Raw genomic sequence first — 54,372 nt, 5'->3', positions numbered from 1 at the left:
GTTCGTGGTCATGGCTATGGCTGTGGCGGGGCGCCGTCCCATGCGTCCATGTCGCTGTAGAAGTTCAGCATGGCGAACTTGAGTTTCTCCGGGGCGATGTCGATGTGTTCGCTGCGCTCCTCGGGCGGAAACGAGGGATAGACGCTGTAATCGCCCAGTTCAACGCGCTGGGAGTGGGTGTACCGTTCGTCGACCAGCACGCGGGCGCCGAAGTCCTCCGGCGACCGGATGACACGGCCGAGCGCCTGCCGGGTCTTCCGGACCGTCGGGATTTCGACCGCGTAGCGCCAGCCGGCGTCCTCGTCGGAGCCCTCGTCGCCGAAGGCGCCCTCGTAGGCGCGCTGGACGGCCTCCCGACGGTCGTCGAGATGCGGGTAGGGAACGCCGACGACCACGACGCTTCGGGCGTCGTCGTCGTCGAAACTGACACCCTCCGCGAGGGTGCCCCACAGCGAGGTGAAAAGCACCGCACCCTCGTCGGCAGTGAACTCCCGTCGCAGCTCCTCGGCCCGCGTCGCCGGCTCGTCCAGATACGGCGTCGCATCGCCCGAAAAGCGGTGGTAGTACCGTTCGGCTTCGGCGTAACTCGGGAAGAAGACGAGCGTGTTGCCCGGCGTGAACTCGACGGTGTCCTCGATGACGTTTCCGACGGTCTCCTGTACCGTGGGGTCGTCCCGCTTGCTGGCGAACAGCGCCGGCGTCTCGACGGCGTAGGTCCGCCGCTTTTCCTCCGGGAACTGCTCGCCGTAGGCCATCGTCACCGGGTCTTCGAGACCCAGCACGTCCTCGGTCACCTCGAAGGGCCGCAGAGTCGCACTCATCAGAATCGTCGAATGCAACTCCTCGAAGAGCGGCCGGGTGACCTGCTGTGGCAGGCAGGTGTAGAGTTCCGCGCGGCCGACCACGCCCGTCTCGGTGCGGCGGACGCCCAGGACGGGATACTGTCCGGGTTCGACCGACGACTCCATCCACTCCTCGATGAACGACGCGGCCGACAGCGTCGGACACTCCTTGCGCGTGGTGGCCTCGCCGTCCTTGTAGGCCTGCTCGTAGCGGCGGTCCAGTTCCTCACCGAGCGCCAGCGCCTGGTCGAGGTCCGTCGAGAAGCCCTGCCCAGTATAGTTCTGGAGGAACGCCACCGACAGGTCGTCACGGCCGTCCTCGTTGTCGATGGGAACGTCCTCCCAGTCCTCGCCGACCGCCTCGCGTTCGCCGAAGCCGAAAGAGTCCTCGTAGGTCTCGACGAGGGCGTCCCGGAACGTCTCGATGACGTTCGCCGCCGGCTCCGCGCGGGCGTCGTCGGACTCGTCAAGTTCGTCCAGCGCGCCCTCCAGGGTCTGCTCGGCCAGTTTCCGGGAGGCGTGGTCCCGCGCGGCGTCCGCGACGTTGTGGGCCTCGTCGAAGACGACGATGATGTCCTCGGGGTCACGACCCAGCCACCGGAAGAACTGCTCGCGAATCATCGGGTCCAGCAGGTGGTGGTAGTTGCAGATGACGAGGTCGACGCCCTCGATGCCGTCCTTCAGGAGTTCGTAGCCGCAGAAGTCCATCGCGTGGGCGCGCTCGTAGATTTCGTCGGGCGTCCGCACGTCCTCGTAGAGCCACTGGTAGAACTCGTCGGTCTCGCCGGTCAGGTTGTTGTAATACCGGTCGCAGATGTTCCGCTCCTCCTGGAGCGCCTCGATGCTCGCCTCGATGTCGTCTATCTCGTTCATGACCGACCCGCGGGCCTGGGCGGCCTCGCCGTCGCCCTCTTTGCTCGCGTCGAGCAGCTCGCCCTCGCGGTCCTCCAACTCCGCCAAATCCTGCTCCTTGTCGACCAAATCCCGGGTCGTATCCCGGAGGGCCTGACACTCCTCGTAGCCCACGTCGATGTGGCACATCGAGGATTTGCCGCGAAAGACGACCGACCGAATCGGCTCCTGGTCGTTGATGGCGCGGGCTTCCTCGATGAACTGCCGGGTCTGCTGGTGGACGTTCGTCGTAATCACGACCGTCTTGCCGGCCGCGCGGCCGTATTCGAGGGCGGGAACCAGCGAGGCCAGCGTCTTGCCCGTCCCGCAGGCACCCTCGAAGAGGATGTCGCGCTCCTCGACGAGCGCCTCGCGGATGTTGCCCATCGCATCCTGCTGATGGTCGTACGGCTCATCGTACGGGAAGAATCGCGCGTGGCCGGACGACTCTGACACAGAAGCCACTCAGTCTTTTTCGAATAAAAGGCTTCACCTGAACCTTTTTGCACGGCGCGCTTCGCGCGCCGGCAAAAACGTTCATGAAAAAGACACGGCGGGCCTCCCGATGGTCGGCCCTTGGTCCCGCGCTCGCTTCGCTCGCGCGGTGAACCGCTCGCGCCCTGCGGGCGCTCGCGGACATCATCCATCATCCACTATTCTTCTTAAATAATCTACGCAAGAACCAAGGTTAGTATCCGCCGAGCGGGGCGTTCGGAGAACGCCCCCGAGGCGGTTTGCTCAAAAGAGCGCGACGCGCTCTTTTGGCATGACGAAAGGCGCTTCGCGCCTTTCGAACCACCCGGCGCCGAATGGAGTGAGGCGCCGTAGCGACGAGTGACTAACGCCGAGCGAAGCGAGGCGGCAGGAACGAGTCGCGCATATTTTCACCACGTTTTTGCACGGGGCGCCGCAGGCGCCCCGTGCAAAAAGTGGTTTAGGCCAACGCGTTCATCATCAACACGAACACGCCCAGCAGGACGCCGAAGGCGATGACCGTTCGGGGGTCCATCGTGGGCGTGTTGCCGCTCTCTTCGTCGAAGTACCGGACGAGTCCGGCACTGGACATCAGCCCGCCGGAGTTTTCTCCGCTGCTCATACGCGACAGTTCGCAGGCGTGGGGGTAAGCCTTTCGGCAGCGCCCGACCGTGGCGGCTGTGGGTCGGAACCACCGGTTGGAAAACCCTTAAGCGAGCGGCTAAACAACGTCCGATAGTCATGCCCGTTACCCTCAAGGACTTCTATGCGGACTGGTGCGGCCCGTGCAAGACGCAGGACCCCATCCTCGACGAACTCGAAGAGGAGTACCCCGACGTCGACTTCGAGAAGGTCAACGTCGACGAGGAACAGGACGTCGCCAACGAGTATCAGGTCCGCTCGCTGCCGACGCTCATCATCGAGAACGACGACGGCATCGTCGAGCGCTTCGTCGGCGTCACCCAGCGTGACGACCTCGAAAACGCGCTGAGTCAGGCTGGGGCCTAGAACACCCACTTTTTGCACGCTCCGGCGGTTCGGCGCGCAAGGCGCCGAACCCGCCTCCGCGGTCATCAGATTCCTGCGGAATCTGATGGGCAATCAGACCGCTACGCGGTCTGATGACGGCAAAAACGTGGTGAAAATATGCGCGACTCGTTCCTGTCGCGGCGCTTCCCTTCGGTCAGCGCCGCGGTAGTCACTCGTCGCTACGGCGCCTCACTTCGTTCGGCGCCGGGAACCGCCTCGGGGGCGTTCTCCGAACGCCCCGCTCGGCGGATGCTTCAACTACTGTTTATTTAAATAGCCGACTCAGTACCTGCCTTCCAGCCACGTCACTACGTCGGTAATCTCCTGTGGCGCCGTCCCGTGCCCGACGCCGTATCGCTCGAAGCGCACGTCTGCGCCGCCCTCTTTTAAGAGTTCGGCGGCCTGCTCGGCGCGCTCCGGCGGGATGACCTGGTCCATCGCCCCACAGCCGACGAAGACCGGCTTGCCCTCGGCGTTGTCCACCTCGTCGTGATGGGATTCGGCGAGATAGCCGTTCAGTGCCACGACCCAGCGGTAAGCTTCGGGTCGCTCTAGGAGGGCCGACATGCTCGTGATTGCGCCCTGACTGAAGCCCAGTAGGCCGACGCGGTCGGGGTCGAGGTCGTACCACGTGTAGCTGTTCGGCCCGCCCATCTCGTTGGGGGCGCGCACGCTGAGGACGTGCAGTTCGTCGAGCAGTTGCGCGGCGATGGGCAACAGGTCGCGTTCGTTCGTCCCGCGGCCGTGAATCAGCACGACCGCCGGGGCGTTCTCCTCGACCGAGCCCGGCCGACTCTCGTGAACCAGCGGCAGCTCGCCTGAATCGCTCATACCGCGAATACGGCGCCCGCCATCAAAAACAGCCGGTAACCCGTACCCCACGAGAACCCCCACCGTGTTAGGAATCACCACAGCATTTATTGCCACTGTCAAACAATGACAACCTGTATGGCGACCGCGAACGAAGATATATTCGACGACTTCCTCGACGAACGAGGCCACACGACCGAATCTCCGTCCTGGGAACAAGACTATAACAAGAAACGATGTCCCGACTGTGGCGGGCTTCACGGGCTCGACGCCTCCACATGCTCGGTCTGCGGCTGGCAGCCGAACTGACTCGCGGTCACTCCTCCGGTTCCACTTTTGAGTAACGTCACAGCATAGCCGCAGGCGTGTCAGCTGTCTGTGGGGCACTTCGATGGGGTCGCTTCACTCCCCGCTCACGTTTCGAGGGTCTCGCTTCGCTCCGACGCCCGCTGCTCACGGCTCACTCCGTTCGCCGTTCGCGCCTCGAGGGTCTCGCTTCGCTCCGACCCTCGCAAATGCACGTTCTTTATACGCGAGCGTGGCCTTACACGAATAATGGCTAATTCCACCCACGTGACACGACTCTTCGGTGGGCCGGGCAGTGGGAAGACCACCGCCCTGCTCGACCGCGTCGACGACATGCTCGACGACGGAGTCGACGTCAACGACATTCTGGTGGTGTCCTACACCCGCGCGGCCGCCGCCGAGGTCCGCGAACGCCTCGCCGAACGCCTCGACTGCACGCCGAAATCCCTCCGCGGCAACGTCTGTACGATGCACGCGAAGGCCTACGAACTCCTCAACCTCTCCCGCGGCGACGTCGTCGGCGAGAAGCACAAAAAGGAGTTCTGCGAGAACTACGGCCTCGAATTCGAGGACGAGTACAAGTCCTCCCGCCGCCGCTCGGCCCGGTCGACCACGCTGGGCAACAAGATCATCGCCACCTCCCAGTGGCTCCAGCGGACCGAGCGAGACGTCGCCGACTGGTACGACGTCCCCTTCAAGTGGGACGACGAGGAGGTCCGCCTCCCGCCGGAAATCGACGACAACGCCCAGACGGGCAACAAGTACACCCCAACGTGGCCCTCCTCGGACGACCGCGTCGACATCCCCGAGGCCATCCGCGCATGGCGGTCTTATAAAGGCGAAGAGGGCGTCGTCGGCTTCGCCGACATGCTCGAACGCGTCCAGCAGCGCTCCCTCCTGCCGAGCGTCGACCATCTCGTCATCGACGAGTTCCAGGACATCACGACCCTCCAGTACGGCGTCTACGACGAGTGGAAACCGCACATGGAAAGCGTCCTCATCGCCGGCGACGACGACCAGGTCGTCTACGCGTGGCAGGGCGCCGACCCCGCGCTCCTCCTCGATGAGGAGGTCGACGAGGACGTCGTCCTCCCGAACTCCTACCGTCTCCCCTCGAAAATCCTCAACGTCGTCAACACCCAGATTAGCCACATCGAGCAACGACAGGACAAGGACCTCAAGCCCCGCAAACAGGGCGGGTCGGTCGAAGCCGTCCCGAACCCCTCGATGCTCGACCTCGTTCGGAACGTCCGCTCGACGCTCGAACAGGACGAAGACGGCAGCGCGATGGTGCTGTTCCGCGCCCGCTATCAGATGTTCCAGTTCATGGACGAGTTCATCGACGAGGGCATCCCCTTCACGTCGCTGACCGACCAGCGCATGTGGACCGACCGCCTGCAGGGCTACGTCGACGCCATCGAAGCCCTCGACGATGGCGAGCGCATCGACGGCCTGCAGGCCCAGCGCCTCGGCGAGATGCTGGCCGAAAGCGCCTTCGGCACCGGCGAGCGCGACGACTACTTCGACGCCCTCGACGAGCTTCAGGAGCAGGCCGGCGTCGACGACCTCACCGAGATGGCCGTCGCCCCCGACTTCGTCGACGACCACGCCCCCTTCGCGCCCGGCCCCGCCTCCGCCGCCGACATGCTCACCAAGGTCTCGAACTTCCAGGAACGCTCCGTGAAGGCCTACTTCAAGGGCGATTACCGCGGCATGGACCCCACCCGCCTCCGCCTCGGCACCATCCACTCCGCGAAGGGCCGCGAGGCCGACCACGTCTTCGTCGCCACCGACCTCACCGAGAAGGTCGTCGAGCAGATGGCCGCCTCCGTCGACGACCCCACAGACGTCGCCGGCGTCACCGAGTTCAACAAACACTCCGACCCCGTCCCGACCATGACCGACAACGAACGCCGCGTCTTCTACGTCGGTATGTCCCGGGCCCGCGAGCGCCTCGTTCTCCTCGAGAACCTCGTCGACGGCGCCCCGACACTGCCCATCGACGTCCTGCTCTACAACGAGCCGCTCGACAAGCCGCTCGACGAGGTGCTGGCCGACGCACAGGAGACCGGGAAGGAAATTACTGCTGACTAACCCCCACTTTTTGCACGCGAGCGCGGGGTGCGCCCGCTTCGGGGCGCACCCCCGGCTCGCGGCAAAAACATGGGGAAAATATGCGCGCCTCCTTCCAGCCGCGGTGCCTCCCTTCGGTCGGCACCGCGTTAGTCAGTCGACGCTACCGGACTTCGAGCGCCTTCGGCGCTCGAAGTCCGGTGAACCGCTCGGCGCGCTCCGCGCGCCGAGCGGATGCTTTTATATTATTTATAGCCTGTTTATGCCGCTCGTAGCCTCCAAGCTTATTTTGGTGGATTCTGATAGGTCAGACATGGAACTGGTAAACATCGGGTTGCTGCTCGCAGGGCTCGTGCTGGTCTTTTTCGGCGCAGCCCTGTCGATTTACGCTGTGGCGTTGCTCGGCTTCCTCATCGGGGCCGGCGGGGGGTACATCCTCGCGCCGACGCTGCTGCCCGCCCTCGGCGCGGAAGGAATCATCGGCTTCGCGATAGCGGTCCTCGTGGGAGGTGCGCTGGGAGCGGCACTGTCCTACGTCGCGCTGTCGTTTGCGACGGCAATACCGGCCTTCGTCGTCGGCGCGTATCTCGGCCTCTACGTCATCACGCCGATATTCACCGAGGGCGGCCTCATCAAGTGGCTCGTCATGATCGTCGCTGGCATCGTCGGGTCGGTCATCGGCTTCGCGCTGACGAAGTACGCCCTGATGTTTATCACCGCCTTCGTCGGGGCGGCACTCGCGAGCGGCAAGGTCCAGATGCAGCACTTCGCGGCGGCCCGGGAGAACCTCTCGCCGGACCCGCTGCTTTTCGACCCGCTGGCAGCGACGGGGCTCCTCGGCTTCGAACTCCCGCTTTTCGGCATCCTGTTCGTCCTCGGCGTCCTCTCCCAGATCGGCCTGTTCAAACTCGGCTGGGTGACGAAGTTCGCGGCCATCGTTCCCGGTATCGGCCGGGTCTTCGGTAGCAGCGACGAGAGCTAGAAGCGCTCGCCCGCCAGCGGAGGATATTTTGCCGCGCGTCACCCTTCAACGAACATGCGCGATTTCGTCGTCGTGGGTGCCGGCCCGGCAGGTTCCCGCTTCGCCCGCTCGGCCGCCGACGCCGGCCACGACGTGCTCGTTCTCGAATCCGGTGAAATCGGCCGGCCGCTGGCCTGTTCCGGCCACGTGAGTCTGGACATTTGGGATTTCACTCCCGACAGCGCCCGCGATGACCTCTTTCAGAACGACATCTACGGCGCGCGGTTCCACCTCGGCGGCGCCGACAGCGAGGCCCACCGTTTTTATAAGGACGAGCCGGTCTCCAACGCCATCGACCGGGTGGGTCTGGACAAGACGCTGGCTCGGTGTGCCGAAGACGCCGGTGCCGAAGTCCGAGACGGCTACACGGTGACCGCCGTCGACGAGAAACCGGGTGGCGTCAAGGTGACCGCCAGCGGCCCCGACGGCGTCGAAACCTTCGAGGCGCGGATGGTCTGTGGCGCCGACGGGCCGCGCTCGCGGGTCCGAGACGAAGTGGGTCTACCCGAACCCGAGGAACTCCTCCACGGCGTGTTGGGCTTCGATTTCGAACCCGACCATCAGGATTTCGTCGACGTCCACCTGACAGTCCCGCGCTTCTTCGCGTGGCGCATCCCTCGGGGCGATTCGGGCGTCGAGTACGGGCTTGCGGTCCGTCCCGGTGACGACGCCCCACAGCGGTTCGACGACCTCGTTGCCGACTACGATGCCGATATCGACAAGCGCTGTTCGGGCGCCATTCCCATCGGCCCGCCCGAGCGGACGGTCGGCAAGCGCTCTTTCCTCGTCGGCGACGCCGCCGCCCAGACCAAGCCCTTCACCGGCGGCGGCATCCTCTATGGGATGCGCGCCGCCGACGTCGCCGCCCGGGAGATCGACCCCCGACAGCCGGCGACGCTGGACGACTACGAGCGCGCGTGGCGCGACGAACTCCGGAACGACCAGCGTCTGGGGTCGCTCGTCCGGGCCGGCTACTCGATGCCCCGACCCATCCAGAAGGTGGGGATGCGCGCCTTTTCGGGGGAGATCGCGGTCCACATGGACCGGCCGACCTCGCTGTTCTCGAAGGCGCAACTGCGGGCGCTGCTGTCGTGGGACTGATACGGACCGTCGTAAGCCGTGACCGGTCATCGCCGCCCCGTGCTGGCGATGATCGGAAGCTCGTTACGACGGTCCGTATGTGACGCGGTGGCCCGCCGACCGCCGGCTTTCGTGGCACTAATCCCCGCTCGTCGCCAAGCCCGGCTATGACCGCGCCGACCGCCGACGGGACGCCCCGCACCGAGGGCCCCTTCCGGGTACTGCAGGGACGGGACGACGACGAGTGGCTCCTTCTGGACGTCGAGTCGGCGGACCCGACCTACGTCTCCCGTGATGCGCTACCCGACGACGTCGAGGTGGGCAACCGTGTCGAGGCCGACATCTCGTGGGACGGCGACGAGCCGGTCGTCGAATCGGCAGACATCGACACCGCGACCACCTTCGAGTTCGTCCGCACCGACGAGCCCGTCTTCGAGGCCGCCCAGAACTGTTTCGAGGCGGCCCGCGCCGACGGCGAGGCGATGAACTCGCGGGTCACCTACAACACCGACAACGAGGCCAACGGCGTCGTCTACACCTTCGCCGACCAGCCCGGCAGTCAGGACCTCTTCGTCGAGTTCCGGGACGGCCACAAGCCGCTGGAGCCGCTGGTCGCGCGGGCGGCCCACAACGAGACGGTCGACCCGCCCTTCTCCGTGCTCGTCATCGACCCACAGGAGCCGTTCGTCGTCGTCTACATCGTCTTCGAACCCGACGGCCTACTGGACGAGACGGTTCGAGATACGTACCTCTGAGCCGCCGCTCGGCCACACCTTTATACCGGAACCACGCGGCCTCACGCGTATGCACGAGGTCTACGAGAACGTCGTCCGCTTCGAGGAGACGGACGCACAGGGCATCGTCTTCTACGGCAACTACGTCACGTTTCAGGACGAGGCCTTTACCGCGTATCTGGAGGCCATCGGCTATCCCTACGAGGACCTGACGGCGGCTGACTGGGACGTCCACGTCGTCCACATCGACCTCGATTACCGCAAGCCGGCGGAGTTCCGCGACACGCTCCGGAACGCGGTTCGCGTCTCGGCCATCCGCGAATCCAGCATCGAGTTCGAATACGAGTGTCGCAACGACGACGGCGAGGTCCTCGTGGAGGGCGGCGTCGTCCACGTCGCCGTCGACGAGTCGGGCGACCCGACCCGCGTACCCGACGAGTTCCGGGAGGCCGTCCTCGACTTTCAAGAGGTGGCCCCGGACCCGGTGTAGGCGGCACCTTCTTTTCGCTGGACTCGAAGAAGGCGTATGGCCGAGGTCGTCGACCGACTCGAACGCAACCTGATGAGCCTCGGCGTCTACGTCGAGGACCACGCCGTCGAGGAACCCGAGGACGGCGAGGGCGACCGCGTGGTCCACGTCGAGTACGAAACCACCGCTGGCGGGCTCACGCAGGGGGATATCGGCAACGTCTGTACGGAACTCGTCGACGCTCACGAGACGGGCTGGGAGCCGCAAACGGTCCACTGCTGGGTGTTCAACACCGACGGCGGCTTCCACGGCGAGTGGGAGGCCCGCGCCGGCTGGTTCCGCGCGCTCGAACGGGGCGACATCTCCCAGACCGATTTCTCGACGCTCGTGCTGTCGACCCGCCAGCCCGCCGACGAACCGCCCGCCGAGGTACCGGCGTTCGGACCCGACACCGCGTGACCGTGCCGGCCGTCCGCGAACGCCTGCTCGGCGAACACCGACCCACCCTCCGGCGGGCGCTGGCGTGTGCCGACGCCGTCGCCGCCGGCTGGGACGGCGAGTCGACCGACGACCGCGATGCGGTCGCCGGTCCGTATGAGACAGTACTCCGGGAGGCCGGCCTGCTGGAGTCACTGCTCGGTGCCCTCGTCGAGGCGATGGAGTTCACCGGCGAGCGATTGGCCGCCCAACCAGTTGCCGACGTGCCCTACGTCGCCGTCACCGCCGAGGGCGTCGTCCTGCGCGGGCCGACGCCGGACGGGCGGGTCGTCGTCACGTTGCAGGCCTTCGAGCGGGACCCGTATCGACGGGGGCCGGACCTGCCGGAGGCGCTGGCGGTAGAGAGACGGGGGACCTGAGCCGGTTTATGCGAGGTCCGCGAGGATCTCCTCGGCGTGGCCCTCGGGGTCGACGCCCGCGTAGACGGCCTCGACCGTGCCGTCGGTGACGACGAAGGTGTTCCGGAAGACGCCGTCGTAGGTGTTCCCGAAGGTGTTCTTCTCGCCGTAGGAGTCGTATTTCGTGGCGACTTCGCCGTCCTCGTCGGACAGCAGGTCGATGGGGAGGTCGTACTTCTCGGCGAACTCGGCGAGGTCCGAGACGGGGTCGTCGCTGATGCCGAGGACGGCGATATCGCGGTCCGCGTAGTCGTCCCAGTTGTCGCGGAACCCGCAGGCCTCGGTCGTACAGCCGGGGGTATCGGCACGCGGGTAGAAGTAGACGACCACGCGGCCGTCGAAATCCGACAGTCGCACCGTCTCGCCGTCCTGATTTTCGAGTTCGAAGTCGGGGGCATCGTCGCCGGGTTCGAGCATACCGACCCTGCGCGGCGAGGGGGCAAACCGATTACGGAGCGTCTCGCTCGGACCGCCACCGCCGCAAGTGATCCGTTAGCAAGGCTTTATCAATAGTGCTACCAATGTACGGCCATGCGCTTCGAAAACGATACGGTGTTCATCACCGGTGCGGGTTCGGGAATCGGTCGCGCGACCGCGGTGTCGGTCGCCGAAGAGGGCGGGTTCGTCGTCGCGACGGACATCAACGAGGACGGCGGCCAGGAGACCGTCGACGCCGTCGAGGAGGCCGGCGGTGAGGCCGTCTTCCACGAACTCGACGTCACCGATGCCGACGAGTTCGAGGCCGTCGTCGAGACGGCCGTCAACGAATATGGCCTCGACGCGCTGGTCAACAACGCCGGCGTCGGCCACCCGCCCGCCTACACCGAGGACGTCACCGACACGATGTTCGATTACGTGATGGACGTGAACCTGCGCGGCGTCTGGAACGGCTGTCAGGCCGCCCTGCCGCACCTCAAGGAGCAGGGCGACGGCGCCATCGTCAACGTCGGGTCGCTCGCCTCCTTCCTCGGCCTGCCGAAGCAGGCGGTCTACTCGCTGACGAAGGGCGCCGTGCTGAACCTCACCCGCGCCGTCGCCGCCGAAGCCGGACCGAAGGGCGTCCGCGCCAACGCCGTCTGTCCGGGCTTCATCGAGACGCCGCTGGGCGACCAGTACTTCGACTCCCAAGAGGACCCCGAGGAAGCCAAGGAACGCGCCGCCCAGCAGTACCCCCTCAAGCGCCTCGGCGAACCCGAGGAGGTCGCCGACGCCATCTCCTTCCTGCTCTCGGACGAGGCCTCCTTCGTCACCGGCCACGGCCTCGTCGTCGACGGCGGCTTCTCGACGAGTTAAGCGAGAAGGACGCTACCGGCCGAGCGTTCCGATGGCCGGAGGACGGCGAAGCCCACGCGACGCCGGGAATGTGAGTCCAACTCACGCGAAAGAAACGCTTTCCTCACCCCCGTCGCAACCGGGGCACATGTCCGACCCTGAATTCATCACGCCGCCCGCACTCGAACCCGGCGACAGCGTCGCCGTCATCGGCCCCTCCAGCGGCGGCGCCCACGACGCCCCGCACGTCTTCGAACTCGGCCTCCGACGCCTCCGGGAGGTCTTCGACCTCGAACCGGTCGTCTATCCGACCGCCAGACAGAGCAACGACTTCCTCGCCGACAGTCCCCGAGCGCGGGCCGCCGACCTCCACGCGGCCCTCCGCGACCCCGACATCGACGGCATCATCGCCACCATCGGCGGCGCCGACCAGTTGCGAATCCTCCGGCACGTCGACCCCGACATGCTCCGGAACAACCCCAAGCGGTTCTACGGGATGAGCGACAACACCAACCTCAACCTGCTGGCGTGGACCGCAGGCGTCGTCTCCTACAACGGCGCCCAGTTGATGAACGAACTCGCCGTCCCGGGCGAACTGCCCGATTACACCGAGCGCTACTGTCGGCGCGCCTTCTTCGAGGATTCGATGGGCGACCTCGAAGAGGGCGACGAGTGGACCGACGAACCCACGACGTGGTGGACCAACCCCGAGGAGATGGGGTCGCCGCCGGAATACGAACCGAATCCCGGCTGGCGGTGGGAAGGCGGCGACGAGGCCGTCGAAGGGCGGCTATGGGGCGGCAACCAAACCATCATCGAGTGGCAACTGGCGACGAACCGCTATCTCCCCGAGGCCGACGCGCTCGACGGCGCGATACTGTGTCTGGAGACCTCCGAGACGATTCCGGACGCCGATATGGTCGGCGCGAACCTGATGTGTCTCGGCGAGCGCGGCCTCCTGGAGCGGTTCGACGGCGTCCTCGTCGGCCGGCCGCCGACCCGAAGCTACCGGCACGAACCCCATCGCGAGGAACGGGAGGCCTACCGCGAGCGCCTCTACGAGACGATAGTCGAGGAGGTCGGCCGCTACAACCCCGAGGCACCCGTCGTCTTGGGCCTCGATTGGGGCCACACGACGCCCATCGCACCCCTCCCCATCGGCGGACGAGTCGAAGTCGACCCGGCGGCGGAGACGGTTCGATTCGAATAGTCGGGAACAACTTCTTGGCGCCGCTCGACGAATTTCGAGCGATGCCGACGCTCGAGGAGTCCGTCGCCATCGGCGGCCACGAGGTTGCCAACCGGCTCTACCGAGCGCCGCTTCTGGAGTGTGCCGGCAACGGCCCCGACACCGTCGACCGGCTCATCGCGGGACTGGAACCCGCCGCTGCGGCCGGCGCAGGCCTGCTATTCCAGGGGGCGACCATCGTCCGCGGCGAGGGCGGGTGTGCCGCGCCCGGGATGACCCGCGTTCACGACGACGCCTTCGTCAACCAACTTTCGCGGCTCACCGACCGGATTCACGACCACGGCGCCAGCATTTTCCTCCAACTCGAACACGGCGGCCTCCGAAGCATGGAGACGTGGCACGCCGGTTATCGAGAGACTCACCCGGACCGCCGGCAACTCGCCGTCTCGCGGCCGCCGTGGCAACTCCGGGCGCTGGACCGCCTCGGACTCCTGTCGCTGTCGCCGCGAGTGCTCTCGACCGACGAGGTTCGCGAACTCGCGGCGGATTTCGGGCGGGCGGCCGCCCGCGCCGTCGACGCCGGCTACGACGGCATCCACCTCGCGGGCGCGAACATGGGCATCATCCAGCAGTTCCTCTCGCCCTTTTATAACCGACGGACGGACGCCTTCGGCGGGTCGCGCTCGAAACGCGCCCGGTTTCTGGAACTCGTCCACGACGAGATTCGAGCGCGGGCCGGCGACATCCCGCTCGTGACGAAGATACCCGCCGAAACCGCGGCGCCACGCGTGGTCCGCCGACATCTCGACGACGAGGACGCCGTCGCTATCGCCCGATTACTCGCCGACATCGGCTTCGACGGCCTCGTCCCCGTCCGCACCTCCACGTTCTGGGACATGAGCATCGTCCGCGGGAAGTACCCCGACCGCGCGTGGACCCACGAGGGATTTCAGGACGGCTACGCCGAGGCGTTCGGCAGCCGTCGGCGCGCCCGCGCCGTGGCGCTTTTAAATCGCCTGCAGGCCCGCCGGTTCCCGACCGACCCCGGCTGGAACGCCGACCTCTGTCGTCGGGTGCGCGAGGCAGTCGACGTGCCCGTCCTCATGGAGGGCGGCCTCCGGGAGCGGGCTCACATCGACCGCCTGCTCGGCGACGCTTGCGACCTCGCGGGGATGGCCCGGCCCTTCTACGCGGAGCCACGGCTCCCGGCGCGATTGCTCGGTGAGGACGGCGCGGCCGCCATCTGCGAGAGCTGTAACAACTGCACGGTCCCGCAAGTGACGGGCGCCGACGGCGTCTGTCGGACGCCCGCCGTCCTCGAACGGCGGGGTGAACTCGAACGGCAGGGCGCTTACGAGGAGTAGCGGAGGGTCGCGACCGTAGATTCAGCCGGAATCGGACTCTATCGCTGTGGCCCGTGCTGCCGTCGTTTTGAACGCGGCGATAACGTCAGCCCCCTCCTCGAGGCCGAGTCGGTCCACGCTCTCCTCGGTGACGACCGACGTTATCGTGACGCCGTCCGCGATTTCGACGGTCACGGTGGCCGTCGCATCGCCGATTGCGAGTTCACCCACGGTTCCCCGGAACTGATTTCGGAGGCTGGTGTGGCCCTCCGACGAGGAGCGAGGGGCTATCAGCACGACGGCGTCCGCGCGGACGGCGATTTCGACCTCCTCGGCCGGCGTCGGGACGCGAGCGGTTATTTCGCCGGCGGCCGTTCGAACCGTCGCCAGTTCCCCGTACTGCTCGATGACGGTCCCCGAGATGACGGATTCGGGAACGCTCGTGACGCCGCTGAGTTCGACCCGCAATCGCTCGAACCGTCGGATGAGGTCGAGTGCGTCCGGTGTCAGTTGCGTTCCGCCCCCGTCCTTGCCGCCCCGGACGCGCCTCGTGAGTTGCCCGATGGCCTCCTCAAGTTCGACGACGCGGCGTTGCAGATGCGGATACGACCGACCCAGTTCGTTCGCCGCCTCGTGCATCGACCCGAACCGGTCGATGGCCCGAAGCATCTCGATGTCGCGGCCGGTGACCGTCGTCTCGTCGATTACGAGGTGGGGCTCGAACCCCTTGCTGAGCGTCATTGATGAATCATTCGCGCCGGTAGCGACGGGGCGTTTCGGCTCAGTATACCAACTCTCCGGAGATAAACTTCCGGGTGCGGCTATCGGACGGGTCCTCGAAGATGACCTCCGTCGGGGCGACCTCCGTGATGCTGTCGTCGAGTAGCACCGCCACCCGGTCGGCCACGCGTTCGGCCTGATGCATGTCGTGTGTCGCCACGACGACCCCGATACCGCGGTTACGGGCCTCCGCGATTGCCTCCTCGATAACCGCGGTGTTGCGCGGGTCCAAATCCGACGTCGGTTCGTCGAGCAACAGGACATCGGGGTCGTAGGCGAGCGCGCGGGCGAAGGAGACGCGCTGGGCCTCCCCACCGGAGAGCGACCCCGCGTGTTGGCCCATCTCGTCCGTCAATCCGACGACGTCAAGGGATTCACGAACGGCGTCGGCGGTGCCGTTCGAACTGACGAGCGAGTGGAGTTCGCTGCGGAGCCGTTCGGACCACGACCTGCGGATGCGAAGCCCGTATTCGACGTTGCGGGCGACCGACCCGTCGAAGAGGCTGGCCTCCTGGAAGACCATCCCGATGCGGCGCCGCAACGAGAGGCGCTCGGTTTCGTCGACGGCCCACGCGTCCGCGCCGTCGAACGTGACCGTCCCGTCGTCCGGTTCGAGCGACAGCGCGAGCGTCCGGAGCAGCGTCGACTTTCCGACACCCGACGGGCCGATGACGGCGACGACCTCGCCGGTATCGACGTCGAGGGAGAGGTCCCGAAACACGCGTTCGTTCCCGTACGACTGTGAGACGTCGGTCGCTCGGAGCATCAGCGTTGCACCTCCTGGTCGCCGAGGCGGACGACGATGGCGTTGACGGCCAGCACGAGCACGACCAGGACTCCCCCCAGTACCATCGCCGTCTCGTATTGGCCCTGCCGGGCTTCGAGTTGGATGGCGGTCGTCAGCGTTCGGGTCTTCGAGATGCCCTCGGCGCTCGTGATGTTGCCGCCGACGATGAGGACGGACCCCACCTCGCTGATGGCGCGACCGAACCCGGCCAAGATGGCCGTGGCGATGCCGTACCGCGCCTCCTTGAGGACGACCAGCGCCACGTCGAGTCGCGTGCCGCCGAGGACGTGTGCGGCATCCCGGACGTTCTCGTTCACGCTGGTGATAGCCGCGAGGCTGATCGCGGTAATCGGCGGTGTCGCGAGCACGAACTGCGACATTATCATCGCCTCCGTGGTGAAGATGAGGTTCAGCGGTCCGAGCGGTCCCTGATTGGAGACGGCGAACAGCACGAGCAGGCCGACGACCACGCTCGGAAAGCCCATCCCCGTGTTGATGACCGACTTCACGAACTGTTTGCCGGGGAAGTCGGTAAAGCCCATCACGATGGCGACCGGGATGCTGAACAGCGTGCTCAGTGTCACCGCGATGAGGCTCACGTACAGCGAGACGTAGATGATGCTCGCGACGTAGCCCTCCCGGAACGGCAGGTCGAGGAGTGCCGGCAGCAGTTGGACGACTGGTTCGAGCGGCACGATTACCCGTCTGAGGAGTCGCTACTCCAGCCTTCCGGAACGTACTGCTGGAAGTCGGGGTCCTCGGAGACGGCCTCGGGGAAGAACAGCTGTTCCCCGTTGACCTGATAGTTCGAGATGGCGTCCTGAGCGCCGGGACTGGTAATCCAGCCGATGTAGGCCATCGCGAGGTCGTAGTTGGCGTTGTCGTGGACGCCGGGGTTGACCGCCATGATGCCGTAGGGGTTCGCGAGTATCTCCGGGCCGTCCTCGATGGGACCCTGCACCAGAATCGTGAGGTCGAGGTCCGAGCGCTGGGAGATGAAGGTGCCGCGGTCCGAGAGCGTGTAGGCGTCCTGCTGGTTGGCGATGTTCAGCGCCTCGCCCATCGCGCTACCGGTCTCCTGATACCAGTCGCCACCGGGTTCGGTCCCCGCAGCCTCCCAGAGGTTCAGTTCCTTGGTGTGGGTCCCGGAGTTGTCCCCGCGGGAGACGAACGTTGCCCCGGTATCGGCGATGGCGTTGAGCGCCTCCGTTGCCGACCCCACCCCCTGAACCCCAGCCGGGTCGCTCTCCGGGCCGACGATGACGAAGTCGTTGAACATCAAATCGCGGCGGTTGATGCCGTAGCCGTTGCGCATGAACTCGTCTTCGAGGCCGCGGGCGTGAACCATCACCACGTCCGCATCCCCGTTGCGAGCCGATTCGAGGGCGGCACCGGTTCCCTGAGCGACAGCGTTGACGGACACGCCGTACATATCTTCGAAATCGGGGTGAATCTCGTCGAGCAGTCCCGTGTCGTAGGTACTGGTCGTCGTCGTGAGTGTGAGCGTTTCGCCGGCCACCTCCGGCTGTTCGTCGTCGCCGTCTCCAACGACTTGTCCGCACCCGGCCGTGCTGGCGAGTACTCCAACGCCCATCGCCGAGAGGAACTGACGGCGTTGTATCGGCATGGAAATACCGATGGACTGATACCAAATATAGGTTCCGCCCCCGAGTTAACTACTACCAATTTACAGTGTTGTATCTCGTAATAGACGCCCTTCATTCGAAGAGCGACTATAGAGCGTTTATTTGTGGCTTTCATGGAGACACCGCCGGTGAGATATTTCATCTGAAATCAGTTACGTCACCGATGATACCGGTCGTCGGGGTTGCAGCGATACGCCCGACGAATCGAGTGGGACGCTCACGCCCCGTCCGCAACGGCGTCCTCGAAGTCCTCGCCGAAGACGAGGAACAGCAGGACGCCGACGACGCCGACGGCGGTCGCCGTCGCGAATGCGCCCTCCGGCGAAAAGGCGTACATCGCACCGCCGATGGCCGCCGAGGGGACGACGACGACGTTCCTGACGAGGTAGTAAGAGCCGGTTACCCGCCCGCCGGCGCCCCGCTCGGCGGGGCCGACGATAAGCGCCTTGTGCGCGGGCAGGCCGGCAAATCGGAGCCCCGAGAAGGCAAACAGCAGGGCGAGGACGGTGGCGCTCGGCGGCGCATTTATAAGCAACACCGGGAAGACGGCGTAGACGGCGAAGCCGAGGGCGACGACGGGCTTGAGGCCGACCCGCCGCGAGAGCCGCGAGACCGGCACCATCACCAGGAGGGCGACGAGCATCTCGACCGCCAGCAGGACGCCGAAGTAGGCGTCGGGGCTCAGGCGGCCGACCAGCGGCAGGGAGACGCCGACCGCGAGGAACTCGGTGACGACGATGACGAAGAAGACGTAGACCATGCCGTTGGCGAAGCGGACGAAGGTATCGGCGACGAGTAAGGGCCGCAACTCGGTGGGCATCGACCGGAGGTCGGCGACGACCGTCCCCACGCCCTCGAAGGACTTGCCGAGGCTGTCTTCTTCGGCCTCGTAGAGGAGATGCTGGGCGACCGTCGCCCCGAGGCCGAAGGCCGCCGCGACCGCGAGGATGACCCGGAAGCCGGTCTCGAAGGCGAAGACCGTCAACACGCCCGCCGCCAGCAGGGGGCCGAGCAGAAAGGCCGTCCGCCGGACGGTCTCGGTGGTCGCGAACCCGGTCGCCAGCTGGTCCGGTTCGACCGCCTGCTTGACGATGGCGAAGGTGGCGCCGAGGCCGAAGGACTTCCAGCCCTGCGCGAAGACGAGACCGAGGAAAATCCCGACCGGAATGACGGCGGGTTCGAGCCAGCCGACGACTACCTTGTAGCCCAGTACCTCGACGGTCGTTCCGACCGGCGGGACGGCGACGGTTCCGAAGGCGTCGGCGAACAACCACACGAGGAAGCCGACCGTCGAGGCGAGGCCGAAAAGCGTCAGCGCAAAGCGGGAGCCGATGCGGTCCGAGACGGCACCGCCCGGGTAGGGATAGACCGCCGAAATCAGGTTGCCGAAGGTGCCGAACAGGCCGATAGCGACCGCGCCGGCACCGAGCACCGACATGTACCGCGGGACGTACCGACTCGTCATCTGGAAGCCGAGGCTGAAGGCGAACATCGCCACGGAGAGGACGAGCACGTCCCGTTCGAGCGCGAGGACCTGCCGGACCGTGCCACGGAGACCCTGGTCCGAATCGAAGTCGGCACCGGCGTCGCCCGCCTCGCTCATGGCGGGGTATCCACGGGCGACTACAAAAGGCTCCGCGATGCCGTCGGTCAGCGCCGAAGGGCGGCCGCGACGGCGACGAGCGCGAGGACGGCGACGACAGCCCCGAAGCCGGGGCCGTCACTATCGGTTTCGCCGTCGCGGCCGCCATCGGTGTCGGTCGCCGAATCGGTCGCAGGGTCGGTCGCCGTCGTCTCGTCGGCCGGGACGACGCCTTCGACGACGACCGAATCGCTTTCGAGGTCGTCGCCGACCGCGCGGAACTCGTTTTCGCCCGCGGCGTCGACGGTGACGGTGAGTTCACCGTTGGCGTCGGTCTCGCCGACCGTCTTGCCGTTCTTCCGGATGGTGATGTTCGCCTGCGGTTCGCCGTAGGCGTTGACGACCCGGAGTCGCGTCACCTCGTCGACGACAACCTGGTCGTTCTGCCGTTCGATCGTCAGCGTCGGCGTCCGCTGGGCCGCGATTTCGACCGACCGGTCGGATTCCCGGACGGTGAGTCGGTTGCTGGATTCGACGTAGCCGTCCTTCGTGACCGAGACCGTGTATCGGGTGTTGACCGGAAGGCTCAGCGACGCAGTGCCGCCGGAGGCCCGAACACGCGCGACCTCGCCGTCGGTGTCGTTGACCTGGACGGCGGCGTCTTCGAGGCGTTCCGGCGGGTCGAAGTGGTCGTCGACCGCAATGACTTCGAGGCGGACCGACCCACGCTCCAGCGAGATTTCGTGGCTGCTATCGGCGCGGACCCGCTCGGTAATCGCCTCCCGGAAGTAGCCCGGTTTGACCGCTCGCATCGTGTAGCTGCCCTGTTCTATGGTGCCCGACTCGAAGCGGCCGTCGGCGTCGGTTTCGCCGGAGACGGCCGTCCGGCCGTTCTGCCGGAATTCGACGGTCGCGTTGGCGAGCGGTTCGTCCTCGGCGTCGGTCACCGCGACGGCCCCCTCGCCCTTCAGCGAGACGCGAAGCGTCACGTCCTGTTCGGTGGCGTCCTCGACGGTCACGGGGAAGTTGCGCGTGTAGTTCTCGTGGTCGACTTCGAGCGTTACGTCGGCGCCCTCGGGGACGTCGACGAACGCACGGCCGTTACTCGCAGTCGTCGCCGTCCGCTCGCCGTCGTCCCACGTGGCCGTGACGGTTGCATCGCCGACCGCCACGTCGTTGCCGTCGACGACCGAGACGGTCAGCGTGACCTGCGATTGGGTCGCGGCGGCCGCTGGCATCGTCAGCAACCATGCGACCATCGCAGTGGCGACGGCCAGACGTACCAACCGATTCATATCTGGTTCTCACCGCGTGACCACTTAGTTTGGCTAGGCCGTTTCGAAGAGAAAAGAGGGCCTAACGGTGCCGGACAGCGACGAGTGCCGATGCCAGCGCCGCCAGCGCCGCCAGCGCGCCGAAGCCGGCACCGTCGCCCTGCGAGTCGGCGGGGCTCTGTGCGTCGGTCGAGTCACCCTCGGTCGCCGTCGACGCGTCCTCGGTGGCGGTCGACCCGTCCTCGCTCGTCATCTGGACGCTCCGCGCGGAGAAGTGGTCGATACCGATGGCCACGTCGACCGAGCCCTCGGCGTTGGTTGACTGGGCGACGTAGTATCGGGGCTGGTCGCCCTCCGTGGCGGACTGTTCGACCGCGCTGTAGGAGTCGGCCCGTGCGGCCGCGTTGCCGTCGACGTAGACCTCGATGTCCTCGGCGTTCTCGACGGCCTCCTCGGAGACGGTCGTCAGGACGACCCTCCCCTCGCTTCGGGTCCGCTCGACGGTCATGTTGACCTCGTTTTCGGCCGTCGAGGCGACCTCGACGGAGGTGTCGTTGCCGTATTCGATGGCTTCGACCGCGGTTTCCTGACCGGACTCGGCGGACTGCTGGACGTAGACCTCGGCGGTCGCCGTCCCGTTCTGAATCATCCGCTCGGCCTCCTCGTCGCTCTCGGAGCGCTCGTCGTCGTACTGTCGGTAGACGAGTTGGCTGTTCTCGCCGACCTGCGCGGCCACGTCGCCGTTGTCGTCGACGGTGACGTTGCCCTCGCCGACGACGATGAAGGCGCCCTGACTGCCGTCGTCCTTGCTGACGACGACGCGCTCGTCGCTTTCGGCCTGCGCTTCGGCGTCGCTGGAGACGTTGACCGCGACGACCTGTTCTTCGCCCTCGGCGGAGAACTGGACGACGCCGCGCTGGGTGTCGTGGGCCTGCATCTCGCCGCCGCTCTCGAAGCCGAGCGTGACGCTGGCGCTGGCTTCGGTCCGACTGTCGATGGTCGCGCCCACGATATCCGCCGCGAGCGTCGAGCCGAGACCGATATCCGCGCCGAGGCCACCGTCACTGCCGGCCTCGCTGGCGGACTGCATCGTCACGTTCTCGACGATAACGTTGCCGTCGACCGCGTAATTCGCGACCGCGTTACTCTGCTGGTCGAACTCGACGTGTGTTCCCGCGTACGCTTCGCCTTCAGCGGACTGTGCCGCCGCCGGCGCCGCGGCCGCCCCCACCATGGAGACGACCAACAGCGCCGACAGCAGGACTGCTCGATGTCGCATACACGAACGGTTCCGTTCGCCGAAAATAAGCTTCTTGGCCGATGCGGCAACGCCTGCCGGTCGAGAGGTGGTTATAGGACTTATAAAGCGTTTAGAACCGATACATAGCCGCCATATTATAAGTGGGCGAAAACGCGAGGTCGAGCGGTCAGCGTCGCGGTGTCGAATAAAGGGACGTCGCCGTTAGGCGTGTCGGCGGGCCGCGAGCAGCGAGCCGACGACGGCCAACAGCGCGACGATGGGACCGAAGCCGGCACCGTCGCCGTCGGTCATGCCGCCGTCGCTACCGCCGTCCTCGCTTTGCATCTCGACGTTCCGTGTCGAGAAGTGGTCGATACCGATGGCCACGTCGGTCGTCGCCTCGGCGCTGGAGGACTGGGAGACGTAGTACCGCGGCTGGTCGCCCTCCGCGGCGGACTGCCGGACCTCGCTGTAGGAGTCCGCCTCCGCGGCGGCCTCGCCGTCGACCGTGACGGTGAGGTCCTCGGCGTTCTCGACGGCCTCCTCTGAGACGCTCGTGATGACGACCTTGCCGTTGCTTTCGGCGCGGTCGACGGTCATGTTCACCCGGTTCTCGGAGGCGCTTTTGACCTCGACGGTCGTGTCCTCGCCGTACTCGACGGCGTCGGCGACGGTCTCCTCACCGTCCTCCTGGGGCTGCTGGACGTAGACCTCGGCGGTCGCCGTCCCGTTCCGAATCATGCGCTCGGTCTGCTCGTCGTCGTCGCTCCGCTCGCCGTCGTACTGGCGGTAGACGAGCTGGCTGCCCTGCTCGATATCGGCGTTGACCTCCCCTTCCTCGTTGACGACGACCTCGCCGTCACCGACGACGATGAAGGTACCCTGACTGCCGTCGTCCTTGGTGACGACGACGCGCTCGTCGCTTTCGGATTCGGCCTCGCCGCTGACGTTGACGTTGACGACCTGACTCTCGCCGTCGGCGCGGACCTGCATCACGCCGCGGTGGTTGTCGTGGGTCTCCATCTCCGCACCGCTCTCCGAGCGGATGGTCGCGCTGGCGCGGGCCTGACTATCGATTTCGAGCCCCGCCGCGTCGATGTCGGTCGTCGATTCCAGTCCGGCGTCGATGCCGCTGCCGGCCTCGCTGGCGGACTGGACCGTCACGTTCTCGACGATGACGTTGCCGTCGACCGCATAGTCGGCCACGGCGGTCCCCGTCGTCTGGAACTCGATGTTCGCGCCACTGTACGCTTCGCCGTCTGCCTGTTGTGTTGCGGCCGCCGGTGCAGCCGCCATGCTGACCATCGAAACGGTCATTAGCAGCGCTAATGCCGTCGCTTTGAACCTCATGCCCCGACCTGCCGCACGTCGACGCATAAATTATGTGGCCAATCGAGGGACGGATTACCACACGCGATTGACCCCTGCGAACGGCCCATCGATGGCCGGTACACGCAACGATTAAAAAGCCGACTGACTAGTCAGTCAACAATGGTCGAGGAGACGCGGGAGCGAATCATGGAGGCCACCTACCGGACCCTCTGTGAGCACGGCTACGCTTCCCTGACGATGCAGGATATCGCCGACGAGTGCGACTGCAGCAAGTCGCTACTCCACTACCACTTCGACACCAAGGAGGACCTGCTCGTCGCGCTGCTCGCACACCTCCTCGAACGCTTCGAGGAGCGCGCCGAGACCGAGGACGCCGACCCGCGGGACCAGTTGGTCGACCTCGTCGAGGGCTTCCTCTTCGGCACCGAGCGGACCCGCGAGGAACACCGGGCGTTCCACACCGCCCTGCTGGAACTCCGCGCGCAAGCCCCCCACAACGAGACGTTCCACGACCAACTGGCCGAAAACGACGCGCAGGTCCACGCCACCGTCGCCGCCGTCATCGAACGCGGCATCGACGCCGGTCGCTTCCGGAACGTCGACGCCTCCCGAACCGCCGCCCACCTGCTCGCGGCCGTACAGGGCGCCCGCATCCGCTGGGTCACGCTCGGCCACGACACCGCCGTCGATACCGTCCACGAGGCGCTGGTCAGCGACGTCATCGACGGCTGGCTGGTCGCCGGATGAAAGACCGGTCGGTCAACGTCACCGACGGCGACCTTTTCAAACCCCTGCTCGTCCTCTCGGCGCCCATCATCGGCTCGCAGGTCCTGCAGGTCGCCTACAACCTCGCCGACACCTTCTGGGTCGGCCAACTGGGCGCCGACGCCGTCGCCGCCCTCTCGTATTCGTGGGCCATCGTCTTCCTGATGGTCTCGGTCGGCGGCGGCCTCACCACCGCCGGGACCGTGCTGGTCTCCCAGCACAAGGGGGCCGGCGATTTCCGCCAGTCCCACCACGTCGCCGGTCAGACCGTCTCCTTCGTCACGCTCGTCGCCGTCGCTTTCGCCGCCGCCGGCTACGTCGCCGCGCCCTACCTGCTCGCGCTCATCGGCGCCACGCCGGGCACCGACCCCCACACCTTCGCCACCGACTACACCAGAGTCATCTTCCTCGGCGTCGTCTTCATGTTCTGGTTCTTCATCTTCGACGCGCTGATGCGCGGGTGGGGCGACACCCGGACGCCGCTCTATCTGATGGCCGGCAGCGCGACGCTGAACGTCGTCCTCGACCCGTTCTTCATCCTCGGGTTCGTCGACAACCCCCTCTTCGCGTGGACCGGCACCGAGGCCCTGCAGGCCCAACTGTTCTCCCTCACCGGCTTCGAGGGCTTCGGCGTCATGGGCGCGGCCATCGCCACCGTCATCGCCCGCTTCTTCCCCGCCGGTATCGGGATGTACCTCCTGCTGTTCGGCGACGTCGGCCTCTCGCCCGAGCCGAGTGACTTCATCTTAAAGGTCGACACCGTCAAGAAGATTCTCGACATCGGCGCGCCGACCGGCGCCGAACAGGGCCTCCGGTCGGGCGGCATCGCCGCCATGACCGCCATCATCGCGCTCGCCGGCGACGACGCCGTCGCCGCCTACGGCATCGTCAACCGCCTCGCATCCCTGCTGTTCCTGCCGGCGCTCGGCTTCGCCCGCGGCACCGAAACCGTCGTTGGCCAGAACCTCGGCGCCCGACAACCCGACCGCGCCAAACGCGCCGTCCTCCTCGCCAGCGCCACCGTCGCGGGCGTCTTCCTCGTCGTCGTCGCCCTCGCCTACCCCTTCGCCGAATCCATCACCGGCGTCTTCCTCCCGCCCGGCGAGGCCGCCTCCGAAACCGTCATCGAATACGGCGCCGCCTACATCCGCATCGCCGGGCCCGCCTACGTCTTCCTCGGCGTCTTCCAGATCACGCTGGGGGGCTTCCGTGGCTCCGGCTCCACCCGCACCGCGATGCTGCTGTCGGTACAGGAGCTGTGGGTCTTCCGCATCCCCCTCTCCTTCGTCTTCATCACCGTCCTCGGCTGGGGCGTCATCGGCGTCTGGTACGCCGTCGCCTTCTCCTTCGTCGTCAGCGCGCTGACCACCGGCGCGTGGTTCCTCCGCGGGGACTGGACCGACAACGTCGTCGACCCCGAGGACGTGGACGCGCCCGGGGATATCGAGGTGGCTGACGACTAGACCACCCACTTTTTGCACGCTCCAGCGGTCTGGCGCGCTACGGCGCCAGACCCGCTTCCGCGGCAAAAACATGGGGAAAATATGCGCGCGCTCCTCCGTGCCGCGAAACCTCGCTTCGCTCGGTTTCGCGTTAGTCGTCGCGCGCTACGGCGCCTCCCTACGGTCGGCGCCGCGAACCGCCTCGGGGGCGCTTTTCAAGCGCCCCGCTCGGCGGATGCTACTTAAAAGAAGGCGGAGAAATCATCGCTTACGTCGGCTCCACGTCCTCGGCAACCTCGGCGACTTCCTCGGCGGTAAAGGCCGCCAGCGGCCCGGCCGTCGTCTGGACGAGGGCCTGCGCGGCCAGCGCCGACCGGAGCGCCGACTTGGCGGTGCCCTCCGCGAGGCCGGCGAGGAACGCGCCCGCGAAGGCGTCCCGGCCGCCCGTCGTATCGACCGCATCCACGTCGAGGGCTCCGAGTTCGCTCACCGTCGAATCCTGCCACGCCGTGGCGTCGTGGGGGCGGTGCAGCGCCACCACGTCGAGGCCGTGCTCGGAGGCCAGCGCGTGGGTCACCTGCGACGGTTCGCCCGAGCGGTCGAAGACCGCCTCGACGGCCGCCCCGGAGGCGACGAGCACGTCGACCGCCGGAAGGACCCGTTCGAGTCGGTCGCGTGCCGTCTCGACATCGTCCCATTCGTCGGTCTCCAGTAGGCCGAGCGCCGTCGTCGCACCGTTCTCGTGGGCCGTCTGGATGAACCCCGCGGTCGATTCCGCGAGCGGCCGCGCGCCCTGCAGCGTCGTGGCCGTGACGTAGGCCGCATCGGCCGTGGCTATCGGTCGGGTCAACAGGTTCTCCAGCGAGAGGCCGGCGACGGATTCGCCCTCCGAGTCGGTGATGCGGGCGTCCGCTCGGGGGGTGGTCCCGCGCTCGAAGAACTCGACGCCCTGCCGGTCGTCGGTGCGCTCGGCGACGACCTCGACGTCGTGGGCGCGCAGTTCGGCGGCGACCCGCCGCCCGAGCGGGCCGGTCGCGAGTCGGGAGAACCACGTCGGGGTCGCGCCGAGTCGGCCCGCGGCGACCGCCGCGTTGGCCTCCGGCCCCGTCACGCTCACGTCGAGCCGTTGGGCGGTTTCGAGCCGTTCGCGGCCCGGCGGCGTCAAGCGAAGCGCCGCGCCGCCGAGGGTAACGAGTTGCATGGCCGATACCTCTCGCGGCGGCCCCATAAGTAGCCGTCCCGACACGAGCGTCGAACCCGAGCGAGTACCGGAGTCGCCGCAGATAAATCCGAGCCCCGCGCATACGCTCGTATGGACAAGCCATCAGTCGACGCGTTCGGCTCCCGCCGGTCGACGCTCCGGGGGCCGAACGGCGCGGTCGCAACGAGCCAGCCGCTGGCGGCCCAAGCCGGCCTCCGAACGTTGCAGGACGGCGGCAACGCCTTCGACGCGGCGGTCGCGACGGCCGCGGCGCTGAACGTCACCGAACCCACCTCGACGGGCCTCGGCGGCGACGCCTTCATGCTCTATAAGAGCGCGGACGGCGAGGTCGGCGCGATGCGGGCCTGCGGCGGCGCGCCCGCCGACGCCACCCGGCAGAAGGTCCGTGAGGCCGTCGCCGACGGGCAGGGCGTCGACCCCAGCGAGGCGGAGATGCCGCGCACGGGCGCCCACGCGGTGACGGTGCCCGGCACCGCTCGCGGCTGGGAGGCCACCGTCGAGGAGTTCGGTCGCCTCGGCCTCTCGGACGTCCTCCAGCCGGCAATCGACTACGCGATGGGTGGGTACCCGGTCACCGAGGTCATCGCCGACGCGTGGACGCAGGGCGAGGAGTTGTTCGAGGACGCCCACGCCCGCCAGCAGTACCTCGTCGACGGCGAGCGCGCGCCGGCCCCCGGCGAGACTGTCCAGCTTAAAAACCTCGGCGAGTCGCTGCAGGCCATCGCCGAGGAGGGCGCCGACGTGGTGTATGAGGGCTACATCGCCGAGGCCATCGCCGAGGAGGTCCAGCGCCACGGCGGCTTCCTGTCCGTCGACGACCTCGCGAACTTCGAGGTGGAGTTCCCCGACCCCGTCTCGACGACCTACGGGGACAGCGAAGTCTACGAACTCCCGCCGAACAATCAGGGCCTCATCGCGCTGGAGGCGTTGAATATCGCCGAGGAACTGGGCGCCAGCGACTACGATGCCGACTCCGCGGCCCGGGTCCACTACCTCGCCGAGGCGATGAAGCGGGCCTTCCACGACGGCCACCGCTACATCACCGACCCCGACTTCGAGGAGATTCCGCCGCTCGGCTCGAAGGAGTGGGCCCGCGAGCGCGCCGAAAGCGTCGGCGAGACGGCCAGCGACGTGAACTTCGGCGTGCCGGATTCCCACGCCGAAGATAGCGCAGGACACGGTCCCGCTGACCCTCGGGAACCGAACGTTCCCGAGGATGCCGACACCGTCCTGCTCTGCGTGGGTGACGACGAGGGCAACGTCGTCTCCTTCATCAACTCCCGATTCGCTGGCTTCGGCAGCGGCCTCGTCGCCGGCCGGACGGGCATCGCACTCCAGAACCGCGGGGCGTCCTTCTCGCTCGGCGACGACCACCCGAACCGACTGGAACCCGAAAAGCGGCCGTTCCACACCCTGATTCCGGGCATCCTGAAGCGGGGCGACGACGACTGGTCGGCCTTCGGCGTCATGGGCGGCTACATGCAACCGCAGGGCCACCTCCAGACGCTCGTCGGCATGCTCGACGACGACCTGACGCTGCAGGAGGCGCTGGACCGCCCGCGCTGGCGCTACCGCGAGGACGGCCGACTGGCCGTCGAGGCGCGGATGCCGACCGACGTCCAGAACGGCCTCCGGCGCCGCGGCCACGACCTCGAAGTGCTGCTACCGGGCATGTTCGGCGGCGCGCAGGTGGTTCGTAATAAAGGAGGGTCGCTGTCGGGGGCGACCGAACCGCGAAAGGACGGCACCGTGTCGGTCTGGTAACCGCAGGGGCGCGCGACCACGGCCCGGCAATCGCCGCCTCGCGCGAACTTTTAACCGCCGCGTCCCGAAGGGTCGGGTATGGAATGGCAGACCGACTGGAACCTCCGGGCCCGGATGGGCGTGACGATGTTCCTCCTCTTTGCGCTCTATCTGGTCTTCGTCGGCGTCCTGACGCTGTATTTCGACAACCTGCTGTTTGCGGCGCTCCTGCTCGGGGCGTTCTCGCTGGTGCAGTTCTTCTTCAGCGGCAAACTGGCACTCCGCTCGATGGGCGCCAAGACGGTCAGCGAAGACGAGTATCCGAAACTCCACGCGCAGGTCTCGCGCCTCTCACAGCAGGCCGACCTGCCGAAACCCACCGTCGCCGTCGCGGAGAGCCGGACGCCCAACGCCTTCGCGACCGGCCGGTCGCAGAAAAGCGGCGTCGTCTGCGTGACGACGGCCCTGCTGGAGACCCTCGACGACGACGAGTTGGAGGGTGTGCTCGCCCACGAACTCGCCCACATCAAGAACCGCGACGTGGCGGTGATGACCATCGCCTCCTTCCTCTCGACTATCGCCTTCCTCATCGTCCGGTGGGGGTGGCTCTTCGGCGGCCGCGACCGGAATCAGGCGCCGCTTTTCGTCGCCATCCTCGTCTCGCTGCTGGTGTGGGTCATCTCCTTTCTGCTCATCCGCGCGCTCTCGCGGTACCGGGAGTTCGCCGCCGACCGCGGGGCCGCCGCGATTACGGGCAACCCCTCGGCGCTGGCCTCGGCGCTGATGAAGATATCGGGGCGGATGGACAAAGTGCCACAGGAGGACCTCCGCGAGCAGGCCGAGATGAACGCGTTCTTCATCATCCCCATCTCGAAGGGCTTCATCGGCAAACTCGCCCGGACCCACCCGCCGACCGAAAAGCGCATCGAGGAGTTGCGGAAACTGGAGCGGCAGGCCGAAACCTGACGGGTCAGCCCTCGTCAGGTGCTTTTCCGTCACTCAAGAGGTCGACCATCTCGACGAGCAGCGCGACGACCAACGGCCCGGCGATGATGCCGATGACGCCGACGGTCAGGACGCCGCCGACGAAGCCGACGAAATAGAGGCTCGCCGGCAGATGTGCCTGTCTCGTCGCCAACTGCGGGCGGATGAGGACGTCGGGGACCACGCCGATGACGGTGGGACCGAGGATGAGGATGGCCAGCGCCCGGTCCGTCAACCCGAGGAGGAAGTCGTAGCCCGCGAGCCCGACCGCCAACATCCCGGGGCCGACGATGGGGAAGAACTGGAGGATGCCCGAAAGCACCGCCAGCACGAACGCGTCCTCGTAGCCGAGCGCGAAGAAGACGACGAAGGCCACGGGGACGGTGAGGACGGCCGTCGCCGCCTGGATGACGTAGAGCGCATAGAGGGTGCCCTCGATGCGACGGTGGAGCGCCCGGATGACGTCGTGATAGCTCGGCGGCGTAATCTCGAAGACGGCCCGACCGGCGGCGTTCGGGCGCAACAACAGTCCGTAGAGGAGGATGGTAAACAGCGTCAACTGGAGGAGGATGAAGAGCGAATCGGCCGCGACCGAAAACGCGAGGTCCCGGAGCGCCTCGGAGGCACTGCTCACGAGGCCCGCGACGTCGACGTTGTAGGTGAACCCGACCGCCTCGATGGGCAGTTCGTCGGGCAGGTCCCCCAGCAGTTCGATGATGGCCTCGCGTCGCCGGAACAGCGTCCAGACGAGCGGCGCGATGAGCACGACGACGACCAGAAACGCGAACGTGGTGACGAGTCCGCTCGCGATGCGACGGGGGACGCCACGACCGACGAGGCGCTGACGGAGGGGATAGAGGATGTAGGCGACCGTCACCGTGAAGAAGACGGTCTCGACGACCGCCCAGAGGATGCCGACGGCTATCAGCCCGATCCCGACGAGCAGGCCAGCGAGGACGTACCGCCGGCGGCGGAGCGATGACACGAACCCCGATTCAGCGGGCGAGGGGAAAACCGTTTCCCGGACCGCGAACGCGCCGCTTAAGTACACGGGGGAATACCACCCGGTAATGAAACGGCGGACGTTCATCGCCGGCGTCGGTACCGGCGTCGCGGCGACGGCTGGCTGTCTCGGCTCTCAGCAGGAATCGGGTGACGGCGTCGTCACCGTGGCGACCTACGACTCCTTCGTCGACGGCGAGGAACCCGTCGGCCCGTGGCTGAAGGAGGCCTTCGAGGAACGGCGCGACGACGACGTCACCGTCGAGTTTCAGGTGCCGGAGGCGGGCGTCAACCAGTACATCCAGCGCGCACAGCAGGACGCGCCCATCGAGGCCGACCTCTACGTCGGCCTCAACGTCGACGAACTCATCCGCATCGACGACGAACTCGACGACCCGCTTTTCGATAGCCTCTCGGGGCAACTCGAACGGGACGACCGGGTTCTCGACGAACTCCGGTTCGACCCCGACGGCCGAGCGGTGCCCTACGATACCGGCTACATCAGCCTCGTCTACGACGAAAACGAGGTCGAACCCGAGACGTTCGAGGACCTGACCGCCGAGCGGAACCGCGGGAACCTCATCGTCCAGAACGCCCAGCAGTCCGACCCCGGGCGGGCCTTCCTGCTGTGGACCATCCACGAGTTCAGCGCGGACGGCTACCTCGACTACTGGCAGGACCTGCAGGACAACGAGGTTCGCGTCCTCGGGTCGTGGAACGACGCCTACAACGCCTACCTCGAGGAGGAGGCGCCGATGGTCGTCTCCTACTCGACCGACCAGGTCTACTACGGCGACACCCCGCGGCATCAGGTCGGCTTCCTCAACGACCAGGGCTACGCCAATCCAGAGGGGATGGCCCGCTTCGCCGACGCCGGCGACCCCGAAGCGACCGTCGACCTCATGGAGTTCATGCTGACCCCCGAGGTACAGGCCGAAATCGCCCAGCGGAACGTCCAGTTCCCGGCAGTCGACGACGCCGACCTCGACGAGGAGTTCTCCCAGTTCGCCCACGTCCCGCCGGAACCGGTCACCTTCACGTACGACGAACTGGCGGGTAACCTCGACGGCTGGGTCGAGGACTGGGCCCGACAGGTCGCCCAGTAAGCGATGGCCGACCGAGGAGGACGCCCCGAGTGGCCGTTTCTCGTCGCCGGAGCAGTCACGGCCGCGCTTTTGGTCGTCCTGCTGTACTACCCCGTCGCCAGCGTCCTCGTCGAGGCGGTCTTCGAGGACGGCCGGCCGACGCTGGAGCCCCTGCTCGGCGTCGTTTTGGACCCCTTCTACTGGGACCTGTTCGGCTTTACCGCCTATCAGGCCACCCTCTCGACGCTTCTGAGCCTCGCGCTCGGCCTCCCGGGCGCGTACGTCCTCGCCCGCTACGAGTTCCCCGGCCGCCGCACCACCCAGTCGCTGACGCTCGTGCCCTTCGTCCTGCCGTCCATCATGGTCGCGGTCGGCTTCGCCGCGATGTTCGGAACGAACGGCCCGCTGAATCAGGCGCTCACCGCCCTCGGACTGCCGAAATTGGAACTGATGTTCACGCTGAAGATAATCGTCCTCGCGCACGCCTTCTACAACGCCCCGCTCGTCGCACGCATCGTCGCCGCGGCGTGGCAGGGCGTCGACGCCCGAACCGTCGAGACAGCCCGGAGTCTCGGCGCCTCGCCCCGCCGGGCGTTCCGTGACGTGGTCGTCCCACAACTCGCGCCCGCGGTCCTGACCAGCGCCCTCCTCGTGTTCATCTTCACGTTCATGTCCTTCCCCATCGTGCTGGCGCTGGGCGGTCTCGACCTCGCGACCGTCGAGGTGTGGCTCTACGACCGGATTCGGACGCTTCGGTTGCAGGAGGCGGCCGCGCTCGCGGTGCTCGAAGCCGTCATCACCCTCGGCCTCACGTACGCGTACCTCCACTACGAGACGGCACAGGCGACGAGTCGTGGCGTCGCGCCACGACCCCGCGCCCGCGAACGCCTGTTCGGCACGCTCGACGCCAAACGGCTCGCCATCGTCGGGTACGCCGTCGTCATCGGCGTCGTCTTCGTCGGCCCAATCGTCTCGATGCTGCTGGCGAGCGTCACCGACCTCGACGGTACGCTCTCGCTTCGCTACTACGAGTTCCTGCTGGCCCGCCGGGACGTCGTCGTCGGCACCCAACCGGACGTGGCCATCCGCAACTCCCTGCTTTTCGCCGTCGGCGCGGTGGCGCTCGCCGTCCCGATGGGCGTCGTCGTCTCGCTGGCGACCGCCCGGGATACGCTGCCCGCGCGGGTCGTCGGGACGCTCGCGATGTTGCCCTTCGCCGTATCCGGTATCGTCGTCGGCTTCGGTCTCCTCCAGACGGTCGTCTTCGGCGTCGAGGTGGCCGGCCTCCGGATACAGGTCACCGGTGCCGTCGCCATCGTCGCCGCCCACGCCGTCGGGGCCTATCCCTTCGTCGTCCGCACCGTCGCGCCCGCGCTGTCGTCGATGGACGACGCGCTGGTCGAATCCGCCCGCGCGCTCGGGGCCTCGCGGACGCGCGCGCTACTCGATATCGAACTCCCGCTGGTCGCGCCCGCCGTCGCCGCCGGGGCGGCCTTCGCCTTCGCCATCAGCATCGGCGAGTTCAACGCCACCATCGTCCTCGTGGAGGGCGGCGGTGCCTACACCATGCCCGTCGCCGTCGAACGGTACCTCGCAGAGCGGACCCTCGGACCCGCAACGGCGATGGGGTCGGTGCTCCTCCTCGTGACGGGCGTCAGTTTCGTGGTCATCGAACGCGTCGGCGGATACGGAGGCTTCGAGCGATGACGAGGTGGCACGGATGCTAACGCTGGACGGCGTCGCCAAGCGCTACGGCGCGACGACGGCGCTGGAAGACGTGTCGCTGGCCATCGAGGACGGCGAGTTCTTCACGCTCGTGGGGCCCTCAGGCTGTGGCAAAACGACGACGCTCCGCCTGCTGGCCGGCTTCGAGGAACCGACCGAAGGCACGGTTCGCTTCGACGGTGAGGACGTTGCCGGCCGGCCGCCGGAGGACCGCGACATCGGCATCGTGTTCCAGAACTACGCACTGTTCCCGCACATGAGCGTCGCCGAGAACGTCGGCTACGGCCTGCGCTTTGCCGACCCGCCGGGCGGCGTCTCGACCGACGAGCGCGTCGCCGAGTTGCTCGACCTCGTGGGACTGGAGGGGTTCGACGACCGCGACCCGACCGAACTCTCCGGGGGCCAACAGCAGCGCGTCGCGCTGGCGCGGGCGCTGGCGCCCGGTCCCGACCTGCTCCTCTTGGACGAACCCATGAGCGCGCTGGATGCCCGCCTCCGGGAGCGGCTTCGCCGGGATGTTCGGGAGATTCAGGGCGAACTCGGCGTCACAACCGTCTACGTCACCCACGACCAGGCCGAGGCGATGGCCGTCTCCGACCGCGTGGCCGTCATGCACGACGGCCGCCTCGAGCAGGTCGGCCAGCCACGGGACCTCTACCGCCGGCCGTCGACCCGGTTCGTCGCGGAGTTCCTCGGCGAGAACAACGTCTTCGACGCGGAGGTCGTTACCACGTCCCGTGGCAACGAGCGAACTGCAGGTGAAACGGAGGGGTCGACGGTTCGGGTCGGGGACGCGACTTTCGAGTTGTCTCAGGTGGAGGTAGCGTCGGACGGTCGGCTAACCTTCTGTGTTCGGCCCGCAGCGTTCGAAATAGCGGAGGGAGCAAACCGCCTCACGGGAGAAGTAGTCGACAGCGAGTTCCTCGGGGAGACGACGCGGGTGTGGCTGGACTGGCAGGGCCGCCGCGTGGTCGCTGCGCTCGACGACCCGCCGGAGGCGGGGTCGCTTACGGTCGGCTTCGACCCCGAGGACGTGTGGGTGCTGGACGGCTGACGACGCCTATTCCCACGAGACTTCCCGCCGAACGTCCTTCAGCGTCCGCGAAATCATCCAGACGATGAGCAGGAACGGGAGGAGGGGGACGAGCAACAACAGCAGGCCCGCGCCGGCAGCGAGCCAGAGGCCGCTCGTTTCCCCGTCGCGTGACACCCGGTCTCGGAGCGCGTACTGCCCGGTCGAAACGATTCCCTCAACCATAGCGGCTCTTGGGCCGCCCCCAATATGAGCCTTCTCGTGGTTCCGACAGCCGAGTCCGTCGGATGGAAAGTTTAAGGGCCGAACCGGCGGTACCTTCGATACCTTCCTCTCTATGCACGACGACGGCTACGACCACACGGCGGTCGAACGACGGTGGCAGGAGGCGTGGGACGACGCCTCGGTGTATCGAACGCCCGACGACGTCTCCGACCCGACGTACGTCCTCGGCATGTATCCCTACCCCTCCGGACAGCTCCACATGGGCCACGTCCGCAACTACACGATTACGGACGCCTACGCCCGCTACCGGCGGATGCGCGGCGACGACGTGCTCCATCCGATGGGGTGGGACGCCTTCGGCCTCCCCGCCGAGAACGCCGCCAAGGAGCGGGATACGAACCCCCGCGACTGGACCTTCGACTGCATCGACACCATGCGCGGACAGATGGAGTCGATGGGCTTCGGCTACGACTGGGACCGCGAGGTCACGACCTGCAAGCCCCGCTACTACAAGTGGAACCAGTGGCTCTTCCGCCGGTTCGTCGAGGAGGACCTCGCCGAGCGCAGAGACGCCGAGGTCAACTGGTGTCCCTCCTGTGAGACGGTGCTGGCCGACGAGCAGGTCGAAGGCGACGCCGAACTCTGCTGGCGCTGTGACACACCCGTCGAACAGCGCGAACTCGAACAGTGGTTCCTGAAGATTACCGACTACGCCGACGAGTTGGTCGACGACATCGACGACCTCGAAGGCTGGCCCGACTCCGTCCGGCAGATGCAGCGCAATTGGATCGGACGGCAGTACGGGACCCAGCTTGAATTCGATATCGAGGACCACGGCCCCGTCGAGGCCTTCACGACCCGCGTCGACACCATCTTCGGCGCGACGTTCTTCGCGCTGGCACCGGACCACCCCATCAGCCAGCAGTTGGTCGAGGAGGACGAGGCCGTCCACGAGTTCGTCCACCACGAGGCCGACCCCGACGGCGACGAACCCAACGGCGTCGAGACGGACCTGACCGCCACGAACCCGGTCACCGGCGAGGAGATTCCGGTCTTCGTCGCCGACTTCGTCCTCTCGGACGTCGGGACCGGCGCGCTGATGGGCGTGCCCGCCCACGACAACCGCGACCACGACTTCGCCGAGAAGATGGGCGTCGACATCGACCCCGTCATCGCGCCGAGCGAGGACGAGGTGCCCGACGTCAGCGAGGAGGCCTACACCGACGACGGCGTGCTGGTCAACTCCGGCGAGTACAGCGGCCTCGACAGCGAGACGGCCCGCGAACGCCTGAACGAGGACATCGACAGCGCCGAACTCGACACCCAGTACCGCCTGCGCGACTGGGGCATCTCCCGACAGCGCTACTGGGGGACGCCGATTCCGGTCGTCCACTGCGAGGACTGCGGCCCCGTGCTGGTGCCCGAGGAGGACCTCCCCGTCGAACTGCCGGAGTTCATCAACACCACCGGCAATCCCCTCGACGCCGCCGAGGAGTGGAAGCAGACCACCTGTCCCGACTGCGGCGCCGAGGCCACGCGCGAGACGGACACGATGGACACCTTCGTCGACTCCTCGTGGTACTTCCTGCGCTACGTCTCGCCGGACCTCGACGAGGCGCCGTTCGACCTCGACCGTGCCAACGACTGGATGCCCGTCGACCAGTACGTCGGCGGCATCGAACACGCCGTGATGCACCTGCTCTACAGCCGCTTCGTCACGAAGGTGCTGGCCGACACCGAGGGGCTCGAACACCGCGAACCCTTCGAGAACCTGCTGGCACAGGGGATGGTCCAACTGGAAGGCGAGAAGATGTCCAAATCGAAGGGCAACGTCGTCTCCCCGCAGGCCATCGTTGAGGAGTACGGCGCCGACACCGCCCGCCTGTTCATGATGCAGGCCGCCCAACCGGAGCGGGACTTCGACTGGACCGACGAGGGCGCCCGCTCGGCGTACGCGTTCCTGACGCGGCTGACGGACACCGTCAAGGATTTCGCGGACGGCGAAATCAAGACGACTGACGACCCCGGTTCAGTCGCCGGGTACGTCGACGACGAGACCGAGGCCGCCGTCGCCGTCGCCACCGAGGAGTACGACGACCTGACGTTCAACACCGCCCTGCGGGAGGCCCAGGACCTCGTCGGCACGCTCCGGCAGTATCGTGACTATACTGCGGTCGACCCCGATACCTTCGAGCGCGGACTGGAGACGGCGCTCAAACTGCTGGCGCCGGTCACGCCACACATCGCCGAGGAACTGTGGGACGAGTTGGGCTACGATGGCTTCGCGGTCGACGCCGAGTGGCCCGACACCGAGGCCGACCGCGAAACCGCCGAACAGCGCCGTCGCCTCGTCCAGAACACCCGCGAGGACGTCCGGGAGATCAGCGACGTCGCCGACATCCCAGACCCCGAGCGCATCGACATCGTCGTCACGCCCGAGTGGAAGTACGACGCGCTGAACATCGCCATCGACAGCGACGCGCCGAACCTCATCGGCGAGTTGATGCAGCACGACGATATCAAACGCCACGGCGACGCCGCCGCCTCCTACGGACAGGACCTGCAGGCGAACCGCGAGGCCCTCCAGGAGACGCTGGACCCCGAGACCGAATACGATGCCCTGCAATCGGCGGCGTGGCTGGTCGAACGCGAGTTCGACGCCGAGGTCCGGGTGCTGACCGCGGAAGAAGCCCCCGACGACGTGGCGAACAAGGCCGAACCCGGCCGGCCCGCCATCGACATCGAAGAGTAGACCGCCGAACCGTTTTTCCGGCCCGCCCACGAGCCCGAGCTCGTGGGCGAATTCGCCGACGAGGTTGCCGACAACCTTCGGGACGCCTTAGCCGACCGTCTCGACAGCCACGCGTGGGCGACCGAACGCTACATCGGCCGGACGCCGGTTGACGTGGTCGGCGAGGGCGAGCCCCTGCTTCTGGTCGAACTCGAATGGCGGCGCGCGGACCCCTCCAACAACACGGTCAAACTGTTCCGCCATCTCGTCGAAGACAATTTCGACGGCGGTGAGGTCCATCTCGTGCAGTTGTTCTCCCGCTATTACGACCTCCAGTCGGGCGGCGTCTCCTCGAAGCGGGCAAACGCGGAGTTCGTCGGCAAGCGGGTTCCGATGACCGTCGACGACGTTACCTACACGCCGTTGACACTGGCGGTCGACCCGCCCAAACGTGGCGGCGAGCGGCCTGACGGCTGGCGCGAGGCCGTCGATTGGGCCGCCGAGCGCATCGAGAGGGCGGTTCGACGGCCGGAGTCGTGACTCGGAGAGGTTTATAAATAATCGAAGGGCCGCGTCCCCCTACGTCGACAGTTGGTCGTGTTGCCAGCCGGGGTCCTCGCCCGTCCGCTCGATGAGGTCGGCCCGGCAGGCCGGACAGTAGTCGGGCACCGTCGATTCGCTCCGGGGGACGTACACCGCGCCGCCACACTCCACGCACGCATCCGCGACGATGGTCGCACAGTCCGCGCAAACGTTGAAGTCGTCGACCGTCAGATCGCGCAGCGGTTCGAGTTGTTTGTCCAGTGTATACTCGTCGATGACCGTCTGACAGCGCTGGCACGGTTTCATGGCGATGCGCCTAGTCACATGATACCACACCGTAAATACCTGTTCCCACCGGAAATCGCCACCGGGCTAGCGAACTCGGCCGCCGAGAACGGCCGAAAACTGATATTCGGCAACGGAGGGTCCGTGGTACCTCGACTCTCGGAAGGGTTATCCCTCGGTCGGCCATACGTTTGTTTGTAATGGCAAACGGTAAGGTTGACTTCTTCAACGACACTGGCGGCTACGGTTTCATTTCGACTGACAGCGACGACGTGGACGACGACGAGGACGTTTTCTTCCACATGGAGGACGTCGGCGGCCCGGACCTCGAAGAGGGTCAGGAAGTCGAGTTCGACATCGAATCATCCCCCAAGGGACCCCGCGCGACGAACCTCGTCCGCAACTAATAACGAATTCCGCCCGTCGCTGATACCGATGGTCGCGATTCCGTTTTTCAGACGACTACACGCATAGCGGGAGCGCTCCCGGTTTATGCGCTTTTTCGACGTCGCTTATAAGGATACGAGACCGTCGTCGAGCATGTCCATCAGGACGTCTCGAGCGTGGCCGTCCGCCGAGACGCCAGTGTAGACGCGCTGTATCTCCCCGTCGGCCAGCACGAACGTCGTTCGCTCGGCGCGGCCGTCGTGGTCCCGCGGAACGCCGAAGGCCGTACAGAGGTCGCCGTCGGGGTCCGCCAGCAGGTCGTAGTCGGTGCCCTCCCGCTCGGCGAACTCCCAGTGGGAGTCGATGTCGTCCGTCGAGACGCCGTAGACGGTCACACCGGCGTCTTCGTAGGCGTCGGCCTCGCGGGAGAACTGGTCGGCCTGTGTCGAACACCCCGGCGTGCCGTCCTCGACGTAGAAGTAGACGACCGTCGGGGCATCGATATCGGGAGCGACCGTCTCACCGTGTTGGTTCGGCGCGTCGATATCGGGGGCAGGGTCGCCAGCGTTGAGCATACCGACGCTTGGGTGCGAGACGGGTTAGTTGATTCCCCCATGAGAGCTACAACGATTCGGCGGTGACATACCTGTGCGCCCGCCACGCGGTATCGACCGCCGCTGTGACGACCAGACCGAGAACGCCCAGATCGACTGCTATTGTCACCGAAGCAACCGGGGCGCCGAGTGCGAGGGCCGCCACGACGACCACCGCGACCGTCGCGCCGACGGGTACGACGGCAGCACGTCCGCGTCCGGGTTGTGGGGTGATGCGGTTGGCCCGGTCGACCGCTCGGGGCAGCGACGTCGGCGAATCGAGGACGACCGCCGGCACGACGAACGCCTCACAGCCGACGACCACCTCGTTCGGTGCTACGTCGTCCTCCGAGAGCACGCGCTCGGCCAGCGGCCCGACGGCGACACGGGTCTTCAGCCAGCGAGCCAGCGGGACGGCCGCGTCCCGCACCGCCGCCAGCGAGTCGCCGGTCGTCGCCGTTTCGCCGCGGGCCCGCCGGCCGACGGCGTAGGCGACGCCCGCGCCGAAGGGGTACCAGACCAGCGCCACCACGGCGGCCAGCGCGAGGAGCGCAACGAGATAGAGCAGTCTGCTGAAGCCGCCGAGAAAGAGCGGGTGCGCGGTCATCGCGCTCGCGCGGACGAGCATCGCCAGTCGCCAGCCGACGGCGAAGACGGCGCCGACGGCGACCGCACCGAGCAGCGTACAGCCGACGGCCGCCCGCGAGCCCAACAGCGCGCGTAGTCCCATACAGGCGCCCTACTCGTGTTGTCGGGAAAAAGCCCGTGGCGGTCGCGGTCGCTTAGAACTCGTCGTCCGGCGTCGGGACGCCCTCGTCGGGGTCGTCGAGTTCCTCGAAGGTCTCCCGAAGTTCGCGGATGCGGTCGCGGATGTCCGCGGCGAGTTCGAATTCGAGGTTGTCGGCGGCTTCTCCCATTCGGTCTTCGAGGCGCTCGATGAGTGCTTCGGCCTCCTCGACGGAGTCGGCCTCGACGCCGGCGACGCCATCCGTATCCGTCTCGGCGCCGGGCAGGTTCGTCTCGCCCACTTCCTTCTCGATGGTTCGCGGTTCGTGGCCGTGTTCCTCGTTGAACTCCCGCTGAATCCGGCGACGGCGGCGCGTCTCCTCGATTGCGGATTGCATCGAATCGGTCTCGTCGTCGGCGTAGAGGACGACCGTGCCGTTGACGTTTCGGGCCGCCCGGCCCATCGTCTGGACGAGCGTCGTCTCCGAGCGGAGGAAGCCCTCCTGGTCGGCATCGAGGATGGCGACCAGCGACACCTCGGGGATGTCCAGTCCCTCCCGGAGGAGGTTGATGCCGACCAGCACCTGAATCTCGCCGAGACGGAGCGACCGGATGAGTTCGTGGCGTTCGAGCGTGTCCGTCTCGTCGTGCATGTAGGCGACGTCGATGCCGGCACCTTCCAGATACTCCGTGAGGTCCTCGGCCATCCGCTTGGTGAGCGTCGTCACCAGCACGCGCTCGTCGTCGGGCGTGTTCTCGATGCGCTCCAGCACGTCCTCGACCTGTCCTTCCGCGGGCGCCACCTCGACTTCGGGGTCGACGAGGTAGGTGGGCCGGACGATTTGCTCGACGATTTGAGCCGAATGCTCCCGCTCGTAATCGCCCGGCGTCGCCGAGACGTAGAGCGTGCGGTCCGTTTTCTCCTCGAACTCCTCGAAGGTGAGCGGGCGGTTGTCGTAGGCCGTCGGCAGGCGGAAGCCGTTCTCGACCAGCGAGTCCTTCCGGGATTTGTCGCCCTCGTACTGGCCCTTAATCTGCGGGATGGTCTGATGGGACTCGTCGATGACCGTCAGGAAGTCGTCGGGGAAGTAGTCGAGGAGCGTGTACGGCGCGTCCCCCGACTCGCGGTCGGACATGTGGACCGAGTAGTTCTCGATGCCCGAGCAGTGGCCCGTCTCCCGGAGCATCTCGATGTCGAATGTGGTCCGCTCCTCGATGCGCTGGGCGGCGACCATGTCGCCCTGCCGCTCGAAGTACCGGACGCGCTGTTCCATCAGGTCCTCGATCTCCCCGATGGCGCGTTCGAGGCGCCCTTCGGGAATCGAGTAGTGTTCGGCCGGGTGGACCAGCGCAGCGGGTTCCTGCGAGACGACGTCGCCTTTCAGCACGTCGACCTTCATGATGCGGTCGATTTCGTCGCCCCAGAACTCCACGCGGAGGGCGTGGCGGCCGTACATCGGATAGACCTCGACGGTGTCACCGCGGACGCGGAAGGTACCCTGCTGGAAGTCGACGTCGTTGCGCTCGTAGTTCAGGTCGACCAGCCGTTTCAGGAGGTCGTCGCGACCCATTTCCTGACCTTGCTCCAGTCGGAGGGCCATGTTCTCGTAGTTCGCCGGGTCACCGAGGCCGTAGATGGCCGACACCGAGGCGACGACGATGACGTCGTCCCGGGTCAGAAGGGAGCGCGTCGCCGAGTGGCGCAGGCGCTCTATCTCCTCGTTGATGGACATGTCCTTGTCGATGTAGGTGTCGGTCTGCTCGACGTAGGCCTCGGGCTGGTAGTAGTCGTAGTAGGAGACGAAGTACTCGACGGCGTTGTTCGGAAACAGGTTGCGGAACTCCTCGTAGAGCTGGGCCGCGAGCGTCTTGTTGTGCGCGAGGACGAGCGTCGGCTGCTGGAGGTCTTCCAGCACCCACGAGACGGTGTTGGTCTTGCCGGACCCCGTCACGCCCAGCAGGGTCTGCTTTTCGGCCCCGCTCTCGTAGCCCTCGACCAACTGCCGGATGGCGTCGGGTTGGTCGCCCGCGGGGTCGAACGGCGCGTCGACCTCCAGCGGGCGGTCGAGGTCGGGACGGTCAGGCTGGAGTGGCCCGGTGTCGCTCATTATCCGAACCTAGTCGTCAGGACACTTGAGGCGGACGGTTGGAACGGCTTCCGGTCGTCGCCCCGCCGGCCGATGACGGCCGGCTACGCCCCACAACCGTCCGTCGATGGCGCACGTCAGCGGCCGACCGCCCGCGAAGTGTTGTCCGGAACCACGTCATTATAAGCAGGCCGCACCCACCCACGCACATGACCGTCGAAGTTCGCCTCGTCGGCCCCGAAGACACGGAGATTCGGCAGTTCGACGCCGAAGCGGCCGACCGGCTGTGCCGGTCGACGAGCATCGAACTGCTCCGGGCGCTGGCCCGCGAGGAACCGACCAGCATCCGCGAGGCCGCCCGACTCGTCGAACGGGACGTACGGCAGGTCCACGACAACCTCTGGAAACTCGGCGAACTCGGTCTGGTGGCGTTCGACCGCAGCGGCCAGTCACACCGGCCGTACGTCACCTACGAACGAATCGAACTGGAAATCGACCTGTAGTCGGCATTCGTCGGCCGGCCGTCCGGCGTTCACGAGGGCCACACCGGCCAACCCGCAAACTCAAGTGTGCTTGCACGAATCCAGCCATAGTGACTCGACTCGTCCTGTGTGCCGGTTCGACGCGGACCGCCGCCATCGACAGCATCAGCGCCGCCGGCGCCGACGCCGACCTGATGGCACATACCCCGAGCGCCGACGCCGAGATTCTGACCTACGGCGCGCCGGTCCGGGCGCCCGTCGTCCCCGTCTCACCGACCGGCTGTCCGACACCCGCCGTCATCACCCGCGCCGTCGTCGACCGACTCGACATCGAGACCACCGTCGTCGACGCCGGCCTCACGGAACCGACAGCTGCGCCGACCGTCACCGTCGGCGCCCGCGTCGGTGACGACATCCGGGAACGCGACCCCGTCCCATCCGCACCCGGCGCCTTCGCCGCCGCCCGCCAGTTCGGCCGAAAACTGCCGGACGACGAACTATTCCTCGCGGAAACGGTGCCCGGCGGTACGACCACCGCCCTCGGTGTCCTCACCGCCCTCGGCGAGGCCGATATCCTCGGACGCGACGAAGGTGCCGTCTCCTCGTCGTTGCCGGAGAACCCGCTGGACCTGAAGCGGCGGGTGGTCGACGAGGCCCTAGAGGCCTCCTCGCTCGAACCCGGCGAGGCCGCCGACGAACCGCTCGTCGCGCTCCGGCGGGCCGGCGACCCCGTGTTGGCCGTCGTCGCCGGCATCGCCGCGGGCGCACTCGAAACCGACACCGCCGTCACCCTCGCCGGCGGGACGCAACTGGTCGCCGCCGCCGCGTGTCTCCGCCACCGCGGCTACGACGGCCCCCTCGGGTTGGCGACGACCTCCTTCCTCGATGCCGACCCCGCCGTCGACCTCGACCGCGCGGCCGCCGCACTGGACCTCTCGGTGACGGTCACCGACCCCGGGTTCACCGACGACCACCCCGCGATGGCCGCCTACGAGCGCGGCGAAGCCAAGGAAGGCGCCGGCATGGGCGGCGCGCTCGCGCTGGCCGACCGGGCGAACCTGCCGATGGCCGACGTGCGCGCGGGGTTGCGCGAAGTCTACGACGACCTGCTCGCCGACGCCGACGAGCGAGCGCCCGAGCCATGAGGGGCCTCGTCCTCGCCGGCACCGCCTCGGGCGTCGGTAAGACCGTCGGGGTCGTCGACCATTTATAAAACGAAGCTCACTCCCCGAGGCCGACCAACCGCTCCTTGTCGGCCCGCGAGAGCTCTTTGATCTCGTATTCGCGGCTCATCGCGGCTGATTTCGACTCGAAGGACTCCGTGTGGACCAACTCGACGGGCGTCCGACCGCGGGTGTATTTCGCGCCGTCGCCGGCGTCGTGTTCGCGGACCCGGCGCTCGACATCGGTGGTGTAGCCGGTGTACAGCGACCCGTCGGCACATTCGAGCACGTAGACGTAGTGGGAATCGCTCGCGGTCACGGCTCAGCGATAAAACGAGGGCACCCTGTGTTTAATACACAGTTCTACGGCCGCACGGCCGTCACTCGTACGCACGTTCTCGGGACACTTCGGCGATGCCGGCGTTCGCAGAGCAGTTCGGACACGCATGGACGCGCCCGCCTTCGTCCGCGAACACTCGGGCGAACCGGTCCGAGATGTGCGCATCACAGTGGTCACACCTGGGCATTCTGGCCGCCGACGCGGGTATTCCTTGTCGGCACCGGTAGTAGGGGGTCGAGACATTAATACCCTCGGTAAGGGGAAACACGGCACTCGGCGGCGTGATACCCGGTCTGACGTCGTTTCGCCACCAGTCATCCCTCGGTTCGGGCCGCCGAGACCGACCGCGCGATGAGGCCCGCCTGCGCGCCCGCGGCAAAGCCGGCGTCGATGTTGACCGCCATGATGGGCGTACAGGACTGCAACATTCCGGCTAACGCCGCCTCGCCGTCGCCACCGTGGCCGTACCCCGAGGAGACCGGCAGACCGACGAGCGGCACGTCGACGAGGCCGGCGATGACAGTCGGCAGGGCGCCCTCCCGGCCGGCGGCGACGACGAGGGCGTCGACTCCCCGAATCGCGTCGATGTTGTCGAACATGCGGGCGATACCCGCCACACCCACGTCCTCGATTCGCTCGACGGTCGCGCCCATCTCCTCGGCGACGGTGGCGGCCTCGCCGGCCGCCTCGGCGTCGACGGTGCCGGCGGTGACGACGCCGACGGTCGCATCGAGGTCCGGCGGGTCGTAATCGGACCCGTGGACGACGAGCGTGCGGGCGCGTTCGTGGTAGTCGACGTCCGCCTCGGGGAACTCGTCGGCCAGAAGCGACCGACAGGCGTCGGCGCTATCGATGTCCGTTCGAGTCACGAGGGCGCTGTCGGTCGTTTCGACGGCCGTGACGGTCATCGCCGCGACCTCGGCGGGCGTCTTCCCCTCGGCGAAGACCGCCTCGGGAATCCCCGTCCGGGCCTTGCGGGCCGCGTCGAACCGGCCCGCCTCGGTCCGGGCGTAGCCGCGGAGTTCGGCCTCGGCCGCCGTCGGCGAGAGTTCGCCGTCGGCGACCGCGTCGAGTATCTCGCGCATATCCCGACGTTCGCCTCGATGGCAAGGAACCTGTCGGGTCGCGACCGCGCGCGAGCGCCTCCGACCCGGACCCGCCGCGGACCGCGACCGGCCCTTCGGATACACGGCCACAAACGGTAAATAAAGGACCCCGTCCGATGCGGAATCCCTCCCGATTTTTCACGGCTAAACGGCCGGTAGAAGCGGCGAAACCGCTCGTGATTGGGAACTTATATAAATCCCCCCTGACAAACCGGGTCTGTATGGCAGACCTGATCGTCAAAGCCGCTGTGAAGGAAGCGCTCGATGACATGAACGTTGCCTCGGACTTCTACAACGCCCTCGACGACGAAGTCGAGGAACTCCTCGAAGACGCCGCACGTCGCGCCGAAGAGAACGACCGCAAGACGGTCCAGCCGCGCGACCTTTAAAACGTCGAGACCATCACCGTTTTTTTTTTTGCGCGCTACGCCCGATAGCCGCGGGTCTCGCGTCCCCTGCGACAGTCGCGTGCCGCTATCGCTCGGTCACGTCGACGCCCGTCTCCGTGCCGACGTGAATCTCGTCGGCGAGGTCGACGAAGAGGCCGTGTTCGACGACGCCGGGAATCCCCGCGAGGTCCGCAGCCAGCGCCGCCGGGTCGGCTATCGCGCCGAACTCGCAGTCGACGACGAGGTTGCCGTTGTCGGTGACGACGGGGCCGTCCTTGCGTTCGGCGTCCCGAAGCGTCGGCGACCCGCCGAGGGTTTCGAGGTCCGCCGAGACCACGGGTTCGGCGTCGGGCAACACCTCGATGGGCACCGGAGCGTCCAGCGTCGCCGCCAGTTTCGTCCCGTCGGCCACCACCAGAAAGCGGTCGGCCGCGGCGTCGACCAGTTTCTCGCGAGCGTGGGCCGCGCCGCCGCCCTTTATAAGGTCGAAGCCGGCCACCTGGTCGGCGCCGTCGATGGCGATATCGGGCGTCGCCTCCGCCAGTGAGACGAGCGGAATCCCGGCCTCGCGGGCCGCCTGCCGGGACTCGTAGGAGGTCGGAATCCCCCGGATGTCGAGGCCCGAATCGACGCGTCGACCCAACTCGCGGATGGCCGTGGCGGCCGTCGACCCCGTCCCGAGGCCGACGACGGTCCCGTCGTCAACGGCGTCGGCGGCGCTTTCGCCGGCCCGGCGCTTCTGTTCGTCCGTCCCGCCGGTTCGTTTCATGTGCGCGTCTCGCGTCGATACAGGAAAAGCCCTTGCGGTACCGAGGCTGACGGACGACCATGAAGTGTACCTACTGCGGGAGCGACCTCTCGACGTACGACCCCGTCTTCGTCGAGGAGACGCGGGACGGCGAGCGCGTCGAGGCCGGCGCCTTCTGCAACTACGCCTGTCTCGATTCCCACATCGACGAGGCCGAACTCACCTACGGTGATGCCTGCGAGTGGTCGCCCGACGGATAGGCCCCACACGGGACGGATATCGTTTTCATGGCGGCCGCCGACTCTCGGGATATGTTCGGAACGAGCGGCATCAGGGGACCGGTCGGTGACGAGGTGACCGCCGACCTCGCGCTTCGGGTCGGCCGCGCGCTGGGCGCCGAAACCGACCGCGTCGTGGTCGGCCGCGACCCCCGCGAGAGCGGCGAGTTGTTGACCGACGCGCTCGCGGCGGGCCTCCGGGAGACCGGCACCGACGTACTGGACCTCGGCCTCGCGGCGACGCCGACGGTCGGCCGCGCGGTCGTGTGGGAGGGCGCCGACGCCGGCGTCTCGGTGACCGCGAGCCACAACCCGCCCGAGGACAACGGCATCAAGCTCTGGCAACCCTCGGGACAGGCCTACGACGAGGTCGGCCGCCAGCGCATCACCGAGCGTATCCGGACCGACGACCCCGACCTCGAAGCGTGGAACGCGCTGGGCGACCGGACGAGCGCCGAGGCCGCAGAGCGCCACGTCGAGGCGCTGGTCGATACGGTCGACGGGTCGCTCGACCGCTCAATCGTTGTGGATATCGGCAACGGGGCTGGCGGCGTCACCGTCGACGCGCTCGTCGAGTTGGGCTGTGACGTCGAGACGCTGAACGCCCAACCGGACGGCCGCTTTCCGGGCCGGCCATCCGAACCGACCGCCGAGAACTGCGAGGCCCTCGCGACGCTGGTCGGCGAGGGCGACTACGACCTCGGTATCGCCCACGACGGCGACGCCGACCGGATGCGCGCGGTCGCGGGCGACGGCACCTACCTCGCCGGCGACACCCTGCTGGCGCTCTTTGCGGCCGACGCGGCCGAATCGGGCGAGCGCGTGGCGATTCCCGTGGATACGAGCCTTGCCGTCGAGGACTTCCTCGCCGAGCGCGGCGTCGACGTGACTCGGACGCCCGTCGGCGACGTCTACGTGGCCGAGGCGGCGACCCAACCGGACGTGGCCTTCGGCGGCGAGCCCTCCGGCGCGTGGATTTGGCCCGAGGCGACGCTGTGTCCCGACGGCCCGCTGGCGGCCGTTCGGGTCGCCGCGCTGGCAGCAGACGAACCGCTCGAATCCCGCATCGAGGCGATTCCGAGCTATCCAATCCGGCGGGCGAACGTCGAAACCGACGAGAAGGAACGAGTGATGGCCGCCGTCGAGGAGCGCGTGCTGGCCGACTACGAGTCGGTCGAAACGCTGGATGGCGTCCGGGTCAGCACCGACGATGGGTGGTTCCTGATTCGCGCCAGCGGGACGCAGCCACTGGTTCGGGTGACCGCGGAGGCCCGCGAGGCCGAGGCGGCCGAGGCGCTACTGGAGACTGCGCGGGAGTTGGTGGAAAACGCCCGATAACCGCCGGGCAGGAAGGGTAGTTAGAAATCGAGGCCAGTCACGTACGACGCGTCGAGCGCGCCTCGCGAACGTCCGACCCGTCTCGAATCTTGTCTTCGCACTGCGGGCAGACGCGCGGATTCTCGATTCCGTTCGGCGTGAAAACCCGAGCGTACGCTGCCGTCACGAACGCGCCACAGTTCTGGCATTCCGGCATATAGGAACCGTTGGACCACACACACATAATAATAGTGTGGCAACACGTATCGCACAGGCGGCCGCCTCGGGGCCGAAAACGCCGAATTTCGAGAATCAGCAGAGCGACAGCAACGCGTCGACGTCTTCGGCCGTGTTGAACGCGTGGACCGACGCCCGCACCGCACCCGAAGGCAAGGGCCGGACGACGACGCCCTCGGCGTCGGCGGCCTCGACGAACGCCTCGGCATCGCCCTCGACATCGAAGGCGACCAGTCCCGACTCGTAGTCGGCCGGCGAGAGACACCGCTCGCCCAGTCCGTCCTTGAGGCGGTCGGTCAGTCGCTCGATGCGCTCCTCGATTCGGCCCATTCCGATATCCTCCAGCGTCTCGATAGCCTCGATAAGCCCGGCATACGGCGCGACCGCGGCCGTCGACACCTCGAAGCGGCGGGCGTCGGGGTGGAACTCCAGACCCTCGCCGGTCGGGTCGACGGTGCTCCGGTAGCCGATGTGACGCGGTTCGAACGACGACAGCGACTCCGGCCGGACGTAGAGGTAGCCGGCGCCCCACGGCCCGAGCATCCACTTGTGGCCCGAGGCACAGACCGCGTCGGCGCCCCATTCGCGGACGTCGACCGAATGTTGGCCGACCGACTGGACGGCGTCGACGACCACCAGCGCGCCCGCGTCGTGGGCGATATCGACCGCCTCCGCGACCGGCAGGCGCGTCCCGTGGAGCCAACTCTCGGAACTGAGACAGACCAGTTTCGCCTCGGCGACGGCCTCCTTGTACGCGTCCATCGGCAGGCGGCCGTCGGGACACGGCAGGGTGACGACCTCGACACCTTGGTCGGCGAGGCGTCGCCACGGCAACACGCCCGAGGGGTGTTCGAAGTCGGTCCGCACGACCCGGTCGCCGGCCTGCCAGTCGACGGCGTTGGCGACGCGACTGATGCCGTCGCCCGTCGAGGCGACCAGCGCGATATCGGTCGGCCGACAGCCGAGATGGCCGGCCAGCGTCTCGCGGGCCGCCTCGCGCAACTCGGCGTCGGCCTCGTAGTGGCCGACCGAACAGGCCTCGAACTCCTGGCGTCGCTGGGCGGCGTCGACGGCCTCGACGACGCGCTCGGGACTCGGCCCGCTCGCACCGGTATTTAAGTAGACACAGTCGTCGCAGGCGGGGATGTCAGCACGCAGGGCTTCCGGGTTCATATTCCGGCCTTCGGCGGCCACCGTAACGGTGTTTGGGGCGTTGGCAATCCGGGACGACAGTTCGTATCAGAGACCCAAAACGCGCATACGCCACCCGACCGAACAACCTCCCATGCCCACGGTGACGACCGACGGAACGACCATCCAGTACGAAACGGAGGGCGACCCCGACCGGCCGACGGTCGTCTTCGTCCCGGACACGGCGACGGGACCGTGGCTGTGGGGCTGGCAGGCGCCGGGATTGGCGGGCACCCATCGGACGGTCGTCTACGCTCAGCGGGGAACCGACGGCTCCGACAGCGACGGCCCGTATACGGTCGACCGACTGGCGGCGGACCTCGAAGCCGTGTTGCGGGACGCCGACGTCAGGAACGCCCACGTCGTCGGCGCCGGCCTCGGCGGGATGGTCGCCCTTCGGTACGCCCGTGAATACAGTCGCGCGCGCTCGCTGACGCTGTTCGGCGTCCCACCGACGGGAGATGCCATCGATGCCGACGCGCTGACGGGCCTCCACCCGTCGGACCCAACGCGCATCCGCCAATCGCTCAGTCTCGCCTTCACCGAGCGGTTCCTCGCGGAGACCGGACTCACTGACGACATCGTGAAATGGCGCAAAGACGAGGACGCCGTCGGCGACGCGCGCACCGGCCACATCGACGCCGCGATGGGGTTCGATGCCGGCCCGATTTACGAGGTCGGCCTGCCGACGCTGGTGTGCCACGGCGTCGACGACCCCGTCGTCCCGCTGTCGGTCGGCGAGGAACTGGCGGCGGACCTGCCGCGCGGGCGCTTCGAGGCCGTTGAGGGGAAGCGATGGTGTTTCGTCGAGCACTCGGCGGCTGTGACGGACGCGATAGCCGAGTTCGTCGAGGAAAGCGACGCTACCGGCGTCTGAGCGGCCGTTCGGCCGTTTCGAGGGCGTCATAGACCGCCGCGAGCGTTCCCGCTGACGCCCGCTTTTTAAGTATGGAGGCGGTAGCCACGCTCGATGCGACCCCGAATCGCGCTGTTGGACGCCTCCCACGACGACCCGAACACGCCACGGAACTTCTGTCGGGAACTCGACGCCGACGTGGCTCGGTTCGACGTCGTCGACCGGGAGTTCCCGGACCACGAGGCCTTCGACGGCCTCGTCGTCACTGGCTCTCGGGCCTCGGTCTACTGGGACGAACCGTGGATCGACGAGACGCGCGCCTTCGTTCGGGACGCCCTCGACTGTGGGCTCCCGGCACTCGGGGTCTGTTGGGGCCACCAGTTGCTCGCCGACGCGCTCGGCGGCACCGTCGAACCGATGGGCGAGTACGAACTCGGCTACCGGACGGTCCGACACTCGGGCGCGGACATCTTCGATGGCGTCCCCGAGGCCTTTACCGTTTTCACGACCCACTCGGATGCCGTAACGGAACTGCCGGCGGACGCCGAGCTAATCGCCGAAAACGACTACGGGATTCACGGCTTCCGCCACGGGAACGTCTACGGCCTCCAGTCCCACCCCGAGTACGACCCGGAAACCGCCGAGGACGTCGTCCGCGGGAAGGACCACCTCCCCGAGGAGCGCATCGAGTCGGTCTGTGCGGGGATTACGGACGAGGCCTACGACGACGCTCGGCCGGCCAAGAACGTCTTCGATAACTTCTGTCGGACCGTTCGGCGAGGGCGGGCCGCGCCCGCCGACGATTAGATTCCCCGGCCGAATCGGCGGTCGGCCCACAGCAGCAGTTGCTCGGCGCCGACCAGCGCGACGACCGAGCCGACGATGACTGCACCCTCGAAGGGCGTCGACAGCAGGCCCAAGGAGACGATGAGCGTCGTCGCACACGCGGGCGCGTGCCGGAGGTCGGTCGCGAGCATCGCCCACGTCGTCAGCCCGACCGAGACGACGCCCGCGACGGCGATGCGGAGCCCCGAAAGCGAGAAGGCGGGTGCGGGGTCGGTGGCGACGAGCCCCGTCGCGAGCGCGTGATAGGCGAGCAGGCCCGCGAGGACGCCGATGACGTGCCCGCCGACGACGCGCGAGACGTTCGTCTCCTTTTCGGCGCCCAACGCGAGGACGTAGGCCGTCGGCCCGAGGCTGGGGAACAGCGCCGGGTAGCCGCTGGCCCACGCGATGAGACCGACCGTGACGATGAGGCCGCCCGCGTGGAGGCTCCGTCGAACCGACTCCATACGCCCCTCTCCGGTGGTCTGCCTTTTCGGCCTGTCGAATGTGTCCGGTAGCCCCGTCCGACCGCTCGACCGACCCTCCCGCCGCATCCCAACACGTGACCTGTTTGGGATAGTTTTTGTGTACCTCTCCCTATGGGACGCATATGCTAGACTACGTGGGTCTCGAAGGGGACCTCAACGAGGAAGAGCGCATGGTCCGGGACACCGCCCGGGACTTCGTCGAGGAGAAGTTCAAGCCCGACGTCGGCGACCACTGGATCGAGGGCACCTTCCCCACGGACCTGATTCCCGAGATGGGCGAACTCGGCTTCTACGCGCCCAACCTCGACGGCTACGGCCTGCCGAACCTCAGCGAGAAAGCCTACGGCCTCCTGATGCAGGAGTTGGAGGCCGGCGACTCCGGCCTCCGCTCGATGGCCTCCGTGCAGGGCGCCTTGGTCATGTACCCGATTCACGCCTACGGCTCCGAAGAACAGAAGGAAGAATACCTCTGGGACCTCGGCGCGGGCGAGAAGGTCGGCTGTTTCGGCCTCACCGAACCCGAACACGGCTCGAACCCCTCCGCGATGGAAACCCACGCCGAGAAAGACGGCGACGAGTACGTCCTCAACGGCGCTAAGACGTGGATCACGAACTCTCCGATTTCGGATGTGGCCATCGTCTGGGCCAAGGACCGCTCGGACGACGACACAGTTCGCGGCTTCCTCGTCGATACCGACAAAGACGGCGTCACGACCAACAAAATCGACGAAAAGCTCTCGCTTCGCGCCTCGATTACGGGCGAGATTGCCTTGAACGACGTCCGCGTCAACGAAGACGACGTCCTACCGGGCATCGAAGGGATGGGCGGCCCGCTGTCGTGTCTCACGCAGGCCCGCTACGGCATCGCCTGGGGCGCCATCGGCGCCGCGCGTGACTGCTTCGAGACGGCCCGACAGTACGCCACCGACCGCGAGCAGTTCGGTGGGCCCATCGGTCGCTTCCAGCTTCAGCAGGACAAACTCGCCGAGATGGCCACCCAGATTACGCTGGCCCAACTGCTGGCCCACCGGCTTGCGGACCTCAAAGAGCGCGGCGACATGCGCCCCCAGCACGTCTCGATGGCCAAACGCAACAACGTCCGCATGGCCCGCAACCAGTCGCGTATCGCCCGCGAGATGCTCGGCGGCAACGGCATTACGGCGGACTACTCGCCGATGCGCCACATGACCAACCTCGAAACCGTCTACACCTACGAGGGCACCCACGACATCCACACCCTCATCCTCGGCGAGGACCTCACCGGTCTGCAAGCGTATCAGTAAGCCGCAGGGCCGCCCTTTCTACTCCAATGCCTCGAAGGTCCGTTCGGCCCACCGGACCGCGAAAGCCGCGCCATGTTCCTTGTAGGCCGCCGAATCCAGCGCGTCGAACGGTTTCGGGACCTCGACGTCGTGTTTCACGGTCGCACAGGCGAGTTCCGCGGCGTCGGGAAAGCCGGTCCGGCCCGACGCGACATCCGAGGAAAGTCCCGACAGTCGCGGTTCCAGCCGTTCGCCGGCGTCGACCCACTCGTCGTGGAGTCGGTCGTATTCGCCGCCCCACGCCGCGAACGTCTCGCGCGTATGGAGGCCGACGTAGGCGTCGAACAGCGCCGCCGCGAGTTGGTAAGTGTCGGCCGACCCGAGCGGGACCGCTTCCGAGAGGTCGGCGTAGCCCTCCTCGAAGAAGCCGAGGAAGTGTTCCGGGAGGTCGGTTCCGATCTCGACCAGCGCCTCGGCGACGAGGAAGTCGATAAAGCCCGCCGGCGAGCCTTCGAGGCGTGGTTTGACGAACACGGTCGGCGGAGTGGTCTGTCGGGTCCACGCGACGCCGCCGTCGCCGGGCGCGCCGACGGTGAACTCGTCGCTGGCGATGCGATGGAGTGTTTCGGGTGCGTCCGCCGGGACCCACGACTCGGGATAGGAAAGCGGGTCGATGCCGTCGACGACCGCCAGCAGGTTCTCGGCGACCGAGGGCGGCAACGTCCCGAAATCGCCCTCGCTGTCGAGGACGAGCGCGTCCGGGGCGTATTCGTCACGCACCGCGGCGAGGTCGCCCGACAGCTCTCGGCGGTCGAACATCAGCCCGCGATGATGGCGCCGAGCAGGACGACGGCGAGAACGGCCGATACGCCGATGGTCCCGAGCACGACTTTGGTGGCCTGACTCATATCTCGGAGTTCCGCCGGAGGGCGTTTAAAGGCTTCCAGTTCGGTCGCGACGGCGGAATTATGTGCCGGCCCGCAGAGGCCGGGATATGGACCGCCGCCGCGTTTCGACTGGAACCGAATGGGAGCCGAAGGTCGGCTACTCGCGAGCAATCCGCGTGGGGAATCGCGTCCTCGTGTCGGGGACGACGGCGACTGACGACGACGGAAACCCGGTCGCGCCGGGCGACCCGGAAGTCCAGACCCGTCGCGCACTCGAAATCATCCGGGACGCGCTCGAAGAGGCCGGCGCAGCCCTCGAAGACGTCGTTCGCACGCGCATGTACGTCACCGACGCCGACGACTGGGAGACCATCGGCGAGGTTCACGGGGAGTTCTTCGGCGAGATTCGTCCCGCCGCGACGATGGTCGAAGTCTCCGGGCTCATCGGCCCCGAGTACGTCGTCGAAATCGAAGCCGAGGCCGTCGTCCCTGCGGATGCGTAACGTTCTCCATGTGAAACGGAGGGGTTAGCAAGGATAGACAGTATTTATAGGCAGAAAATCGGTGGTAAGGCGAGTGTCCACCGAGGTTCGGCCAGTAAGACAAAAAATGAAGATTGCATCCGCGAGAGGGGGTTCGAAGAACCCCTTCGAAGCGGTTCGCCGCGCGACCGCAGGGAGCGCGGGACCAAGGGCCGACTGTAAGGAGGCCCGCCGTGTCTTTTTCATGAAAGTTTTTGCCGGCGCGGCTTCGCCGCGCCGTGTAAAAAGTTTCAATCGAAACGAGCCTGCACGAACGGTTGTGCGTCCTCGACTTCGCCGACCCGCGAATCGGAGAGGAGGACGGCCTCGGTTTCGTCGAGGGGGACGGAAAGGCTGATTTCCTTGGTGCGGCCGTAGCGGCCCTTGGAGACGACGACGGCGTTGACGATGCCGAGCATGTCGAGTTCGCTGATGAGGTCGGTGACCCGCCGTTGGGTGAGAACGTCGGCATCGATTTCCTGGGCGAGGCGCTTGTAGATGTTGAACACCTCGCCGGTGTTGATGTTGTGGACGCCGTTCTTCTCGAGGAGGATGATGGCATAGAGGACGAGTTTCGACTGGGTGGGGAGGGTGCGGACGACCTCGACCACGCGGTCGAGTTCGATCTTCTCCT

General features: G+C 67.1%; 61 protein-coding genes (2 of these 61 only partly in view). 31 read left to right on the top strand and 30 right to left on the bottom strand.

The genetic code is table 11. From position 1 onward, the window contains the following. From U5914_RS15100 to U5914_RS15090, 3 genes are all read right to left on the bottom strand, one after another. Positions 1–12, bottom strand: the 5' end (the start) of a protein-coding gene (locus tag U5914_RS15100; protein ID WP_336136578.1) for an HNH endonuclease. 711 nt of this gene lie to the left of the window's left edge; 12 of the gene's 723 nt are visible here — the first part of the coding sequence; the start codon lies at positions 10–12; the stop codon falls past the left edge of the window. A gap of 2 nt (positions 13–14) precedes the next feature. Beyond that, positions 15–2,189 (bottom strand): ATP-dependent DNA helicase, encoded by a 2,175-nt coding sequence (locus U5914_RS15095; RefSeq protein ID WP_418766780.1) that lies wholly within the window; start codon positions 2,187–2,189, stop codon positions 15–17. A 478-nt stretch (positions 2,190–2,667) separates the two neighbouring features. Beyond that, entirely contained in the window at positions 2,668–2,829 is a 162-nt protein-coding gene (locus U5914_RS15090; RefSeq protein ID WP_178289991.1) for a preprotein translocase subunit Sec61beta, read from the bottom strand. A 119-nt stretch (positions 2,830–2,948) separates the two neighbouring features. Between U5914_RS15090 and trxA the strand changes: the two genes are divergently transcribed. Next, positions 2,949–3,215: a thioredoxin gene (gene trxA / locus U5914_RS15085; RefSeq protein WP_336136577.1), complete on the top strand. Its 267-nt coding sequence runs from the start codon at positions 2,949–2,951 to the stop codon at positions 3,213–3,215. A 303-nt stretch (positions 3,216–3,518) separates the two neighbouring features. Here trxA and U5914_RS15080 read toward each other — a convergent pair whose 3' ends face one another. Further along, on the bottom strand, positions 3,519–4,067 hold the full coding sequence (locus U5914_RS15080) for an alpha/beta hydrolase (RefSeq protein ID WP_336136576.1): 549 nt from the start codon (positions 4,065–4,067) through the stop codon (positions 3,519–3,521). A 117-nt stretch (positions 4,068–4,184) separates the two neighbouring features. Here U5914_RS15080 and U5914_RS15075 point away from each other — a divergent pair, with 117 nt between their 5' ends. From U5914_RS15075 to U5914_RS15040, 8 genes are all read left to right on the top strand, one after another. Beyond that, positions 4,185–4,355 (top strand): HVO_0416 family zinc finger protein, encoded by a 171-nt coding sequence (locus U5914_RS15075; protein WP_336136575.1) that lies wholly within the window; start codon positions 4,185–4,187, stop codon positions 4,353–4,355. 246 nt (positions 4,356–4,601) lie between these two features. Continuing rightward, positions 4,602–6,446: an ATP-dependent helicase gene (locus tag U5914_RS15070; protein ID WP_336136574.1), complete on the top strand. Its 1,845-nt coding sequence runs from the start codon at positions 4,602–4,604 to the stop codon at positions 6,444–6,446. A gap of 292 nt (positions 6,447–6,738) precedes the next feature. Beyond that, entirely contained in the window at positions 6,739–7,407 is a 669-nt protein-coding gene (locus U5914_RS15065) for a hypothetical protein (protein ID WP_336136573.1), read from the top strand. 54 nt (positions 7,408–7,461) lie between these two features. Next, complete coding sequence (locus tag U5914_RS15060) at positions 7,462–8,547, top strand: geranylgeranyl reductase family protein (RefSeq protein ID WP_336136572.1); 1,086 nt, start codon at positions 7,462–7,464, stop codon at positions 8,545–8,547. 146 nt (positions 8,548–8,693) lie between these two features. Then, positions 8,694–9,281 (top strand): DUF6663 family protein, encoded by a 588-nt coding sequence (locus tag U5914_RS15055; RefSeq protein ID WP_336136571.1) that lies wholly within the window; start codon positions 8,694–8,696, stop codon positions 9,279–9,281. A gap of 49 nt (positions 9,282–9,330) precedes the next feature. Continuing rightward, complete coding sequence (locus U5914_RS15050) at positions 9,331–9,750, top strand: acyl-CoA thioesterase (RefSeq protein ID WP_336136570.1); 420 nt, start codon at positions 9,331–9,333, stop codon at positions 9,748–9,750. Between the two features lie 36 nt (positions 9,751–9,786). Continuing rightward, positions 9,787–10,188 carry a DUF8159 domain-containing protein gene (locus U5914_RS15045; RefSeq protein WP_336136569.1) on the top strand — a complete coding sequence of 134 codons (402 nt, stop codon included), beginning with the start codon at positions 9,787–9,789 and terminating at the stop codon, positions 10,186–10,188. Then, positions 10,185–10,586 (top strand): DUF7988 family protein, encoded by a 402-nt coding sequence (locus U5914_RS15040; RefSeq protein ID WP_336136568.1) that lies wholly within the window; start codon positions 10,185–10,187, stop codon positions 10,584–10,586. Before U5914_RS15045 ends, U5914_RS15040 begins: the two co-directional genes overlap by 4 nt. A 6-nt stretch (positions 10,587–10,592) precedes the next feature. On the opposite strand, the gene bcp is transcribed toward U5914_RS15040, so the two are convergent. Beyond that, entirely contained in the window at positions 10,593–11,042 is a 450-nt protein-coding gene (gene bcp, locus U5914_RS15035; RefSeq protein ID WP_336136567.1) for a thioredoxin-dependent thiol peroxidase, read from the bottom strand. Positions 11,043–11,156: 114 nt separating this feature from the next. Between bcp and U5914_RS15030 the strand changes: the two genes are divergently transcribed. The 3 genes from U5914_RS15030 (at position 11,157) to U5914_RS15020 (ending at position 14,450) form a co-directional block, all read left to right on the top strand. Beyond that, on the top strand, positions 11,157–11,918 hold the full coding sequence (locus U5914_RS15030; protein WP_336136566.1) for an SDR family NAD(P)-dependent oxidoreductase: 762 nt from the start codon (positions 11,157–11,159) through the stop codon (positions 11,916–11,918). Between the two features lie 127 nt (positions 11,919–12,045). Next, positions 12,046–13,107, top strand: coding sequence for a S66 family peptidase (locus tag U5914_RS15025; protein ID WP_336136565.1), 1,062 nt, complete (start codon positions 12,046–12,048; stop codon positions 13,105–13,107). A gap of 41 nt (positions 13,108–13,148) precedes the next feature. Further along, positions 13,149–14,450, top strand: a complete 1,302-nt coding sequence (locus tag U5914_RS15020; RefSeq protein ID WP_336136564.1) for an oxidoreductase — start codon at positions 13,149–13,151, stop codon at positions 14,448–14,450. A 21-nt stretch (positions 14,451–14,471) separates the two neighbouring features. Here the strand turns inward: U5914_RS15020 and U5914_RS15015 are convergent, their stop codons facing one another. The 8 genes from U5914_RS15015 to U5914_RS14980 all read right to left on the bottom strand — a co-directional run bounded on the left by U5914_RS15015 (position 14,472) and on the right by U5914_RS14980 (position 23,088). After that, the gene (locus U5914_RS15015) at positions 14,472–15,170 is read right to left on the bottom strand and encodes a TOBE domain-containing protein (RefSeq protein WP_336136563.1); all 699 of its coding nucleotides are present in this window, start codon (positions 15,168–15,170) and stop codon (positions 14,472–14,474) included. Positions 15,171–15,210: 40 nt separating this feature from the next. Then, positions 15,211–15,975 carry an ABC transporter ATP-binding protein gene (locus U5914_RS15010; protein ID WP_336136562.1) on the bottom strand — a complete coding sequence of 255 codons (765 nt, stop codon included), beginning with the start codon at positions 15,973–15,975 and terminating at the stop codon, positions 15,211–15,213. Then, on the bottom strand, positions 15,975–16,691 hold the full coding sequence (locus U5914_RS15005) for an ABC transporter permease (protein WP_418766779.1): 717 nt from the start codon (positions 16,689–16,691) through the stop codon (positions 15,975–15,977). Before U5914_RS15005 ends, U5914_RS15010 begins: the two co-directional genes overlap by 1 nt. A gap of 2 nt (positions 16,692–16,693) precedes the next feature. Continuing rightward, positions 16,694–17,623 carry an ABC transporter substrate-binding protein gene (locus U5914_RS15000; protein WP_336136561.1) on the bottom strand — a complete coding sequence of 310 codons (930 nt, stop codon included), beginning with the start codon at positions 17,621–17,623 and terminating at the stop codon, positions 16,694–16,696. 236 nt (positions 17,624–17,859) lie between these two features. After that, complete coding sequence (locus tag U5914_RS14995; protein WP_336136560.1) at positions 17,860–19,245, bottom strand: MFS transporter; 1,386 nt, start codon at positions 19,243–19,245, stop codon at positions 17,860–17,862. 47 nt (positions 19,246–19,292) lie between these two features. Continuing rightward, positions 19,293–20,519, bottom strand: a complete 1,227-nt coding sequence (locus tag U5914_RS14990; RefSeq protein ID WP_336136559.1) for an MSCRAMM family protein — start codon at positions 20,517–20,519, stop codon at positions 19,293–19,295. A gap of 61 nt (positions 20,520–20,580) precedes the next feature. Further along, positions 20,581–21,777: a hypothetical protein gene (locus tag U5914_RS14985; RefSeq protein WP_336136558.1), complete on the bottom strand. Its 1,197-nt coding sequence runs from the start codon at positions 21,775–21,777 to the stop codon at positions 20,581–20,583. 183 nt (positions 21,778–21,960) lie between these two features. Beyond that, positions 21,961–23,088 (bottom strand): hypothetical protein, encoded by a 1,128-nt coding sequence (locus U5914_RS14980; RefSeq protein ID WP_336136557.1) that lies wholly within the window; start codon positions 23,086–23,088, stop codon positions 21,961–21,963. Between the two features lie 141 nt (positions 23,089–23,229). Between U5914_RS14980 and U5914_RS14975 the strand changes: the two genes are divergently transcribed. Then, complete coding sequence (locus U5914_RS14975; protein ID WP_336136556.1) at positions 23,230–23,817, top strand: TetR/AcrR family transcriptional regulator; 588 nt, start codon at positions 23,230–23,232, stop codon at positions 23,815–23,817. Then, a complete protein-coding gene (locus U5914_RS14970; RefSeq protein ID WP_336136555.1) occupies positions 23,814–25,298 on the top strand; it encodes an MATE family efflux transporter in 1,485 nt (494 codons plus the stop codon). Before U5914_RS14975 ends, U5914_RS14970 begins: the two co-directional genes overlap by 4 nt. Before the next feature lie 247 nt (positions 25,299–25,545). Here U5914_RS14970 and U5914_RS14965 read toward each other — a convergent pair whose 3' ends face one another. After that, positions 25,546–26,478, bottom strand: a complete 933-nt coding sequence (locus U5914_RS14965) for a PfkB family carbohydrate kinase (RefSeq protein ID WP_336136554.1) — start codon at positions 26,476–26,478, stop codon at positions 25,546–25,548. A 111-nt stretch (positions 26,479–26,589) separates the two neighbouring features. Between U5914_RS14965 and ggt the strand changes: the two genes are divergently transcribed. Beyond that, a complete protein-coding gene (gene ggt, locus U5914_RS14960) occupies positions 26,590–28,263 on the top strand; it encodes a gamma-glutamyltransferase (RefSeq protein ID WP_336136553.1) in 1,674 nt (557 codons plus the stop codon). A gap of 78 nt (positions 28,264–28,341) precedes the next feature. Next, on the top strand, positions 28,342–29,208 hold the full coding sequence (gene htpX / locus U5914_RS14955; protein ID WP_336136552.1) for a zinc metalloprotease HtpX: 867 nt from the start codon (positions 28,342–28,344) through the stop codon (positions 29,206–29,208). Positions 29,209–29,212: 4 nt separating this feature from the next. Here htpX and U5914_RS14950 read toward each other — a convergent pair whose 3' ends face one another. Continuing rightward, on the bottom strand, positions 29,213–30,211 hold the full coding sequence (locus U5914_RS14950) for an AI-2E family transporter (RefSeq protein WP_336136551.1): 999 nt from the start codon (positions 30,209–30,211) through the stop codon (positions 29,213–29,215). 85 nt (positions 30,212–30,296) lie between these two features. Between U5914_RS14950 and U5914_RS14945 the strand changes: the two genes are divergently transcribed. From U5914_RS14945 to U5914_RS14935, 3 genes are read left to right on the top strand one after another with little or no spacing between them, the layout of a single operon-like run. Then, positions 30,297–31,334: a thiamine ABC transporter substrate-binding protein gene (locus tag U5914_RS14945; RefSeq protein ID WP_336136550.1), complete on the top strand. Its 1,038-nt coding sequence runs from the start codon at positions 30,297–30,299 to the stop codon at positions 31,332–31,334. Positions 31,335–31,337: 3 nt separating this feature from the next. Continuing rightward, entirely contained in the window at positions 31,338–33,020 is a 1,683-nt protein-coding gene (locus U5914_RS14940; RefSeq protein WP_336136549.1) for an ABC transporter permease, read from the top strand. Positions 33,021–33,033: 13 nt separating this feature from the next. Further along, entirely contained in the window at positions 33,034–34,092 is a 1,059-nt protein-coding gene (locus tag U5914_RS14935; RefSeq protein WP_336136548.1) for an ABC transporter ATP-binding protein, read from the top strand. Between the two features lie 6 nt (positions 34,093–34,098). On the opposite strand, the gene U5914_RS14930 is transcribed toward U5914_RS14935, so the two are convergent. Further along, a complete protein-coding gene (locus tag U5914_RS14930; protein ID WP_336136547.1) occupies positions 34,099–34,296 on the bottom strand; it encodes a DUF7535 family protein in 198 nt (65 codons plus the stop codon). Between the two features lie 112 nt (positions 34,297–34,408). Between U5914_RS14930 and leuS the strand changes: the two genes are divergently transcribed. After that, the gene (gene leuS / locus U5914_RS14925; protein WP_336136546.1) at positions 34,409–37,048 is read left to right on the top strand and encodes a leucine--tRNA ligase; all 2,640 of its coding nucleotides are present in this window, start codon (positions 34,409–34,411) and stop codon (positions 37,046–37,048) included. A 42-nt stretch (positions 37,049–37,090) separates the two neighbouring features. Continuing rightward, positions 37,091–37,567: a hypothetical protein gene (locus U5914_RS14920; protein ID WP_336136545.1), complete on the top strand. Its 477-nt coding sequence runs from the start codon at positions 37,091–37,093 to the stop codon at positions 37,565–37,567. A gap of 39 nt (positions 37,568–37,606) precedes the next feature. On the opposite strand, the gene U5914_RS14915 is transcribed toward U5914_RS14920, so the two are convergent. Then, the gene (locus U5914_RS14915; protein ID WP_336136544.1) at positions 37,607–37,876 is read right to left on the bottom strand and encodes a DUF7571 family protein; all 270 of its coding nucleotides are present in this window, start codon (positions 37,874–37,876) and stop codon (positions 37,607–37,609) included. A gap of 179 nt (positions 37,877–38,055) precedes the next feature. On the opposite strand from U5914_RS14915, the gene U5914_RS14910 reads away from it, so the two are divergent. Next, a complete protein-coding gene (locus tag U5914_RS14910) occupies positions 38,056–38,262 on the top strand; it encodes a cold-shock protein (protein ID WP_254838248.1) in 207 nt (68 codons plus the stop codon). A 105-nt stretch (positions 38,263–38,367) separates the two neighbouring features. On the opposite strand, the gene U5914_RS14905 is transcribed toward U5914_RS14910, so the two are convergent. The 3 genes from U5914_RS14905 to uvrB are packed head-to-tail and all read right to left on the bottom strand — an operon-like array spanning position 38,368 to position 41,669. Further along, positions 38,368–38,817, bottom strand: a complete 450-nt coding sequence (locus U5914_RS14905; protein ID WP_336136543.1) for a peroxiredoxin — start codon at positions 38,815–38,817, stop codon at positions 38,368–38,370. Positions 38,818–38,863: 46 nt separating this feature from the next. Further along, positions 38,864–39,565: a hypothetical protein gene (locus tag U5914_RS14900; protein ID WP_336136542.1), complete on the bottom strand. Its 702-nt coding sequence runs from the start codon at positions 39,563–39,565 to the stop codon at positions 38,864–38,866. Between the two features lie 52 nt (positions 39,566–39,617). Beyond that, positions 39,618–41,669, bottom strand: a complete 2,052-nt coding sequence (gene uvrB, locus U5914_RS14895; RefSeq protein ID WP_336136541.1) for an excinuclease ABC subunit UvrB — start codon at positions 41,667–41,669, stop codon at positions 39,618–39,620. Between the two features lie 188 nt (positions 41,670–41,857). Here uvrB and U5914_RS14890 point away from each other — a divergent pair, with 188 nt between their 5' ends. Together U5914_RS14890 and U5914_RS14885 are read left to right on the top strand one after the other, a co-directional pair. Further along, positions 41,858–42,151: an HVO_A0114 family putative DNA-binding protein gene (locus U5914_RS14890; RefSeq protein ID WP_336136540.1), complete on the top strand. Its 294-nt coding sequence runs from the start codon at positions 41,858–41,860 to the stop codon at positions 42,149–42,151. Between the two features lie 89 nt (positions 42,152–42,240). Further along, positions 42,241–43,275 (top strand): nicotinate-nucleotide--dimethylbenzimidazole phosphoribosyltransferase, encoded by a 1,035-nt coding sequence (locus tag U5914_RS14885; RefSeq protein ID WP_336136539.1) that lies wholly within the window; start codon positions 42,241–42,243, stop codon positions 43,273–43,275. A 76-nt stretch (positions 43,276–43,351) separates the two neighbouring features. Here the strand turns inward: U5914_RS14885 and U5914_RS14880 are convergent, their stop codons facing one another. The 3 genes from U5914_RS14880 to larB all read right to left on the bottom strand — a co-directional run bounded on the left by U5914_RS14880 (position 43,352) and on the right by larB (position 44,718). After that, complete coding sequence (locus tag U5914_RS14880) at positions 43,352–43,612, bottom strand: GIY-YIG nuclease family protein (protein ID WP_336136538.1); 261 nt, start codon at positions 43,610–43,612, stop codon at positions 43,352–43,354. Positions 43,613–43,673: 61 nt separating this feature from the next. Beyond that, the gene (locus tag U5914_RS16915) at positions 43,674–43,820 is read right to left on the bottom strand and encodes a DUF7563 family protein (RefSeq protein WP_418766778.1); all 147 of its coding nucleotides are present in this window, start codon (positions 43,818–43,820) and stop codon (positions 43,674–43,676) included. 127 nt (positions 43,821–43,947) lie between these two features. Beyond that, positions 43,948–44,718 carry a nickel pincer cofactor biosynthesis protein LarB gene (gene larB / locus U5914_RS14875; RefSeq protein WP_336136537.1) on the bottom strand — a complete coding sequence of 257 codons (771 nt, stop codon included), beginning with the start codon at positions 44,716–44,718 and terminating at the stop codon, positions 43,948–43,950. Positions 44,719–44,960: 242 nt separating this feature from the next. Here larB and U5914_RS14870 point away from each other — a divergent pair, with 242 nt between their 5' ends. Then, on the top strand, positions 44,961–45,128 hold the full coding sequence (locus U5914_RS14870; RefSeq protein WP_332323135.1) for a DUF1931 domain-containing protein: 168 nt from the start codon (positions 44,961–44,963) through the stop codon (positions 45,126–45,128). 85 nt (positions 45,129–45,213) lie between these two features. Here U5914_RS14870 and rpiA read toward each other — a convergent pair whose 3' ends face one another. Beyond that, entirely contained in the window at positions 45,214–45,897 is a 684-nt protein-coding gene (gene rpiA / locus U5914_RS14865; RefSeq protein WP_336136536.1) for a ribose-5-phosphate isomerase RpiA, read from the bottom strand. A 59-nt stretch (positions 45,898–45,956) separates the two neighbouring features. Here rpiA and U5914_RS14860 point away from each other — a divergent pair, with 59 nt between their 5' ends. Next, positions 45,957–46,136, top strand: a complete 180-nt coding sequence (locus U5914_RS14860; protein ID WP_336136535.1) for a hypothetical protein — start codon at positions 45,957–45,959, stop codon at positions 46,134–46,136. Positions 46,137–46,187: 51 nt separating this feature from the next. Then, on the top strand, positions 46,188–47,492 hold the full coding sequence (gene glmM / locus U5914_RS14855; RefSeq protein ID WP_336136534.1) for a phosphoglucosamine mutase: 1,305 nt from the start codon (positions 46,188–46,190) through the stop codon (positions 47,490–47,492). Positions 47,493–47,529: 37 nt separating this feature from the next. On the opposite strand, the gene U5914_RS16910 is transcribed toward glmM, so the two are convergent. Both U5914_RS16910 and U5914_RS14850 read right to left on the bottom strand, forming a co-directional pair. Continuing rightward, positions 47,530–47,688 (bottom strand): DUF7563 family protein, encoded by a 159-nt coding sequence (locus tag U5914_RS16910; protein WP_418766777.1) that lies wholly within the window; start codon positions 47,686–47,688, stop codon positions 47,530–47,532. A 95-nt stretch (positions 47,689–47,783) separates the two neighbouring features. Then, positions 47,784–48,881 carry an aminotransferase class V-fold PLP-dependent enzyme gene (locus tag U5914_RS14850; RefSeq protein WP_336136533.1) on the bottom strand — a complete coding sequence of 366 codons (1,098 nt, stop codon included), beginning with the start codon at positions 48,879–48,881 and terminating at the stop codon, positions 47,784–47,786. A 112-nt stretch (positions 48,882–48,993) separates the two neighbouring features. On the opposite strand from U5914_RS14850, the gene U5914_RS14845 reads away from it, so the two are divergent. Together U5914_RS14845 and U5914_RS14840 are read left to right on the top strand one after the other, a co-directional pair. Continuing rightward, positions 48,994–49,776 carry an alpha/beta fold hydrolase gene (locus U5914_RS14845; RefSeq protein ID WP_336136532.1) on the top strand — a complete coding sequence of 261 codons (783 nt, stop codon included), beginning with the start codon at positions 48,994–48,996 and terminating at the stop codon, positions 49,774–49,776. Positions 49,777–49,869: 93 nt separating this feature from the next. Beyond that, positions 49,870–50,562, top strand: a complete 693-nt coding sequence (locus tag U5914_RS14840) for a type 1 glutamine amidotransferase (RefSeq protein WP_336136531.1) — start codon at positions 49,870–49,872, stop codon at positions 50,560–50,562. Here the strand turns inward: U5914_RS14840 and U5914_RS14835 are convergent. Next, complete coding sequence (locus U5914_RS14835; protein ID WP_336136530.1) at positions 50,559–51,047, bottom strand: HPP family protein; 489 nt, start codon at positions 51,045–51,047, stop codon at positions 50,559–50,561. The genes U5914_RS14840 and U5914_RS14835 overlap by 4 nt on opposite strands. Before the next feature lie 143 nt (positions 51,048–51,190). On the opposite strand from U5914_RS14835, the gene U5914_RS14830 reads away from it, so the two are divergent. Further along, positions 51,191–52,351 (top strand): acyl-CoA dehydrogenase family protein, encoded by a 1,161-nt coding sequence (locus U5914_RS14830; RefSeq protein ID WP_336136529.1) that lies wholly within the window; start codon positions 51,191–51,193, stop codon positions 52,349–52,351. Positions 52,352–52,369: 18 nt separating this feature from the next. Here U5914_RS14830 and U5914_RS14825 read toward each other — a convergent pair whose 3' ends face one another. Continuing rightward, on the bottom strand, positions 52,370–53,149 hold the full coding sequence (locus U5914_RS14825; protein ID WP_336136528.1) for a DUF7089 family protein: 780 nt from the start codon (positions 53,147–53,149) through the stop codon (positions 52,370–52,372). Beyond that, complete coding sequence (locus U5914_RS16905) at positions 53,149–53,238, bottom strand: hypothetical protein (RefSeq protein WP_418766775.1); 90 nt, start codon at positions 53,236–53,238, stop codon at positions 53,149–53,151. Before U5914_RS16905 ends, U5914_RS14825 begins: the two co-directional genes overlap by 1 nt. A gap of 86 nt (positions 53,239–53,324) precedes the next feature. Here U5914_RS16905 and U5914_RS14820 point away from each other — a divergent pair, with 86 nt between their 5' ends. Continuing rightward, complete coding sequence (locus U5914_RS14820; protein ID WP_336136527.1) at positions 53,325–53,720, top strand: RidA family protein; 396 nt, start codon at positions 53,325–53,327, stop codon at positions 53,718–53,720. Between the two features lie 269 nt (positions 53,721–53,989). Here the strand turns inward: U5914_RS14820 and U5914_RS14815 are convergent, their stop codons facing one another. Further along, on the bottom strand, positions 53,990–54,372 hold the 3' portion of the coding sequence (locus U5914_RS14815; RefSeq protein WP_336136526.1) for a Cdc6/Cdc18 family protein. 1,441 nt of this gene lie beyond the right edge of the window; only the last 383 of its 1,824 coding nucleotides appear in the window; the start codon falls outside the window, past its right edge; it ends in the stop codon at positions 53,990–53,992.

Origin of the sequence: Natronomonas amylolytica, assembly GCF_037031205.1 — an archaeon.
Taxonomy (GTDB): domain Archaea; phylum Halobacteriota; class Halobacteria; order Halobacteriales; family Haloarculaceae; genus Natronomonas; species Natronomonas amylolytica.
The sequence above is the reverse complement of the archived record's forward strand: the minus strand, read 5'-3'. Positions and strand labels throughout refer to the sequence as shown.

Bases quoted from the DNA above. Each gene is read 5' to 3' on its own strand.
- U5914_RS14995 (WP_336136560.1), bottom strand. From the start codon at position 19,245: ATGAGCGAGGCGGGCGACGCCGGTGCCGACTTCGATTCGGACCAGGGT.
- U5914_RS14990 (WP_336136559.1), bottom strand. From the start codon at position 20,519: ATGAATCGGTTGGTACGTCTGGCCGTCGCCACTGCGATGGTCGCATGG.
- U5914_RS14970 (WP_336136555.1), top strand. From the start codon at position 23,814: ATGAAAGACCGGTCGGTCAACGTCACCGACGGCGACCTTTTCAAACCC.
- U5914_RS15015 (WP_336136563.1), bottom strand. From the start codon at position 15,170: ATGACGCTCAGCAAGGGGTTCGAGCCCCACCTCGTAATCGACGAGACG.
- U5914_RS14975 (WP_336136556.1), top strand. From the start codon at position 23,230: ATGGTCGAGGAGACGCGGGAGCGAATCATGGAGGCCACCTACCGGACC.
- U5914_RS15030 (WP_336136566.1), top strand. From the start codon at position 11,157: ATGCGCTTCGAAAACGATACGGTGTTCATCACCGGTGCGGGTTCGGGA.
- U5914_RS14830 (WP_336136529.1), top strand. From the start codon at position 51,191: ATGCTAGACTACGTGGGTCTCGAAGGGGACCTCAACGAGGAAGAGCGC.
- U5914_RS15045 (WP_336136569.1), top strand. From the start codon at position 9,787: ATGGCCGAGGTCGTCGACCGACTCGAACGCAACCTGATGAGCCTCGGC.
- U5914_RS14965 (WP_336136554.1), bottom strand. From the start codon at position 26,478: ATGCAACTCGTTACCCTCGGCGGCGCGGCGCTTCGCTTGACGCCGCCG.
- uvrB (WP_336136541.1), bottom strand. From the start codon at position 41,669: ATGAGCGACACCGGGCCACTCCAGCCTGACCGTCCCGACCTCGACCGC.
- ggt (WP_336136553.1), top strand. From the start codon at position 26,590: ATGGACAAGCCATCAGTCGACGCGTTCGGCTCCCGCCGGTCGACGCTC.
- U5914_RS14850 (WP_336136533.1), bottom strand. From the start codon at position 48,881: ATGAACCCGGAAGCCCTGCGTGCTGACATCCCCGCCTGCGACGACTGT.
- U5914_RS14835 (WP_336136530.1), bottom strand. From the start codon at position 51,047: ATGGAGTCGGTTCGACGGAGCCTCCACGCGGGCGGCCTCATCGTCACG.
- U5914_RS16910 (WP_418766777.1), bottom strand. From the start codon at position 47,688: ATGCCGGAATGCCAGAACTGTGGCGCGTTCGTGACGGCAGCGTACGCT.
- U5914_RS14980 (WP_336136557.1), bottom strand. From the start codon at position 23,088: ATGAGGTTCAAAGCGACGGCATTAGCGCTGCTAATGACCGTTTCGATG.
- htpX (WP_336136552.1), top strand. From the start codon at position 28,342: ATGGAATGGCAGACCGACTGGAACCTCCGGGCCCGGATGGGCGTGACG.
- U5914_RS14905 (WP_336136543.1), bottom strand. From the start codon at position 38,817: ATGCTCAACGCTGGCGACCCTGCCCCCGATATCGACGCGCCGAACCAA.
- U5914_RS16915 (WP_418766778.1), bottom strand. From the start codon at position 43,820: ATGCCCAGGTGTGACCACTGTGATGCGCACATCTCGGACCGGTTCGCC.
- U5914_RS14940 (WP_336136549.1), top strand. From the start codon at position 31,338: ATGGCCGACCGAGGAGGACGCCCCGAGTGGCCGTTTCTCGTCGCCGGA.
- U5914_RS14825 (WP_336136528.1), bottom strand. From the start codon at position 53,149: ATGTTCGACCGCCGAGAGCTGTCGGGCGACCTCGCCGCGGTGCGTGAC.
- U5914_RS16905 (WP_418766775.1), bottom strand. From the start codon at position 53,238: ATGAGTCAGGCCACCAAAGTCGTGCTCGGGACCATCGGCGTATCGGCC.
- U5914_RS14840 (WP_336136531.1), top strand. From the start codon at position 49,870: ATGCGACCCCGAATCGCGCTGTTGGACGCCTCCCACGACGACCCGAAC.
- U5914_RS14915 (WP_336136544.1), bottom strand. From the start codon at position 37,876: ATGAAACCGTGCCAGCGCTGTCAGACGGTCATCGACGAGTATACACTG.
- U5914_RS15020 (WP_336136564.1), top strand. From the start codon at position 13,149: ATGCCGACGCTCGAGGAGTCCGTCGCCATCGGCGGCCACGAGGTTGCC.
- U5914_RS15090 (WP_178289991.1), bottom strand. From the start codon at position 2,829: ATGAGCAGCGGAGAAAACTCCGGCGGGCTGATGTCCAGTGCCGGACTC.
- U5914_RS14910 (WP_254838248.1), top strand. From the start codon at position 38,056: ATGGCAAACGGTAAGGTTGACTTCTTCAACGACACTGGCGGCTACGGT.
- U5914_RS15055 (WP_336136571.1), top strand. From the start codon at position 8,694: ATGACCGCGCCGACCGCCGACGGGACGCCCCGCACCGAGGGCCCCTTC.
- U5914_RS14845 (WP_336136532.1), top strand. From the start codon at position 48,994: ATGCCCACGGTGACGACCGACGGAACGACCATCCAGTACGAAACGGAG.
- rpiA (WP_336136536.1), bottom strand. From the start codon at position 45,897: ATGAAACGAACCGGCGGGACGGACGAACAGAAGCGCCGGGCCGGCGAA.
- U5914_RS14870 (WP_332323135.1), top strand. From the start codon at position 44,961: ATGGCAGACCTGATCGTCAAAGCCGCTGTGAAGGAAGCGCTCGATGAC.
- glmM (WP_336136534.1), top strand. From the start codon at position 46,188: ATGTTCGGAACGAGCGGCATCAGGGGACCGGTCGGTGACGAGGTGACC.
- U5914_RS14820 (WP_336136527.1), top strand. From the start codon at position 53,325: ATGGACCGCCGCCGCGTTTCGACTGGAACCGAATGGGAGCCGAAGGTC.
- U5914_RS15000 (WP_336136561.1), bottom strand. From the start codon at position 17,623: ATGCCGATACAACGCCGTCAGTTCCTCTCGGCGATGGGCGTTGGAGTA.
- U5914_RS15070 (WP_336136574.1), top strand. From the start codon at position 4,602: ATGGCTAATTCCACCCACGTGACACGACTCTTCGGTGGGCCGGGCAGT.
- leuS (WP_336136546.1), top strand. From the start codon at position 34,409: ATGCACGACGACGGCTACGACCACACGGCGGTCGAACGACGGTGGCAG.
- U5914_RS14935 (WP_336136548.1), top strand. From the start codon at position 33,034: ATGCTAACGCTGGACGGCGTCGCCAAGCGCTACGGCGCGACGACGGCG.
- larB (WP_336136537.1), bottom strand. From the start codon at position 44,718: ATGCGCGAGATACTCGACGCGGTCGCCGACGGCGAACTCTCGCCGACG.
- trxA (WP_336136577.1), top strand. From the start codon at position 2,949: ATGCCCGTTACCCTCAAGGACTTCTATGCGGACTGGTGCGGCCCGTGC.
- U5914_RS15050 (WP_336136570.1), top strand. From the start codon at position 9,331: ATGCACGAGGTCTACGAGAACGTCGTCCGCTTCGAGGAGACGGACGCA.
- U5914_RS14860 (WP_336136535.1), top strand. From the start codon at position 45,957: ATGAAGTGTACCTACTGCGGGAGCGACCTCTCGACGTACGACCCCGTC.
- U5914_RS15060 (WP_336136572.1), top strand. From the start codon at position 7,462: ATGCGCGATTTCGTCGTCGTGGGTGCCGGCCCGGCAGGTTCCCGCTTC.
- bcp (WP_336136567.1), bottom strand. From the start codon at position 11,042: ATGCTCGAACCCGGCGACGATGCCCCCGACTTCGAACTCGAAAATCAG.
- U5914_RS14890 (WP_336136540.1), top strand. From the start codon at position 41,858: ATGACCGTCGAAGTTCGCCTCGTCGGCCCCGAAGACACGGAGATTCGG.
- U5914_RS15025 (WP_336136565.1), top strand. From the start codon at position 12,046: ATGTCCGACCCTGAATTCATCACGCCGCCCGCACTCGAACCCGGCGAC.
- U5914_RS14930 (WP_336136547.1), bottom strand. From the start codon at position 34,296: ATGGTTGAGGGAATCGTTTCGACCGGGCAGTACGCGCTCCGAGACCGG.
- U5914_RS14900 (WP_336136542.1), bottom strand. From the start codon at position 39,565: ATGGGACTACGCGCGCTGTTGGGCTCGCGGGCGGCCGTCGGCTGTACG.
- U5914_RS15075 (WP_336136575.1), top strand. From the start codon at position 4,185: ATGGCGACCGCGAACGAAGATATATTCGACGACTTCCTCGACGAACGA.
- U5914_RS15080 (WP_336136576.1), bottom strand. From the start codon at position 4,067: ATGAGCGATTCAGGCGAGCTGCCGCTGGTTCACGAGAGTCGGCCGGGC.
- U5914_RS14945 (WP_336136550.1), top strand. From the start codon at position 30,297: ATGAAACGGCGGACGTTCATCGCCGGCGTCGGTACCGGCGTCGCGGCG.
- U5914_RS14985 (WP_336136558.1), bottom strand. From the start codon at position 21,777: ATGCGACATCGAGCAGTCCTGCTGTCGGCGCTGTTGGTCGTCTCCATG.
- U5914_RS15065 (WP_336136573.1), top strand. From the start codon at position 6,739: ATGGAACTGGTAAACATCGGGTTGCTGCTCGCAGGGCTCGTGCTGGTC.
- U5914_RS15010 (WP_336136562.1), bottom strand. From the start codon at position 15,975: ATGCTCCGAGCGACCGACGTCTCACAGTCGTACGGGAACGAACGCGTG.